This window comes from Streptomyces caelestis (genome assembly GCF_001279005.1).
GTDB classification, from domain to species: domain Bacteria; phylum Actinomycetota; class Actinomycetes; order Streptomycetales; family Streptomycetaceae; genus Streptomyces; species Streptomyces heliomycini.
Genome location: NZ_LGCN01000203.1, coordinates 1 through 56365, shown reverse-complemented (window position 1 = coordinate 56365; position 56365 = coordinate 1). Strand labels below are relative to the sequence as shown.

The window sequence follows — 56365 nt, the reverse complement described above, 5'->3', positions numbered from 1 at the left end:
GATCTCGTTCACGCTCGGCGACATCCACCCGCACGACGTGGGCCAGGTCCTCGACGAACAGGGCATCGCGGTACGCGTGGGCCATCACTGCGCCCGCCCCGTCTGCCTGCGGTACGGAATTCCTGCGACCACGCGGGCGTCGTTCTATCTGTACTCCACACCGGCCGAGATCGACGCACTGGTCGACGGCCTGGAGCACGTACGGAACTTCTTCGGATGAGGGGCTGAGGCGTGAAGCTGGACTCCATGTACCAGGACGTCATCCTGGACCACTACAAGAACCCGCACGGGCGGGGCTTGCGGGACGGGGACGCCGAGGTGCACCACGTCAACCCGACGTGCGGCGACGAGATCACGCTCCGCGTGAAGTACGACGGTACGACGATCAGCGACGTCAGCTACGAGGGGCAGGGCTGTTCCATCAGCCAGGCCTCCGCCTCCGTGCTGAACGACCTGCTGGTCGGCAAGGACCTCGCCGAGGCGCAGCGGATCCAGGGGACCTTCCTGGAGCTGATGCAGTCCAAGGGGAAGATCGAGCCGGACGACGCGATGGAGGAGATCCTGGAGGACGCGGTCGCGTTCGCCGGGGTGTCCAAGTACCCGGCCCGGGTGAAGTGCGCCCTCCTCAGCTGGATGGCGTGGAAGGACGCGACGGCCCAGGCGCTGGGCGCCGACGCCGAAAGGACAACGGCATGAGCGAGACCCTGGAGATGAAGCCGGCCTCGGAGGAGGAGCTCCGCGAGGCCCTGATGGACGTCGTCGACCCCGAGCTGGGCATCGACGTCGTCAACCTGGGCCTGATCTACGGCATCCACGTCGACGACTCCAATGTGGCGACCGTGGACATGACCCTGACCTCCGCGGCCTGTCCGCTGACGGACGTCATCGAGGACCAGGCCAAGTCCGCCACGGACGGCCTGGTCAGCGAGTTGCGCATCAACTGGGTCTGGATGCCGCCGTGGGGCCCCGACAAGATCACGGACGACGGCCGTGAGCAGCTGCGGGCGCTGGGCTTCAACGTCTGAGCGAACGGCGGACCGAGCGGCCCCCCGCGTACCGCGGGGGGCCGCTTCGCGTGTGGTCCTGCCTGGCTACGATCGCCGTCATGGGGTACGCACTGCTCGCCGGAGCCATCGCAGCGGAAGTGGTCGGCACGACCGCCATGAAGTACAGCGAGGGGTTCACCCGGCTGTGGCCCTCGGTCGTCACCGTCGCCGGATACCTGGTGGCCTTCGCGCTGCTCGCGCAGACCCTGAGGACCGTGTCGGTCGGAACGGCGTACGCCATCTGGTCGGGGGCCGGGACGGCCGCCATCGCGGTGATCGGCACGATGTTCCTGGGCGAGGGGCTCACCGTCGCCAAGGCCGGTGGCATCGCGCTGATCATCGCCGGAGTGGTGGTGCTCAACCTGGGCGGGGCGCACTGACCGGCGCCGGCCGGCGGGGCGTGCCGCCCGCGCGGACCGTACGCCGAGACGCGGTCCGCACCGGTTCGCGTCCCCGGCCACCGGTTGGTTAGGTTGCCCTCATGACCGACACGACTGCTCACAGCACCTCCGGCGCGGTGGCCGCCGGCCTCGCCACCATCGCCGCCGACGGCACCGTTCTCGACACCTGGTTCCCCGCCCCCGTACTGGCCGACGAGCCCGGCCCGTCCGGCACCGAGCGGCTCTCCGCCGAGCAGGCCGCGGAACTCCTGGGCGGCGGCGCCACCGCGGCGGCCGGTCCGGACGCCCGCCGGGGCGTCGAGGTGGTCGCGGTCCGCACGGTCATCTCGTCGCTGGCCGAGAAGCCGGTCGACGCGCACGACGTCTACCTGCGCCTCCACCTGCTCTCGCACCGCCTGGTCCAGCCGCACGGCCAGAACCTGGACGGCGTCTTCGGCCACCTCGCCAACGTCGCCTGGACCTCCCTCGGCCCGGTCGCCGTGGACGACCTCGAGAAGGTGCGGCTCAACGCCCGCGCCGAGGGCCTGCACCTGGCCGTGACCTCCGTCGACAAGTTCCCCCGCATGACGGACTACGTCGCCCCCAAGGGCGTCCGCATCGCCGACGCCGACCGGGTACGGCTCGGCGCGCACCTCGCCGAGGGCACCACCGTCATGCACGAGGGCTTCGTCAACTTCAACGCCGGCACGCTGGGCACGTCGATGGTCGAGGGCCGTGTCTCGGCCGGTGTCGTCATCGGCGACGGCTCGGACATCGGCGGCGGCGCCTCCACCATGGGCACGCTGTCCGGCGGCGGCAACGTGCGCATCACCATCGGCGAGCGCTGCCTGGTCGGCGCCGAGGCGGGCGTCGGCATCGCCCTCGGCGACGAGTGCGTGGTCGAGGCGGGCCTCTACGTCACCGCGGGCACCCGCGTCACCATGCCCGACGGGCAGGTCGTCAAGGCCCGTGAACTGTCCGGCGCCTCCCACATCCTGTTCCGCCGCAACTCCGTCACCGGCGCGGTCGAGGCCCGCCCGAACAACGCGGTCTGGGGCGGCCTGAACGAGATCCTGCACAGCCACAACTGAGCCGGGCGTCACGCGCCCGTCCGTTCCCGTACGGGTCGCTCCCCGTGACTTCGGGGTCGTTTCGGCGGATGAACGGGCGATGGCGAACGAGTGGGTGCGGGGCGCGGTCCGCTGCGCGGTCGGAGTGATGGGGGTGGTGGCCGTGCTGATGCCGTGCGGCACACCGGCCGGTTCCGCCCACGCGGACGAGACCGACACGGCCTCCCACGACGGTCACCGCGTCGGGCCGGGCAACGCCGACGCCGGTCGGGCCGACGCCCCCGCGCAGGACGTACGGGAACACCTCCTGCCGTTCGGGGACCGGCCCGCCTGTTTTTTCGTGTTTCCGCTGTGCGGTGGCATAGCGAGGGGGGCCCGCGCGCGTCCACAGGGGTGCGGGGAGCGGACACAGGGCCCGTTCCCGGGGGAAGAGAAGGTGACGATGGATGCCGAGGCACAGGAGAGTTTCCGGGAGTTCGTGGCGAACCGGTCGTCCGCACTGCTGAAGACCGCGGTCCTGCTGAGCGGCGGCGACCGGCACGCGGGCGAGGACCTGCTGCAGAACGCGCTGATCAAGGCGGCGGGCCGCTGGCACCGCATCGACGAACCCGAGGCGTACGTACGGCAGATCCTCTACCGGCAGCAGATCAGCCGCTGGCGGCTGAAGCGGCGCGGACGCGAACTCAGCGTGGCCGAACCGCCGGAACCCGGTGCCGGCGGGGACGCCGCCTCGGCCGACGCGGAGCTGCGCCTGCTGATGCGGGGCGCGCTGGCCCGGCTGACCGCGCGCCAGCGCACCATGCTGGTGCTGCGCTACTTCGAGGACCTCCCCGAGGCCGAGGTGGCCCGCGTCCTGGGCTGCTCGGTGGGCACCGTACGGTCCACCACCCATCGTTCCCTGGCCCGGCTGCGTGCCCTCGCGCCCGAACTGCGCTCCCTCGGCCCGTCCGAGGATGGGCGACGGCCGTCCCGTGACTACCCGCCCGTGGAGGTGCGGTCGTGAACGTCGACGAACTCGTGCGTGACGCGTTGCGTGAACAGGCGGTCGAACTGACCGCGCCCGGACCGGGGTTCGCCGACCGGGTGCTGGCGGTGCGGCGGCGGCGCCGTGTCCGCGGGCTGGTCGCCGTGGCCGCCGCCATGACGGCCGTCGTCGCGGTCGCCGTCGGCGTGCCGCTGCCGGACAGCGGGAAGGAGGACGTCCGTCCCGCTTCCGTCCTGGACGGGAACGATGTCCTCGCGCACCCGGACCAGTCGCCGCCGCGCGATCTGATCGCGGCCGGCCGGTCCGTGCTGGCCGCCTACTACACGGCGGAACCCGTGACCCGGTCGGACGACGAAGCCGTGCTGACCCGCACCTACCGGTTGCTCGACCCGGAGACCGGGACGTACGAGAAGGACGACCGGTGGTCGTTCGTCGCCGTGGCGCCCGGTGCGCGGACCGCGGCCGTACTGGAGCGGGAACTGCCCGCCCGGCGGATCGGCATCCTCGACCTGGCCACGGGCCGGGTCGACCGGTGGATCACCGTCGACCGCGGAGTCGGCGGCCTCGCCTACGCGCACGACGGGACCAGGCTCGTCGCCACGACCTACGGTGAGCACCCCGATCTGATGGAGCGGATGAAGAGCTCCTCCGGGGCCGTGGCCTGGGTGCCGCAGTTCGGCGGCCACTCGTCCCGGAGCGGCTTCTACGTCCTGGACGTGGCCGACGGCCGGGGCGACTGGAGCCCGGTCGCGGACCGCCGGGACATCAACGGGCGGCAGGACTTCGCGTTCTCCCGGGACGGCCGGCTCGTGTACTCGCAGGTCATCGGGGGCAAGGACGGACTGCAGCAGTTCCACGACCTCGACGGGGACACGGTTCCCGCGCCCGCGAACGAACGGCACCTGCGGTCCGACGTCTCCGCGCGGCTGTCCCCCGACGGCAAGCTGGCCGCGCTCGGTCTGACGGCCGAGGCCAAGGACACGTCCTGGTCCGGGATCCGCGATCCGTACACGGGCGAGGAGGTCGCCCGGGTGCGCGGGGCGCACCTGCTCGCCTGGGTGGACGACCGGCGGCTCATCGCCTGGGAACGGGCCCCCGGGCCGGGGGAGTACCGGCCGCGGCTGGTGCTGGTCGCCATCGGCAGCGAGAAGGTCGTGCCGCTCAGCGGGGTGCGTGAGCCGGACGAGGCGTTCGAGACGGTGGAGTGGGAGCCGGTCTTCGTCGAGCGCCGTTCCTAGCCGGTCCCGGTCAGGTCCTCGTGCACCGCCCTGAGCCCGTCGGCCGTGTGCCGGCCGGCGGGCCTCAGCGGTGGGCGGAGCGGGCCCGCGGGGAGGTTCAGGGCGGTGAGGAGGGCCTTCGCGGTGACCGCGCCGGGGAGGCCGTTCGCCGTCATCGCCTCGATGAGGGGGGTCGCCCGCTGCTGGAGGTGCGCCGCCCGGGCGGTGTCGCCCGCGTCGAAGGCGTCCAGGACGGCGCGGATGTGGGCCGGGACCACGTTGGCGACCGTGCTGACGCAGCCGGCGGCGCCCACCGCGTAGAGGGCCAGGTTGTGTTCGTCGCAGCCCGCGTAGTACGCGAGGCCGGTGCGGGACATGACCCTCTGGGCGGCCAGGAAGTCGTACGAGCAGTCCTTGACCGCCCGGACGCGGGGGTGCTCCGCCAGGCGCAGAAGGGTGTCCGGTGCGATCCGGACTCCGGTGCGGGACGGGATGTCGTACAGGACCAGGGGGAGGGCCGTGGCCTTCGCGACGTCGAGGAAGTGGGCCTCGACCGCGTCCTGCGGGGGTCTGCTGTAGTACGGGGCCGTCACGAGGAGGGCGTCCGCGCCGGCCTTCTCCGCCCCGCGGGCCAGTTCCGCGGTGTGGGCGGTGTCGGGAGTGCCGACGCCGGCGACGATCGTCGCCCGGGTGCCGACGGCCTCGCGCACCGCCTCGACGAGGGACGACTTCTCCGCGTCGGTGGTGGTGGGGGACTCGCCCGTCGTCCCCGAGAGGACCAGGCCGTCGCAGCCCTGGGCGACCAGGTGGTCGGCCAGGTGCTGGGCGCCGTCCAGGTCGAGGGCGCCGGCGGGGGTGAACGGGGTGATCATCGCGCACAGGGTGCGGCCGAGGGGTGGGGTCATGGGGGTAGTGTTTGCCGACGGCTCGTGAAGTTCTACTTAAATGTAGTGTCCGGTATGGGTAAGCGTTGCTTTATGGATAACGCCGGGACGGTGGGGGTACTCGGGTGCTCCGACAGGAGAGGAGGCGCATCGTGACCGGAACCATCGAGCGACGGCCGGTTCGCGACGAGCACAGCGTGGGTGAGCTCGTCGGACAGGCCACCGAACAGATCTCCCGGCTCGCACGCCAGGAAGTGGCGCTCGCCAAGGAGGAACTGGCGGAGAAGGGGCGTCGCGCGGGGCGCGGCGGCGGGATGCTGGGTGCGGCGGGGGCGTTCGGCTATGCGGGACTGCTCGCGCTGGCCGGCACGGTCGTCGCCGCGCTGGACCTGGTGCTGCCGCTGTGGGCGGCGGCGCTCATCGTCACGGGACTGCTGTTCGCCATCGCCGGTGTGCTCGCTCTTGCCGGTCGCGGGCAGTTGCGCCGGGCCACGCCGCCCAAGCCCGAACGGACCATGGGCAGCGTGAAGGCCGATGTCGAGGAGATCAAGGAAAGGGCGCACCGATGACGCACGACGTGAGGCGCGCGGGGTCCCCGGCGGGGGCCCACGTGGACCCGGACGCGGAGGCCGCGGCGACGGGGCGGGGGGCCAAGGGGCCGGACGAGCTGCGGCGGCAGATCGAGCGGACGCGTCACGAACTCGGCGACACCGTCGAGGAGCTGGCCGGGAAGATGGACGTCAAGGGGAGGGCGCGGGCGAAGGCCGAGGACCTGCGGGACCGGGCCGGGGCGATGACCGTGCAGATGCGGAGCAGTGCGGCGCACGCCGGGAAGGCCGGGGCGCGGTACCGCAAGCCGGCGGCGATCGCCGGCGCGGTGATCGCGCTCGTCACGGGTGCGGTGATGGTGCGGCGCCACCGCTGTTGAGGCGGCGGGCCCGTGGCGCGGGCCCGCCCGAGGGGACGGCGCGGGGGCACCCCCGCGCCGTCCCCTCGTCGCCGTGGGCGGCCGTTCGTCACGGCCGGAAGCGGAGCACCTGCGGGTCGTGGTCGCTGATCTGGTCGTGGAACTCCGCGTTGATGTGCACGCTGTCGTACGTGAAGGCGCCGCGGCGGATGGACGGACTGATCAGGATCTGGTCCAGGACCTGGCTGTCGCCCTGGTAGACGTACGAGTAACGCTCGGACCGGGGAAGGGACTTGATCGCCGACCAGAGGGCGCCCCGGCCCTCGAGGAGTTCGGTCGTCCTGGAGAACTCGAAGTCGTTGATGTCGCCCAGGGCCACCACGTCGGCGTTCTTCTGGGTCTTGAGGATCTTCGCCGTGAAGTCGTGGACCGCCTCGGCCTGGAGGTGGCGCTGGGTCTCCGAGCTGCGGGACGGGGGCTGGTACTGGGAGGTCAGGCCCTGGTCGCCGCCCTTCGACGCGAAGTGGTTGGCGATGACGATGACCGTGCGGCCCCGGAAGGCGAACTCGCCCGCGAGCGGCTTGCGGCTGTCGTCGAAGGCCTCGGACGTCGGGTCGACGCGACCGGGGGAGAGGGTCAGGGCCGCCTTGCCGCGGATCTTCGTGACACCGGTGGCCGTGGTGGCGTCGCCGCCCGGACGGTCGGTGAACGAGACGCGTGCGGGGTTGAAGAGGAAGGCCTGGCGGATGTTGCCGCCCGGCTGGCCGCCGTCCTGCTTGTCGGCGGGGTCGACGGAGCGCCAGTCGTAGCGGGGGCCGCCCGCCGCCTCGACGGCGTCGATCAGCGCGGTCATCGTCCGGTCGGCGGCGACCGTGCCGTCGTCGACGGCGCCGTTGTTGTCCTGGATCTCCTCCAGGGACACGATGTCGGGGGACTTGAGGTTGTCCACGATCGCGGCGGCGTGGGCGGCGAAGGTGTCGTCCGAGGGGTCGAGGTTCTCGACGTTGTAGGTCGCGATCGCCAGTTCGGTGGAGCGCTGGGCGCGGGTGGTCTCGCGCCGGAGGTCCGCGGAGGCGAGGGCGCCCAGCTCGTCGGCCACGAGGGTGTAGCCGCCGAACTGGTTGTAGTCCAGGGGGCCCGTGGTCTTCCCGGCGAGGGTGTCGCCGACGTTCGCGTCGGGGAAGTCGGACGCCTTGCCCAGGGACTGGATCTGGAGGCGGCCGGTGTTCCGGGCGTCGTAGGAGCCGTAGACCGTGCCGCCCCGGTGGTTGCGGTGCTCGTGGGGCTTCACCGTGACCCAGAGTTCGGTGTACGGGTCGGTGGCGCCCACCACGCGGGCGTCGGAGACCTGGACGTTCATGCCCTCCAGGGACTCGTACAGGTCCAGGGCGTACTGCGTGGGGCGCAGGGGCAGCGCGTTGATCGAGCCGTTCGCCGCCGGGTCGCCCGCGGGGGCGTACGCGGCGGGGACGGAGCGCGCGGTGACGGCCGTGGGGGCGGGCAGCGGGTTGCCGCTCGAGGTGACCGTGAAGGTGGGGCGGACGATCTCCGTCAGGGACTGGTTGCCCGAGGAGGCGCCTCCCGGGACGTACTCCGAGACCGTGCCCGAGACCGTGACGGCGTCGCCCACCGCGACCCCCTTGGGGGTGGAGCTCGTGAAGACGAAGACGCCCTCGCTGGTGGCCGGGTCGGCGTCCGGGGCGGGGTCCTGGATCCAGAAGCCGCGGGACGAGCCGTAGGTGCGGACGCCGGTGACGATGCCGGTCACACCGGTGACCTGTTCGCCGGCCAGCGGCGAGGTGCGGGTGTCGCCCTGGACGTCATGGATGCGCACCGTGTCGGCGTGCGCGGGGGACGTGAGGACGACGGCGGATGCCGCGGAGCATGCGGCGGCGACGGTGAGCGCGGCGAGACGCGCGGACTTTCTCGGCAACGGATTCCCTCCGGAACGTGTGACCCACCCTCTTCTACGCGCGTCAATCTCCTGTCGGACCAGGTCACTTGTCAAGGTTTCGGCCAGGTACGGCCGCTGACGGGGAGATGAAGCGGGCGGCATGGGTGGAAATCCGTCTAGGCTGAGCGGCCGAGTGGTTAACGGCCCTAGGAGAAACAGCCGATGTCAGACAGCTCCATCCTGCCGCCTGCGCGGCTGCGTCCCGAAGCGGAGCTGGCGCGCGACGCCCTGTCCACCCCCCTGCTCTCCCGGGCTGCCGGGCTCGCCCGCTGGGCCGGGCCGGACACCCGGGTCGACGCCGGCGCCGGGCTCGTCGACGAACAGCTGCCGGCGGCCGCCGCGGAGCTGGGCCTGACCGGGGAGGACGCCGCGGCCGACGCCAGTGAGGCCTGGCGCGTCGCCGTGGACGCCGGACTCGTCGAGGTGGTCGACGAGGAGGAGGGGACCGTCGCCGCGGGGGACGGTCTGGCGCTGCTCACCGGCGGATCGCCGCGGGACGTGCTCGGGGTGTGGCGCGCGGCCCTGGAGACGGTGCTCGGCGACGCGAGCGTTCCCGACCTGGGCGGGCTGGTCGACGCCATCGCCGAGGGGGAGGGGTCCGGGGAGATCGATCTCGACGCGCTGGACTGGGATCCGGAGGCCGAGGCGGAGTTCCTGGACGGGGTGCTCGGCAACCTCTACCTGCTGACCGCGGGCGGCGAGGGCGCCGACGACGCGATGGTGCCGTTGCCCGCGCTGGCCGCGTCGGTGATCGTGCCCGGTGACATGACCGAGCCCACCGACGACGTCCTGGAGCAGGTGTCCGACGCCATGATGCGGCTGGACGACCAGTTCCGGATGCTGGAGCCGGTCGGACTCGTGGAGTACCGGCCGGTGGACGAGGCGCTGATGGCCGACGCCGACGAGGAGCCCGCCGCGCCGGTCGACGACACCGACGTCTCCCGGTACGGCATGGTCCGGCTGACCCCGCTCGGACTGTACGGACTGCGCGCCCGGCTGCTGGAGGCCGGATTCGAGGCGCCGGCCGTGGGCGACCTCGTGGACAAGGGCGCGGACGCGCTGCTCGACGGCACGGCCGCCTTCCCGCCGGCCGCCGCCCACGCGGAGACCGAGCAGTGGCTGCACCGGCGTGATCCGCTCCGGGCCGCGCGCGAGTTGCTGGCCGCGGCACGCGGGGCGGACCAGGGCGCGCCGCTGCGGCGGCTGCGGTGCCAGCAGGCGCTGTCGCTGGTCGGCACGGCGGCGGAGCCCGCGCTGCGGGAGGTGCTGGACGATCCCGAACTCGGCGGGCTGGCCCGGGTGTGGCTGGCCGAGCACGGGGTGAGCGACGTGCCGCCGCCGTCCGAGGCCCTGATCTTCTGGCTGACCGTCGACACGGTCGCCGCCCAGCTCGCCGCCGAGGGCAACTCCGAGGAGCTGCGCTCCCTGGTGGAGGGACTCGCACGGCAGCACAGCGGCTTCTTCGACACGGCCTGGCGGGTGGAGCACCCGGCCACCGCGGACGTGCTGGAGGCCATGGGGCGGCTGCACCCCGACAAGCGGATCGCCAAGGAAGCGCGGAAGGCCGCGTTCAAGGCGCGGTCGCAGCACGGGGGCTGAGCTCCGCGGCGGGACCCGCGCGGTTCACGGAAGGGAGAACTCCCGTGACCCTCGGTGTTCAGCCGGCGTTCAGGCGCGGGCGGGAGCGTGGCGGGCGCACGGGGTTCGCCACCCTCCACGGCCCAGCCACGTCACAGGAGACAGCATGTCGCTCACCCGCAGGGACTTCGCCAGAACGTCCGCGATCGCCGGCGCCGGTGTCGCGCTGGCGGGCAGTGTGGCCGCCCTCGCCTCCGCACCCCACGCCCTCGCGACCGCCGACACCGAGAGCGCGGACGAAGGGCACGGGGAAGCGGCCGGACGGCACGGCGGGGTCGGGTACGGACCGCTCGTCGCGGACCCGGACGGCATCCTCGCCCTGCCCGCCGGGTTCACCTACCGCGTGCTCACCCACAGCGGCAGGACCCGCCTGGAATCCGGCGAGTTCACGCCCGCCGACCACGACGGAACGGCCGCCTTCCCCGGACCGCGCGGCAGCACCCTCCTGGTCAACAACCACGAGATGGACGGCCCGCGCGACGAACGGGAGTTCCCCGTCCCGCTCGTCGAGGGCCTGGTCTACGACCCGGCCGCGCCCGGCGGCTGCACGGTGGTCGAGGTGCGCCCCGACGGCGGCGTCGCCGAGTGGGTCGGCATCGCCGGCACCGCCCAGAACTGCGCGGGCGGCACCACCCCGTGGGGCACCTGGCTCACCTGCGAGGAGAACTCCGACCGGGCCGGCGAGAACGGCATGACCAAGGACCACGGCTACGTCTTCGAGGTCGACCCCGCCGACCGGCGCGCCAACCGCGACCCCAAGCCGCTGAAGTTCTTCGGGCGTTACGACCACGAGGCCGTCGTCATCGACTCCAAGCGCGGCCACGCCTACCTCACCGAGGACGCCGACGAGCCCAACGGCCTGTTCTACCGCTGGACCCCGCCGGAGGGCTTCCGCTACGGCCCCGGCACGCTCCGCACCCTCGCCGACGACGCCGGCGTCCTCCAGGCGCCCAAGTGCTACGACTCCGGCGGCCGGTACGTCGACGACCTCTCCCGCGCCACGAGGACCGGCACGGTGTACGGCGTCGACTGGGTGGACGTGCCCGACCGCGACGCGCGGACCGTCGCCGTGCGCGAGCAGTTCGCGGCCGGCGAGGTCACCCGCGCCCGCAAGCTGGAGGGCATGTGGTGGGGCGACGGCGGGGCGTACATCGTCTCCTCGTACGCCCGCGAGGAGAGCCCCGTCCGGCACGACGGCCAGGTCTGGTTCTACGACCCCAGGCGCCGCACGCTGACCCTGAAGGTCCTGCTCGGCGTCGACCGGGACCCGTCGGGGGACGGCTCCTTCGACGGCCCGGACAACATCACCGTCTCGCCGTACGGCGGCCTGATCATCGCCGAGGACGGCGAGGGCGCGCAGCACCTGTTCGGAGCCACCGACAGCGGGCGCACCTACCCCATCGCCCGCAACGAACTCAACATCGGCACCGAGGAGGAGCCGGAGTTCAGCGAATTCACCGGCGTCACCTTCTCGCCCGACGGCAGGACCCTCTACGCCAACATCCAGGAACCGGGCATCATGCTGGCCATCACCGGGCCGTGGAAGCGGCACAAGCGCCGGTGACCGATGTGCTCGCCCGGACCCCGGCCCGGTGAGGGGCCGCCGCGGTCCGGGGCCCTCCCCGTTCCCCGCTCGGTAGGGTACGGGGAGGGTTCCCGGGGTGAGGAGTGGGTGGTGGCGCAGGTCAGGTCCATGCGCGCGGACGCCCGCCGCAATCGCGAGCTGTTGCTCGAGGCCGCGGTGGAGGCGTTCGCCGCGCACGGCGAGGGCGCCTCGCTCGACGACATCGCCAAGCGGGCGGGTGTCGGGTCCGGCACGCTCTACCGGCACTTCCCGACCCGTCGGGCGCTGCTGGAGGCCGCGTACGTCGACCGCATCGAGTCGCTCGCGGCGCGGGCCGCCGAACTGGCCGAGCGGCTGCCGCCGGGCGAGGCGCTGGTGGAGTGGCTGAACGAACTCGGCGCCGGGATGCTCCGGATCCGGGGGCTGCGGGCGCTGCTGGGCGCCGCCGTCGGTGACGGCGGCACGCGGTGCTGCGATCCGCTGACGAGCGCGGTGGACCGGCTGGTCGGGGCGGCGCGGGAGGCGGGCGTGCTGCGGCGCGACGTCGAGCCCGTCGACGTGCTGCGGCTGGCCCACGGGGTCGCGACGGCCTCGGAGCTGGCGGGCGGGGAGGGCACGCAGATCCGCCGGTACCTGGGGTTGCTGATGGAGGGGCTGCGGGCGTAGCCGTCAATCCGGGCGCCCCCTGGCCACGGGGGCGCCCGACGGCCTGCCCGGGCGGCTACAGCGCCTGGCCGGCCGGCTTCACCATCCCCCGTACCGTGCGCGACTTCACGAAGTCGCCCATCGCGGTCATCTCCCACTCGCCGGAGTACTGGCGGATCAGCTTCGCCATCATCACGCCCGTCTGCGGTTCGGCGCTCGTGAGGTCGAAGCGGACCAGTTCCTCGCCCGTGGTGGCGTCCAGCAGGCGGCAGTAGGCCTTGGCGACCTCGGTGAACTTCTGGCCGGAGAAGGAGTTGACCGTGAAGACCAGGCCGGAGACCTCCTGGGGCAGGCGTCCGAGGTCCACGGTGATCACCTCGTCGTCCCCGCCGCCCTCACCGGTGAGGTTGTCGCCGGAGTGCCGGATCGCGCCGTTCACGATCTGCAGCTTGCCGAAGTAGCAGCTGTCGATGTGGTTGCGCTGCGGGCCGTAGGCGATGACCGAGGCGTCCAGGTCGATGTCCTTGCCGCGGTAGGCCGGTTCCCAGCCGAGGCCCATCCTGACCTGGGAGAGCAGCGGCCGGCCGCCCTTCATCAGGGAGACGGTCTGGTTCTTCTGCAGGCTGACCCGGCCCTTGTCGAGGTTGATCTTCCCGGTGCCGGGGGCGGCGGCGGGCGGGGCCGGGGGCGCGGCGGGCGCGGCGGGCGCGGCGGGCGCGGCGGCGGGCATGGGGGGCGCCTGGGGGACGGACATCGGCGGGGCGGGCGGCGGAGCGACCGGCTGGGCGGCGGGCTCCTCGACCGTGACGCCGAAGTCGGTGGCGATGCCGGCCAGGCCGTTGGCGTAGCCCTGGCCGACGGCGCGGGCCTTCCAGGCGCCGTTGCGCAGGTAGATCTCGACGATCACGAGCGCGGTCTCGGCGCCGAGACGCGGGGGAGTGAACGTGGCCAGGACCGCGTTGTCGTCCGCGCTGCGGAGGGTGGCGGTCGGTTCGATGCCCTGGAAGGTCTGGCCGGCGGCGTCGGGGCTGGCGGTGACGACGATCTTCTCGATGCCCGGGGGCACGGCCGTGGTGTCGACCGTGATGGCGTCGGGGGTGGCGCCGCCGCCGGAGCGGTAGGTCACGCCGGGGCCGGCGGGCTGGTTGTAGAAGATGAAGTCGTCGTCGGAGCGCACCTTGCCGTCGGCGGTGAGCAGCAGGCCCGAAACGTCGAGCCGCACGGGCGCGGAGACGTCCACCGTCACTCGGGCGGTGGGAAGGGGGATGTTCGAGCCGGGGGTCATAGCGGTCATGCGGGGAGAACGAGCGGGGGCGTTTTACCGTTCCCTTACCTGTAGCCCGATCGGGCCATGAGGTCTCCGTCCCCGCCCCTTCGCCCGTGGACCGTTCGGCGCGGTCGGTCCCCGGCCCGGTTCAGCGCCGGTTGCGGGGGTGGTCGCGGGCGGTGCGTTCGTTGCCGCGCTTGTAGTTCCCGGTCCAGCGGGCCATGACGAGCTGGGGGTCGGAAGCGGTGGTGACCTCGGTGAGGAAGCGGGCGGCCCGGTCGCCCTGGAGGGTGGTCGCGGGGCGGTCGCGGTGGGTGATGCGGACGGTTCCGGTGGCGTGGGCCTCGTAGGCGAAGCCGCTGGGTCTGGGCATGCCCGGGATGGTACGGGGGCGGAGACGGGACGCCCAGGGGTTTTCTCCCCCGCACCCGCCGCCCTCGCCCGTCCCGGCCCGGGGCTCCGCCCCGGACCCCGCTCCTCGAACGCCGGAAGGGCTGAACGTCAGCCCCTCCGGCGTTCGAGGACGAGGCCCGCGGGGCCGGAAGGGGGGCGAGGAACCCCTACGGCACCACCACGATCTTCCGGCCCACGCCCGCCGCGAACTGGTCCAGGGCCTGGGGGTACTGGTCCAGGGGGAGGCGGTCGCTGATGAAGACGTCCGGGTCCAGGACACCGCCCGCGAACAGCTCCGCCGCGCGCTCGTAGCTGTGCAGCACGGCCATCGACCCGGTGATGGTGATCTCCTGGTTGTAGATCCGGTACGGATCGATCTGCACCCGCGTCGCGTAGTCGGCGACCCCGAACTGGAGGAACGTACCGGCCTTGGCCACCCGGTCCAGGCCGTCCTGGATCGCCGCCGCGTTCCCCGTCGCGTCGATGACGAGGTCCCAGCCCTGGGGCCGGTCCAGCTCGTCCGGCGACGCCGCCGCCGCGGAGACGCCCAGCGTCCGCGCCGTCTCCAGCCGCGCCGGATTCAGGTCCACCATGTCCACACTCGCCGCACCGGTCCGCTTCGCCAGCTCCAGCATCATCAGGCCCATGGTCCCGGACCCGTAGATCAGCACGTGCGCGCCGAGCCGCGACTGCAGCACGTCGTAGCCGCGCACCGCGCACGACAGCGGCTCGATCAGCGCGGCGTCCTGCGTGCGGACGTGCTCGGGCAGCTTGACGCAGTTCGCCACCGGCGCCACCGCGTACTGGGCCGCGCCGCCCGCCGTGGTGACGCCGATCGCCGCCCAGCGTTCGCAGAGGTTGTTGTGGCCGGTGCGGCAGTAGCGGCACTCGTGGCAGTACAGGGAGGGGTCGACCGCGACCCGGTCGCCGAGCGACACCTCCGTGACCTGGGAGCCGATGCCGACCACCTCGCCGGCGAACTCGTGCCCCGGCACGATCGGCAGCTTCGGCGCGAACTCGCCCTGGAGAATGTGCAGGTCCGTGCCGCACAGTCCGCACGCGGCGACCTCGACGACGACGTCGCGCGGCCCTGGCGTCGGGTCCGGGACCTCGGCGACGACGGCCTTGCCCACGGACTCGATGACGGCGGCCTTCATTTCACGGCTCCCAACGACAGGCCCTGGACGAGTTTGTCCTGGGCGGCGAACCCCGCGGCGAGCACCGGCAGGGAGATGACGAGCGACGCGGCGCACACCTTGGCCAGGAACAGGCCCTGGCTGGTGATGAAGCCGGTCAGGAAGACGGGGGCGGTCTCGGCGACCACGCCCGTCAGGACCCGGGCGAAGAGCAGTTCGTTCCAGCTGAAGATGAAGCAGATGAGGGAGGTCGCGGCGATGCCGGGGAGGGCGATCGGGGCGACCACCCGTGCCAGGATCGTGGGCAGCTTCGCGCCGTCCACCCGGGCCGCCTCGATGATCGCGACCGGGACCTCGGCCAGGAAGGACTGCATCATCCAGACCGCGATCGGCAGGTTCATGGAGGTGTAGAGGATGACGAGCAGCCAGATGTTGTCGAGCATCCCGGCGTTCTTGGCGAACAGGTAGATCGGCAGCAGGCCCGCCACCACCGGCAGCATCTTGGTGGACAGGAAGAAGAACAGGACGTCCGTCCACTTCTTCACCGGGCGGATGGAGAGGGCGTACGCGGCGGGCAGCGCCAGGACCAGGACGAACAGGGTCGACACGATCGACGCCACCGCCGAGTTGACCAGCGCAGGCCAAGGGCTGGCGCCGCCGCCCGCGCCGAAGAACTCGCGGTAGCCGTCCAGGGTGAGGGCGGCGGCGAAGGACGGCGGGTTGGTGGCCGCGTCCGCCTCGGAGTGGAAGGACGTCAGCGCCATCCAGGCGATGGGCAGGAAGAACACGATGCCGGCCAGCCAGGCGACCAGGCCGAGCCCCGCTCCGCCGCGGGACCGGTCGCGGGTGCGTACGGTGATGCTGCTCATGCGCGGGATGCCTCCTCACGGAACAGGGACGACACCACGCGCAGGGCGAGGGTCGCGATGACGAGCGAGCCGATGACGACCAGGACGCCGGCCGCCGAGGCGAGGCCGTTCTCGTGGGCCTGGTAGAAGGTCTGGTAGATGGTGTAGGGCAGGTTGGCGGTGCCCAGGCCGCCGGAGGTGATGGTGAAGACCGCGTCGAAGTTCTGCACGATGTAGATCGAGCCGAGCAGGGCGCCCAGTTCGAGGTAGCGGCGCAGGTGGGGCAGGGTCAGGTAGCGGAAGATCTGCCAGTTGCTCGCCCCGTCGACCCGGGCCGCCTCCATCTGCTGCTGGTCCCGGCTCTGCAGCCCGGCCAGCAGGATCAGCATCATGAACGGGGTCCACTGCCACACCAGCGCGGCCTCGACGGCGAGCAGCGGGGTGTCGGAGATCCAGTCGGGCTGGGGGCCGCCGACATAGTGCAGCAGGCCGTTGAGCAGGCCGTATTCGGGGTTGTAGAGGACGTGCTTCCACAGCAGCGCCGCCGCGACCGGGACCACCAGGAACGGGGCGATGAGCAGGGTGCGGACGATGCCCCGGCCGCGGAATTTCCGGTCGAGCAGGAGGGCGAGGAGCAGTCCGAGGACGAGGCTGGCCAGGACGACCGCCACGGTCAGCAGGATCGTCGTCCACACCGACTTGCGCAGGGCCGCGTCGGTGAGGACCTCCGTGTAGTTCTCGAAGCCGGCGAAGTGCCGGGCGTCGGGGTAGAGGGCGTTCCAGTCGAAGAAGGAGATCACCAACGTCGCCACGAAGGGCAGTTGGGTGACCGCGATCATGAAGATCAGGGCGGGCAGGAGCGGGGCCCGGGTGGCCCAGGCGCGCAGCCGCGGGGAGGGCCGGTGAGGGGCTGGGCGTGTCTCTGGTGCGGCCACGGGGGCCGTCGTGGTGGCGGTCATCGTCCCTCGTACTCCTCGGCGATCTCTTCTGCGAGCTGCTGGGACTTCTTCAGGGCCGCGTCGACGGACTGGCGTCCGGCGATGGCCGCGCTGATCTCCTGGGAGACCTTCAGGCCGAGGTCGGTGAACTCCGGGATGCCGACGAACTGGATGCCGGGCGCGGGACGCGGCTGCACGCCGGGGTCGTCGGGACGGGCCTGCTCGATGGCCTCCTTGGTCATGTCCTGGAAGGCCGCGGCCTCGGCGCGGTAGTCCGGGTTGGCATAGGTGGAGGCACGCTTGCCGGCCGGGACGTTGGACCAGCCGAACTCGTCGCCGACCAGCTGCTCGTACTCCTTGCTGGAGGCCCAGGAGACGAACTTCCAGGCGTTGTCGGGGTTGCGGGAGGCGTCCTGGATGCCCCAGGCCCAGGTGTAGAGCCAGCCGGAGGACTCCGTCTTCTCGACCGGCGCCGGGGCGTAGCCGAGCTTGCCCTTCACGGGGGACTTGTCCGCCTCCAGCGCACCGGCCGCGGAGGTGGCGTCGTACCACATGGCGACCTTGCCCTGGGTCATGTTGTTCAGGCACTCGGCGAAGCCGGCCTGGGGGGCGCCCGCCTCACCGTGCTCGCGGACCAGGCCGACGTAGAACTCGACCGCCTCCTTCCACTCGGGGGAGTCGAGTCGGGCCTTCCAGTCCTTGTCGAACCAGGTGCCGCCGAAGGTGTTGACCACCGTGGTCAGCGGGGCCATCACCTCGCCCCAGCCGGGCAGGCCGCGCAGGCAGATGCCCTTCATGCCCGGTTCGGCGCCGTCGAGCTCGGCGGCGAGGTCGGCCACCTGCTGCCAGGTGGGACGGGCGGGCATGGTCAGGCCCTCCTTCTCGAAGACGTCCTTGCGGTACATCAGGAAGGAGGACTCGCCGTAGAAGGGCTGGCCGTAGAGCTTGCCGTCGTCGCCGGTGAGGGACTGGCGCATCGGCTTCAGGACGTCCTGCTCGTCGTAGGAGGTGTCCTCGTCGACGTAGGAGTCCATCTCGTGCAGCCAGCCGTTGCGGGCGTAGATGGGGATCTCGTAGTTGGAGAGGGTGGCCACGTCGTACTGGCCGGCCTGGTTGGCGAAGTCCTGGCTGATCTTGTCGCGGACGTCGTTCTCCGGCAGCACGGTGAAGTTGACCTTGATGCCGGTGTCCTTGGTGAAGTGGTCCGCGGTCAGCTTCTGCAGCTCGACCATCTGCGGGTTGTTGACCATCAGGACGTTGATGGAGTCACCGCCGGACCCGGCCCCGCCCGCTCCGACCCAGCAGCCGGAGAGCAGCGGGGCGAGTAGCGTCCCTGCGGCGACCGCGGCGAGTGTGGCTCGCGGCGGCCTCCGTCGGCTCTGGGTTCGCATGGATCGCTCCTGGACGTAGAGGGGGACAGTGGGCGTCACCTGGCGTGGATCGGCCCGAGGGGACGTGAAACGATGTGCTGATGTACCGATGTGCCGATCAGCGGTTCCGCTGACGTGGTGAGGTGCTGACGTGCTTCAGACCCGGATGACCTGCGGCCCCAGCAGGGAGTAGCGATGGGCCTCGGCCGCCGGGAGCAGGGTGCTCGTGACGATCGCCTCCAGCGCGCCGACCTCGGCGAACCGGCAGAAGCTGACCGCCCCGAACTTGGTGTGGACGCCGGCGAACACCACCCGGCGGGAGGCCCGCACCGCCTGTGCCTTGACCTCGCTGACCGCCGGGTCGGGCGTGGTCAGACCGTGTTCGCGGGAGATCCCGTTGGCGCCGATGAACGCCAGGTCGATGACGAAACCGGAGAGCATCTTCGTCGTCCAGTGGTCGACGGTGGCGAGGGTCCCGGAGCGGACCCGGCCGCCGAGCAGCAGGACGGACACGCTGCCGGTCTCCGCGAGCGCGCCCGCGATCGGCAGGGAGGCGGTGACCACGGTGAGCGGCCGGTCGACGGGCAGGGCCTCGGCGATGAGCTGCGGGGTGAAACCCTCGTCGATGAAGACCGTCTCGGCGTCCCCGAGGAGCTCGACCGCGGCGGCCGCGACCTTGCGCTTCTCGGGGACGTGGCTGGTGGCGCGGAAGGCGAGCGTCGTCTCGAAGCCGGCGCTCTCCACGGGATAGGCGCCGCCGTGGGTACGGCGCACCAGACCGTGGTCCTCCAGCGAGCGCAGGTCCCGCCGGACGGTCTCCTTGGCCACGCCCAGGTCGGCGGCGAGCGCGCTGACGTCGACCGAACCGGTGGTGCGCGCCACCCGCACGATCTCCCGCTGGCGCTCTTCGGCCGTCCTGTGGCTCATGACCGGACACCCGCTTCCTGATCTCGCTGCCCGTTCGGGCCCGGTGGGACCCACGCAGGAAGTTCTACAGCGGGCTTTCGCTGCTGACCAGGTCTGTTGCGGGCCCGTTTCTGCCCGGTTGTGACCGTTCGGTTCGTCCCGTGTCCGGCTTGGACCTGGGAGGGCGCGGGTGAGCGAGTGGGAGCGGGCAGCGTGGATGCCCGCATACGGCGGCGGGCGGGCCCGTTCGGGTGCCGGCCCGCCGTGGGATGCGTCGATTTCCCGCCGGATGTACGCCGTCAGTACGGCCAGACGGGCGGGTCGGTGACGAAGTGACCGCCCAGGCAGGCGTGCGCCGGGTTGTCCGGGTCCAGCTCGCCCTGTTCGGCGATCAGCTTCTCGGCGTACGGCTCGGAGTCGTCCTGCGGGTCGTAGCCGAGCGCCCGCGCGGAGGTGAGGTCCCACCACAGCCGGGTGTTGGCGGAGGAGCCGTGGACGACGGTGTGGCCGACGTTCTCGGCGGTCAGGGCGGCGTGGAAGAGGCGGGCGCCGTCGGCGGGGCTCATCCACACCGAGAGCATGCGCACGCTGGTCGGCTCGGGGAAGCAGGAGCCGATGCGCACGGAGACGGTCTCCAGGCCGTGCTTGTCCCAGTAGAGCTGGGCGAGGTCCTCGCCGAAGCACTTGGACAGGCCGTAGAAGGTGTCGGGGCGGCGCGGGGTGTCGACCGGGATGAGGGGGTCGTCGCCCCGCGGGCGCGGGGTGTAGCCGACGGCGTGGTTGGAGGAGGCGAAGACGATGCGGCCGACGCCCTCCTGGCGGGCGGCCTCGTACAGGTTGTACGTGCCCTCGATGTTGGCGCCGAGGATCTTCTCGAACGGGGCTTCCAGGGAGATGCCCGCGAGGTGGACGATCGCGTCGACGCCGCGGACCGCCTCGCGTACGGCGTCCTTGTCGGCGAGGTCCGCGACGATCGCGTCCGGTTCGCCCTCGACGGGGCGCAGGTCGAGCAGGCGCAGGTCGTAGCCGTGGTCCGGGAGCAGGCCCCGCATCAGCGTGCCGAGGCCGCCGGCGGCGCCGGTGAGCAGAACGGTGCGGGGAGCGGGCATCCTCGGGTCTCCTTGCAGCGCCGGCCGTGCCGCCCGGACAGGGGGATCCATACATGTGGGCGCACGGCATTCATATTCGTGGACACGCTAAGGAGATGGGGCGCGGCGCGTCAAGTATTCCGCGACTTCCTGTGGAACGGAAGAATCCGCTGGTGTGTGGCAGGGCGCGGCGCTTGACCGGGGTCCTCGGGGCATCTTAGCGTGAGCATGTTCAGGGATATGGACGTGAATCAGGAATATGGACCTGGGAGAGCTTGTGACGCCAGCCCTTCTCGCCGACCGACTCGGCGCCCCCAGCGGGCCGTTGTTCTTCCCGGTCACCGCCTACGGACCCGACGGCGCCGTCGATCTCGACACCTACCGGCTCCATGTGCGGCGCGGGGTGGAGGCCGGCGCCGCCGCCGTGTTCGCCTGCTGCGGCACCGGGGAGTTCCACGCGCTGACGCCGGAGGAGTTCGAGCTGTGCGTGTCGGCCGCGGTGGAGGCCGCCGGCGGGCGCGTCCCGGTCGTCGCGGGCACCGGCTACGGCACCGCGCTCGCGGTCCGCTACGCCCGTCTCGCCGAACGCGCCGGGGCCGACGGGCTGCTCGCGATGCCGCCGTACCTGGTCAGGGCCGCGCAGGAGGGACTGCTGCGGCACTACCGGCAGGTGGCCGCCGCGACCTCCCTGCCGGTCGTCGTCTACCAGCGCGACAACGCCGTCCTCACCCCGCAGAGCGTCGTCGAACTGGCCCGCACGGAGGGCGTCGTCGGCCTCAAGGACGGCCTCGGCGACCTCGACCTGATGCAGCGGACCGTCAGCGCCGTACGCGCCGAGGGCCCCGGCGGTTTCCTGTACTTCAACGGGCTGCCGACCGCCGAACTGACCCAGCCCGCCTACGGCGGCATCGGCATCACGCTCTACTCGTCCGCGGTGTTCTGCTTCGCGCCCGAGATCGCCCTCGCCTGCCACACCGCCTTCCGCACCGGCGACACGGCCACCGCGCACCGCCTGATCGACGGCTTCTACCGGCCGTTCGTCGAACTGCGCGACCGGGGCAGCGGCTACGCCGTCTCCCTCGTCAAGGCCGGCGTACGCCTGCGCGGCCTCGACGTGGGGGAGGTGCGGCCACCGCTGCACGAACCGGCCGGGGATCATGTCGAGCAGCTCGCTCGACTGATCGAGCGGGGACACGCGCTGCTCGAGGAGGGCCGGTGAAGGCGTCGGCATTCGTCTACCCCTGGGACGTCAACGGGGACCCGGAGGCGCCCGCGCGGATCGCCGCGCTCGGCACGGCGCAGGTGACGCTCGCCTCCGCCTACCACTCCACCCGCGCGCTGACCCCGCGCCACCCGCGCCACCGCGTCGTCACCGCCGAGCACGCGGCCGTGCTCTACCCGGCGGGGGAGCACTGGACGGACCGTACCCCGCGCCCGTACCCGGCCGGGGACTGGGCGCCCGGCGACGCCTTCGGCGAGGCCGCCGCCGCGCTCGTGGACGCGGGTCTGGAGGTGCACACCTGGGTGGTGCTCGCGCACAACTCCCGCCTGGGCGCGGAGCATCCGGACACCTCGGTGGTCAACGCCTACGGCGACCGCTACCCCTGGGCGCCGTGCGTCGCCCAGCCCGCCACACGCGCGTACCTGACCGACCTCGCCGCCGAGGCGGCGGTACGGCCCGGGGCGCGCGGCACCGAGCTGGAGTCCCTCGGCTGGTACGGGCTGGCCCACCTGCACGCCCACGACAAGACCGCCGGGGTCGGCCTCGGGGACGCCGGGCAGTACCTGATGTCCCTGTGCTTCTGCCCGTCCTGCCGCGAGGGCTACGGGGCCCGGGGCCTGGACGCCGACGCGCTCGCCGCCGCCGTACGCGCCGCGCTGGAACCGGTGTGGCGGGGGGCGCCCTCCGACGGGGGCTGGGCGGGCGTCGAGAAGCTCCTCGGCGAGGAGACGGCGAACACCGCGCGCGCCTGGCGCGACGAAACGGCCCGCACGCTCCAGGAGGCCGCGGTCGCCGCCGTACGGCGGGCCGCTCCCGAGGACTTCCAGGTCCTCCTGCACGCGGACCCGGTCTCGTACCACTGCGGCGCCAACGCCGGCGTCGACCCGGCCCACATCCTCTCCGTCGCCGACGGAGTGGTCGTGCCCTGCACCGGAGGCGCCGGCCTGCTGGCCCCGTTCGCCCGGGAGGCCCGCGCGGACACCGTCCTCGCCGCCAACCTCACGATCGTCTCCGGCATGGGCGGCAGCCCCGGCACCCTCGCGGCGGACGCCGCCGAAGCCCGCCGCCTGGGCGCGACGGAGCTGCGCCTGTACCACGCGGGGCTGGCGTCGGACGGGGACCTGGAGGCGGTGCGGTCGGCGCTGGCCGGGCTCTGAGCCGCCGAGGGCGTAGGGCCGGGGTACGACTTCGGCCGGTGCCGGTGCCGGTGCCGGTGCCGGTGCCGGTGTGGGTCGGAGGGCGTTCGCGCAGCCCGGCGTCGACGGGGTGCCTCCGAGCGGGGGGACCCCAGCGTCCTGGGGCGCCTCCCAGGCTCTTGAGGCACTGGGGGAGGCACGACGGCCCGCAGCTACGGCGGCACGGTCGCCCGCAGGGACGTGGCGGTGCGAGGTCGTGGCGGTCAGGGGGCGGGGCCCGCGGCTGCCGGTCGGCCGGGTCATGCCGGGGCGGTGTTCGCGCGGTGGCCGAGCAGGGTCGCCGCCGTCACCGCCAGGGCGGCCCCGAGCACGGCCAGCAGCAGCCGGTGGTCGACGAGTTCGACCAGGGCCGCGCCCGCCGCCAGACCGAGGACGTTCGGGCTGAACACCAGTGTGTTGGCGGTGGCGGTGACCCGGCCCAGCAGAGGTCCCGGCGTCTCGCGCTGCACGGCGGTCAGCGTGGCGATCAGCACGGCGGGCAGGCCCGCGCCGATCGCCGCGCTGCACGCCCACGCCGTCGGGTCGTCCGGCACCGCGCGCAGCGCCACCGCGACGGCCAGCACGGCGATGCCGTACGCCGCGAAGCGCCGTTCGCCGAGGCGGCGCAGGGCCGGACCGGAGAGCAGACCGACCGCCACCGACCCCGCGCCCTGGACGGCGTACAGCACACCGGCGTACGCGGGGGAGTGGCCGAGGTCCTCGACCACGGCGTAGACCAGCGCCCCGCTCACCCCCGCGCACAGCATCGTGGCGCCGCCCGCCGACACGAGCGGGCGCAGCACCGGATGCGACCACAGGTGGCGCGCGCCCTCGGCCGTCCGCTCCCGACGGCTGCCCGTCGGCGGCGCCGGCCGGTCCTCCCGTACACGCAGGAACGCGTACACGACGGTGGCCAGCAGGAAGGTGACCGAGTCCAGGACGGCGACGGCCGCCCCGCCGTACGCCGCGTAGAGGCCCGCTCCCGCCAGCGGGGCCAGCAGCTTCATGGCCTCGCCGGCGGTCATCCGCAGGCCGTTGAAGTCGCCGAGCAGGGAGCGGTCCACGGCGGTGGCGATCAGCGCCGACTCGGCCGCGTCGTGGACGACGCCCGTGGCGCCGTACACGAACAGCACCGCGTACAGCAGCCACAGCCCGCGCGGTGAGTCCACGGTGCACAGGGTGAGCAGGAGCCCCGCCATGAGCAGGCTCGCGGCGATCAGCAGCGGCCTGCGGCGGAACCGGTCGGCGAGCGCGCCCAGCAGCGGGCCGGCCAGGGTGGGCGCCCACATCGCCAGCACGCACAGGGCCGCGAGCCCGTCCGAGCCGGTGAGGTCCTTGACCCACACCCCGGAGGCCAGCCACAGGGCGGAGGTGCCGAAACCGGAGATCACCACCGCGGTGAGAGAGAGACCGGCGTTCCTGTCCCGCACCACGCGGGCCGCCGTCCAAGTCGTCGTCATGCCTGCTCATCATGGGTCTAAGGCCCCCGAGCGGGGATCGGGCAGGTGCCTTAGAAGCGGGGCCGCCAGCGATGAGTTCCGCGACGCCGGTCGGTCCACCTCCCAGGAGCACCGTCAGGAGGAGCACCCGATGACCGACACCACGCTCGACCTCGGACCGCAGACCCGGATCGTGGCGCGCCTCGCCGAGGCCGTCACCGACGCGCAACTGGCGGACGGGACGCCCTGCCCGCGGTACGCGGTACGCAACGTCCTGGGCCACCTTCTCGGACTGGCCCGGGCCTTCCGCGACGCCGGCCGCAAGGACCTCGGCGCCACCACGGACACCGATCCCCAGGACGCCCTGCCGGACATCGGCCCCGGCTGGCGCGAGGAACTGCCCGAGGCGCTCGACGAGCTCGCCGAGGCCTGGCGGGATCCGGCGGCCTGGACCGGCACGACCCGCGCCGGGGGCTTCGACATGCCGGGCGAGGTCACCGGGGCCGTCGCCACCGACGAACTCGTGGTCCACGGCTGGGACCTGGCCCGCGCGACGGGCCGGCCGTACGCGCCCGACCCGGCCGCGCTGGAGGCCGCGCACGCCTTCCTCCTGGCCGCCGCCGAGGACCCCGGCCGCAGCGGCGTCTTCGGACCGGTCGTCCCCGTCCCGCCGGACGCCCCGCTCCTGGACCGGACGATCGGCCTCAGCGGCCGGGACCCGGGCTGGACGCGGCCCGTGTGAAAGCGGGCGCGCGCCCCGGGGAGCGCCCCCTGGCCTCCCCGCACGACGCCCGATCCCACCCTCACCGTCCTCGGCGCCGCCTCCCCGCGCCCCGGCCCCGACCGCCCCGGCTCCGGTCACCTCCTGCGCGCCGGGGGCGCCGGGGTGTGGGTCGACGCCGGGTTCGGGACGTTCGCCGAGTTGCAGCGGCACACGGGCCCGGCCCGGCTGAGCGCCGTACGGATCCCCCCCCCGCACGCCGGCCTCCCCCGGTCCCGGCTCCGCTCGACCGGGCGGCGCCCCCCTCGCGGATCCGCTCGCCGCCGTGTACGGCCTCGCGTACGGCGGGCCCACCCCGCCCGCGCCGATCCCGGTCCACGCGCCGGCCGGCCGCGCCCAGAGGCCGCCCGGTTCCCCGGGCGCCCCGACACCGGCTTCCCCGGCGATGTCCTCGACTTCCGGCCGCTGCCGACGGGCAGGTCGTCCACCACGGCGGCCTCACCCTCACCTCCACCGCGGCCCTCCCCGACGTCGAGGCCCACGGGCTGCGCGCCGCGTGCGCGGGGCGCGTCCTCGCCTGCTCCGGGGACGGCGGACCGTGCGCCGCCCTCACCGGACCCGCCCGCGGCGCCGACCTGTTCCGCTGCGAGGCGGACATCACCGGGCATCGCGAAAGCGAACGGGTCCACCTGGCACCCCAGAACGCCGGTGACACCGCCCGGCGGGCGGGCACGCGCGAACTCCCCGTCACCCATGTAGGCCCCACGCCGACCCCCGAGGCGGCGACCGCCCGGGCCGCCGCCGCCTTCGGCGGACCCGCCGCCGCCGTCCGGGAGGGGCGCACCTACGCCGTGTGAGGCAACGGAAAGTTCCTTTGTCGGAAGCATTGACGAAACTCTGGGCCGCTCCTACGGTCATCGCGTCGTACTTCGTACGTCATATATGAGACGCGATACGCGAGATCCGATACACGAGATCCGACGCGAGATCCGAGAGGCGCGCATGACCTCTGTGCCCACGCCGATCCCCTCCCGCACGCAGTACGTGCTGGAGGAGATCAAACGCCGCATACTCACTGGTCGGTTCACGCCGGGCCAGGCCCTGGTCGAGACCGACCTCGCCGCGCAGTTCGGGGTGTCCAAGACCCCGGTGCGCGAGGCGCTCAAGACCCTGGCCGGCACCGGTCTGGTCGTGATGAGCCAGTACAAGGGCGTCACGGTGCGCATGGTCGACGCGGACATGGCACGGGCGGTCTACGACGTGCGGCTGCTCCTGGAACCCGAGGCGCTCAAGCGCGCCGTGCGCCGCGGCGCTTCCCTGGACGCCGCGCGTGACGCGCTGACCCGGGCCGACCAGGCCGACGACACCGCCGAACGGTCCCTGGCCAACCGCGAGTTCCACCGCGCCCTCTACGTGCCCTGCGGCAACCCGCTGCTCGGCCGGATGCTCGACGAGGTCCGCGACCAGGCCGCCCTCGTCTCGGCCGTCGCCTGGGCCGCCGACCCCTCCTGGGAACGGGAGGCGAGCGAGCACCGCGAGATCCTGCGGCTCGCGCTCGACGGGGACGCGGACGGCGCGGCCCGCGCCCTGTACTCGCACATCGCGTCGTTCGTGCGACGGGCCTTCCCCGAAGTCGAAGCGGACTTCGAGACGGCCCCGGAAGCCCAGAAAGAGGACGGTCAGGCATGACAACGACGTTCGAGACCCAGCGGGCGGCCCTGGCCGACGTGGTGGCGATCCCGGTGACCCCGTTCGCCGAGGACGGCTCCGTCGACCCAGGCACCTACCGGGCCCTGCTGCGTCGTCTCCTCGACGGTGGCATCACGACCCTCACCCCCAACGGCAACACCGGCGAGTTCTACGCCCTGACCCCCGACGAGCGCCGGCTGGTCACCGAGCTGACCGTCGAGGAGGCCGGCGACCGCTCGGCGATCCTGGTCGGCGTGGGCCACGACGTGCCCACCGCCGTCGCCTCCGCACGGCACGCCCGTGAACTCGGCGCGCAGATGGTGATGGTGCACCAGCCCGTCCACCCCTACGTCTCCCAGAGCGGCTGGGTCGACTACCACCGCGCGATCGCCGAGGCCGTGCCCGAACTGGGCGTCGTCCCCTACATCCGCAACGCGCAGCTCACCGGCGCCCGGCTCGCCGAACTCGCCGACGCCTGCCCCAACGTGATCGGCGTGAAGTACGCCGTGCCGGACGCGGCGAAGTTCGCCGCCTTCGCCCGGGACGCGGGACTCGAACGGTTCGTGTGGGTCGCGGGGCTCGCCGAGCCGTACGCCCCCTCCTACTTCTCGGCCGGCGCCACCGGTTTCACGTCCGGTCTGGTCAACGTCGCCCCGTCCGTCTCGCTGAACATGATCGAGGCGCTGCGCTCCGGCGACTACCCGACCGCCATGAAGGTGTGGGAGCAGATCCGCCGCTTCGAGGAACTGCGCGCCGCCAACGGCTCCGCCAACAACGTCACCGTCGTCAAGGAGGCCCTCGCCTCCCTCGGCCTGTGCCGCCGCGAGGTCCGCCCGCCGAGCAGACCGCTGCCCGAGAGCGAGCGCGCCGAGGTCGCCGCCATCGCCGCGGGGTGGGCGATATGAAGTCCCCCGAGCAGCTCCGCAGCCACCAGTGGTACGGCACCGACGGCCTGCGCTCCTTCAGCCACCGTGCCCGCACCCGCCAGCTCGGCTACCTGCCCGAGGAGCACCTGGGCAAGCCCGTCATCGCGATCCTCAACACCTGGTCCGACATCAACCCCTGCCACGTCCACCTGCGCGACCGCGCGCAGGCCGTCAAGCGGGGCGTCTGGCAGGCGGGCGGCTTCCCCCTCGAGTTCCCGGTCTCCACCCTCAGCGAGACCTTCCAGAAGCCGACCCCCATGCTCTACCGCAACCTCCTCGCCATGGAGACCGAGGAGCTGCTGCGCTCCTACCCGGTCGACGGCGCCGTGCTGATGGGCGGCTGCGACAAGTCCACGCCCGCCCTGCTGATGGGCGCCGCCAGCGCCGACCTGCCGGCCGTGTTCGTGCCCGCCGGGCCCATGCTGCCCGGACACTGGCGCAACGAGGTCCTCGGCTCCGGCACCGACATGTGGAAGTACTGGGACGACAAGCGGGCCGGCGTCATCGGCGACTGCGAGATGCAGGAGCTGGAGAGCGGCCTGGCCCGCTCGCCCGGCCACTGCATGACCATGGGCACGGCGTCCACGCTGACCGCCGCCGCCGAGGCCCTCGGCGTCACGGTCCCGGGCGCGTCCAGCATCCCGGCCGTCGACTCCGGGCACGACCGGATGGCCGCCAGGGCGGGGATGGCGATCGTCGAGCTGGTCCACAAGGACCGCAGGCTGAGCGACATCCTCACCGCGGACGCCTTCGAGGACGCGGTGACGACCGTCCTCGGACTCGGCGGCTCCACCAACGCCGTCATCCACCTGATCGCCATGGCCGGACGCGCGGGCGTCAAGCTCACCCTCGACGACTTCGACCGCATCGCCCGCACCGTCCCGGTGCTGGCCAACGTGCGGCCCGGCGGACAGACGTACCTGATGGAGGACTTCCACTTCGCGGGCGGGCTGCCCGGGTTCCTCTCCCGGATCCCGGACCTGCTCCACCTGGAGCGTCCCACCGTCTGCCACGACACGATGCGCGAGCAGATCGCCGGCGCGCAGGTGCACGACGACGACGTCATCCGCCCCCGGGACAACCCGGTCGCGGCCGAGGGCGGGGTCGCCGTACTGCGCGGCAACCTCTGCCCGGACGGCGCCGTCATCAAGCACATCGCCGCCGAACCGCACCTGCTGAAGCACACCGGCCGCGCCGTCGTCTTCGACGACTACCGGCAGATGCAGCGGACCATCAACGACCCGGCGCTGGACATCACCGCCGACAGCGTGCTGGTCCTGCGCAACGCCGGCCCCAAGGGCGGTCCGGGCATGCCCGAGTACGGGATGCTGCCGCTGCCCGACCACCTGCTCAAGCAGGGGGTGCGGGACATGGTGCGGATCTCCGACGCCCGGATGAGCGGGACGAGTTACGGCGCGTGCGTCCTGCACGTCGCCCCCGAGTCGTACGTCGGCGGACCGCTCGCCCTGGTGCGCACCGGCGACTCGATCACCCTCGACGTCGAGAACCGCACCCTCCGGCTCGACGTCGACGACGAGGAGCTCCAGCGCCGCCGGGCGCAGTGGACGCCGCCGCCCGTGCGCCACGAGCGCGGCTACGGCGCGCTCTACAACGAGCAGATCACGCAGGCCGACACCGGCTGCGACTTCGAGTTCCTCGCCCGTCCGGGCACGGTCCAGGACCCGTACGCCGGCTGACCGGCCGTACCCCAGGACCCCGCACACCTACGAAGAAAGCGCTTCACCCGCACACGCACCACACAGCACGACGTACCGAGAAACGGAGAACAGTCATGGCCCATGCCGCAGCCGTGGCGAAACCGCCCAGGCCACCCCGGCGGCGCCGTGCCTCCGCCACGCCCCGCAGGCTCCCTTACCTGCTGATCGGGCCGGCCGCCCTGCTCATGCTGGGTTTCATCGCCTACCCGGTCATCAGCGTCTTCTACTACAGCCTGCAGAACTACAACCCCACCAAGCCCTGGCGGAACGGCTACGCGGGCTTCGACAACTTCACCCGCATCTTCACCGAGGACCCGCTGTTCTGGGACACCCTCGTCTTCAGCGCCAAGTGGGTCTTCGTCGAGGTCGGACTGCAGCTGCTGTTCGGCCTGGCCCTCGCCCTCATCGTCAACCAGACCTTCGCCGGCCGCGCCCTGGGCCGCGCCATGGTCTTCTCGCCGTGGGCCGTCTCCGGCGTGCTGACCTCCGCGATCTGGGTGCTGCTCTACAACTCGCAGACCGGCATCACCCGCTACCTCGCGGACATGGGCATCGGCGACTACGGCGTCAGCTGGCTGTCGGACACCTCCACCGTCTTCCCGGCGGTGGTCGTCGCCGACCTGTGGCGCGGTGTCCCCTTCTTCGCGATCCTCATCCTCGCCGACCTCCAGTCCGTCTCGAAGGACCTCTACGAGGCCGCCGAGGTCGACGGGGCCAGCCGCATCAAGCAGTTCTGGCACATCACGCTGCCGCACCTGAAGGACGCCATCATCCTGTCCACGCTGCTGCGCGCGGTGTGGGAGTTCAACAACGTCGACCTGCTCTACACGCTGACCGGCGGCGGACCCGCGGGCGAGACCACGACACTGCCGCTGTACATCGCCAACACCTCGGTGGACGCGCACAACTTCGGCTACGCGTCGGCCCTGACCACGGTCGCGTTCCTCATCCTGCTCTTCTGCTCGATGGTCTACCTGCGGCTGAGCAAGTTCGGAGGCGAGAAGTGATCACCAAAGAGGCCCCCCCGGCCGCCCCCGCCCCCGCGCGCACCACCCCCGAGCCGCCCCGGCCGGCCAAGAAGCGCCGGGCCTGGGACGAGGCGCCGCGCTGGCAGATCTACCTGCCGCTGGGCATCTACCTCGTCTTCACCCTCATCCCCTTCTACTGGATCCTGCTCTTCGCGCTCCGCCCGGCCGGCTCGACCTCGCTCGTGCCCTGGCCGATGACCTTCGTCCACTTCGAGAAGGTCTGGACGGACCGCAGCTTCGGCACCTTCTTCTACAACAGCGTGCTGGTCGGCGTCGCCACCCTGGTCATGACGACGCTGGTCGCCCTGGCCGGCGGCTACGCCCTCGCCCGGTTCGACTTCAAGGTCAAGCGGGCCTTCATGCTCGCCCTGCTCTGCTCCCAGTTCGTGCCCGGCGCGCTGCTCCTGGTCCCGCTGTTCGAGATCTTCGCCGAACTGCAGATGATCAACTCCCTCGGCAGCGTCATCATCGCCGAGACGGTCTTCCAGCTGCCGCTGTCGATCATCCTGATCAGCAACTTCATCAAGAACGTGCCGTACTCCCTGGAGGAGGCCGCCTGGGTCGACGGCTGCAACCGGTTCAGGGCCTTCCGGGTGGTCGTCCTGCCGCTGCTGCGGCCCGGTCTGATCGCCGTCGGCTCCTTCGCCTTCGTCCACTCCTGGAACCACTTCCTGTTCGCCCTGATGTTCCTCAACAACCAGGAGAAGCAGACCATCCCGGTCGGCCTCAACACCCTGATGAGCGCGGACAGCGTCGACCTCGGCGCGCTCGCCGCGGGCGGCATCATCGCGGCCGTCCCCGTCGTGATCGTGTTCGCCTTCATCCAGAAGTGGCTGATCACCGGGTTCAGCGCGGGGGCGGTGAAGGGATGACCTCATCTCGGACCGTGCCCGACGCCCCGCTGCCCGTCGTCCTCGCCGGCGCCCGCGGCCACGGCCGCTGGCACGTGGCGAACATCCGCCGCCTCGAAGCGGAGGGACGCGTGAGGCTCGCCGGGATCTGCGAGCTCACCCCGCTCACCGAGGACGAGTTCGGCGGTGAACTCCCCGAGCAGTCGGCCGACTTCGGCGCACTGCTGGAGTCCACCGGCGCCCGGATCGCGGTGATCTGCACCCCGATCCCGACCCACACCGACCTCGCCCTCGCGGCGGCCGAGCGGGGCGTGCACATCCTGCTGGAGAAGCCGCCGGCGCCGTCGTACGCCGAGTACCGGCGGATGGCCGACGGGGTCGCCGCGGCCGGGGTGGCCTGCCAGATCGGCTTCCAGTCGCTGGGCTCGCACGCCGTGCCCGCGATCCGCGAACTGGTCGACGGGGGCGCCGTCGGCCGGGTGGTGGGGATCGGCGGAGCCGGCGCCTGGGTGCGGTCCGAGGAGTACTTCCGGCGGGCGCCCTGGGCGGGCCGGCGCCGGCTGAACGGCGTCGACGTGGTCGACGGGGCGCTCACCAACCCGCTCGCCCACGCCGTCGCCACCGCCCTCGCGCTCGCCGGGAGCACCCGCGCCGAGGACGTCGCCGGCATCGAGACCGAGCTGCTGCGCGCCAACGACATCGAGTCCGACGACACCTCCTGCGTGCGGATCACCACCGCGCGGGGCGGTTCGGTCACCGTCGCCGCGACCCTGTGCGCGGAGCGGGCGGACGAACCGTACGTCATGGTGCACGGCACCAGCGGCCGGATCACCTTCTGGTACAAGCAGGACCGCGTCCTGCTCCAGCGCGCGGACCACGGCCCCGAGGAGCTGCGGTTCGGCCGCACCGACCTGCTGGAGAACCTCGTCGCCCACCTCACCGACGGCACCCCCCTGCTGGTCGCCCCGGACGAGACGGGCGCCTTCATGCGGGTCGTCGAGGCGATCCGCGAGGCCCCCGACCCGGCCCCGCTGCCCGACGGCGTCTGGCGGCACGTCCCCGGTGAGAACCGCCGGGTGGTGCCCGGCGTCGACGGCCTCGTCGCGGCCGCCGCCGACACCCTGTCCCTCTACTCCGAGCTGGGCGCCTCCTGGGCCCTGCCCGCCCACCACCTGCCGAAAGAGGTGAGCACCCGATGACCGGCGACGACTCCGTGGTGCTGCGCGTCGCGGGCCGGCCCGTCGGCCGGTACGTCACCCGGCCCGAACTGCCGGCCCGGCTCTCCCCGCGGCCGTACCTGCACCCCGTCACCACTCTGGCCGGCACGGCGGTCACCGAGCTGAGCCCCGCCGACCACGCACACCACCTCGGCGTCGGTGTCGCCGTTCCCGACGTCGAGGGGTTCAACTTCTGGGGCGGACGCACCTACGTCCGCGATCAGGGCCCCACCGAGCTCGACAACCACGGCTCCCAGCGGCACACCGCCTACCAGCTGCGCGACCCCGACGGGTTCGTCGAGGAGCTGCGCTGGACGGCCGCGCCGGGCGAACTGCTGCGCGAGCGCCGCACGGTCGCCGTCACCGAACTCACCGGCGCCGCCTGGGCGCTGGACTTCACCTTCTCCCTCACCAACGTCACGAGTGCGCCGCTCTCCTTCGGCAGCCCCGCCACCAACGGCCGTCCCGGAGCCGCGTACGGCGGCTTCTTCTGGCGGGCCCGCAAGGAGGAGACGGCCCCGGACGTCTTCACCGACCGCACCGAGGGCGAGGGCGAGGCGCACGGCCGGCCGGCCGACTGGATCGCGCTGGCCGGATCCACCTGGACGCTCGTCTTCGCGGGGGCCACCGAGCAGACCCGGCGGGACCCCTGGTTCGTCCGCACCGCCGAGTACCCGGGCGTCGGCTCCTCCCTCGCCCACACCGCACGGCTGCCCCTCCCGGCCGGCGAGACCGTGGTCCGCCGGATCGTCACCGTCGTCGCCGACGGCCGCCTCGACCGGAGCGCCGCCGCCGCCCTGGTCCGCAAGGCGGTGAGTCCATGACCGCCGGGCGGACCGACACCACCTACCGCAACCCGGTCCTGAACGCCGACTGGTCCGACCCGGACGTGATCCGCGTCGGCGACGACTTCTACCTGACCGCCTCCAGCTTCGGCCGCGCCCCCGGACTGCCCCTGCTGCACTCCCGCGACCTGGTCAACTGGACCCTCGTCGGCCACGCCCTCGAACGGCTCGAACCGGAGAGCGAGTTCACGACGCCCCGGCACGACTGCGGGGTCTGGGCCCCGTCCCTGCGCCACCACGACGACCGGTTCTGGATCTTCTGGGGCGACCCCGACCAGGGCGTCTTCCAGGTCAACGCCCCCGAGATCCGCGGCCCCTGGACCCGGCCGCACCTGGTGAAGGCCGGCAAAGGGCTGATCGACCCGTGCCCCCTGTGGGACGACGAGACCGGCGAGGCCTACCTCGTGCACGCCTGGGCCAAGTCACGCAGCGGCGTCAAGAACCGCCTCACCGGCCACCGGATGCACCCCCACGGCACCGAACTCCTCGACGAGGGCAGGGTGATCGTCGACGCCGACCGCATTCCCGGCTGGTTCACCCTGGAAGGGCCCAAGCTCTACAAGCACGACGGCTGGTTCTGGATCCTCGCCCCCGCCGGGGGAGTGGAGACCGGCTGGCAGGGCGCCTTCCGCTCCCGCGCGTTCTTCGGACCGTACGAGGAGAAGGTCGTCCTGGAGCAGAAGGACACCGACGTCAACGGCCCCCACCAGGGCGGCTGGGTGCGCACCCCGTCCGGCGAGGACTGGTTCCTGCACTTCCAGCAGCGCGGACCGTACGGCCGTGTCGTGCACCTCCAGCCGGTGGGCTGGGGTTCGGACGGCTGGCCGGTGTTCGGGCACGACGGCGCCCCCGTCGCCGAGCACCGCCGCCCGGACCTGCCGCCGCAGCCGCCCGCCGCGCCGGCCACCGACGACGACTTCCCCGGCGGACGCCACGGCCGTCAGTGGCAGTGGACCGCCAACCCGAAGGAGGGCTGGACCACCCAGCACTCCGCCGACGGGTTGCGGCTGACCTGCGTCCGTTCCGCCGGCGCGCACGATCTGCGTACACTGCCCCACGTCCTCACCCAGCGGCTGCCCGGCACCCCGTGCACCGTCGAGGTGGAGCTGCGGCTCGACAGCGAGGAACCCGGGGCACGCGCCGGACTCGCCGTCCTCGGGGACGCCTACCGCTGGATCGGTCTCCAGCGCGGCGCGGACGGCACGGTGCACCTGGTGCACCGGTTCGCCGAGACGGTCGCCGACAGGGAGCGCGACGCCGACCACCCGAGGCCCGCTCCCGGCGACCGGGCCCTGCTGCGCGTCGACATCGGCGCCGGGGCGCGCTGCCGCTTCTCCTGCGACACCGGGGACGGCTTCCGCCCCTTCGGCCAGGTCTTCGCCGCCACCCCCTGGCGCTGGGTCGGGGCCCTGCTCGGCCTGGTCGCCGTGGCTCCCACCGGCCAGGGACACGCCGGCACCGCCACCTTCACGCGGTTCCGGATCAGCACCTCGGCGTACGGCTGAACACCGCCGTACGCCCTCGACCGACCCCCCACGACTTCCGACCCCCACAACTTCACAGTCCGTTGGATCCAGAAGAAGAGAGCCGACCAATGAAGATCAGCATTCTCAGAAACAGCAGGGGCGGACGCCGGGCGTCGGCCGCCGTCGCCCTGGGGGCCGTGCTCGCCCTGACCGCCACCGCCTGCGGCGACGACGGCGGCAACAGCGCGGGCGGCGACGGCGACGAGGGCAACGGCAAGGGCAAGATCGTCTTCTGGGACAACAACGGCGGTGTCCGCACCGAGATCTGGAAGGAGGTCATCGCCGACTTCGAGAAGGCGAACCCGGACATCGACGTCCAGTACGTCGGCATCGCCTCCACCGAGTACCAGTCCAAGGTCGACACCGCCATCCAGGGCGGCGGCCTGCCGGACGTCGGCGGCATCAGCGCCTCGATGCTCGCGGGCTTCGCCGCCCAGGACGCGCTCGACACCCTGGACTTCCGGCTGGCCAAGTCGCCGCTGAACGGCAAGCTCAACAAGGACATGATCGAGTCGATGCGCGCCGCCGGCGGCGGGGACGACAAGCTGTACTCGATCCCGACCTCGGCGAACAACGGCGTCCTGTACTACCGCACCGACCTGTTCGAGAAGGCGGGCCTGGAGGAACCGACCACCTGGGACCGGTTCTACGAGGCCGCCGAGAAGCTGACGAACAAGGGCAAGAACGAGTTCGGCTACACCATCCGCGGCGGCGCCGGCTCCATCGCCCAGGCCCTGGACGCGATGTACGGGCAGTCCGGCATCACCTCGTTCTGGGACTCCTCCGGCAAGAGGACCACGGTCAACGACGCGAAGAACGTCGAGGCCCTGGAGAAGTACGCGGGCCTGTTCAAGAAGGTCACCCCCGCGGCCGACCTGAACAACGACTTCACCAAGATGGTCGCGCAGTGGGACTCCGGCACGATCGGCATGCTGAACCACAACCTCGGTTCGTACCAGGACCACGTCAAGGCGCTCACCGCCGACAAGTTCCGCGGCATCCCGCAGCCGATCGGGCCCGGCGGCAAGCGGGTCCAGGTCTCCAACCCGGTCGACGGCGTCGGCCTGTTCAAGAGCTCCAAGAACAAGGAGGCCGCCTGGAAGTTCATCGAGTTCGCCACGTCGGCGGAGTCGAGCTCGAAGTTCAACGAGTCGGCCGGCCAGGTGCCCGCGCACGCGGACGCCGCGAAGGACGAGTGGATCAGCAAGGCGGAGCCCACGAAGCTGGCCGCGGAGGCGCTGAGCGACGGTTCCACCACCATCGTCCAGCTGCCGTACTACCTGCCGGACTGGAACACGATCTCCAAGGCGGACAACGAGCCGAACTTCCAGAAGGTCCTGCTGGGGAAGATGAGCGCGAAGGAGTTCCTGGACACGATGGCCGAGCAGCTGAACGAGGCGCAGGCCGAGTGGCAGGAGCAGATGAGCTGATCGGCGGTTTCATCGGGGGCGGCCCGTCTCGTCTTCGGCCGCGGGCCGTCCCCGGCATGTCGCGCCCACGCGGCGCGGCCGCGGACCGGCACAGCCCCGCGCCCCTGAAGGGGCATGTCACCACTCCCTGTGGAAAGGCACAGCTCGTGTCCCTCACGCGTAGACAGGTTGCCGTCGCCGGGATCGGCGTTCCTCTCGCACTCGCCACGAGCGGGACCGCGCGGGCAACGCCCGGCCGGCGTTCCCGCACCCTCCACATCGCCGGTGATTCCACCGCCGCGCAGAAGTACGCCGACGCCGCGCCCGAGACCGGGTGGGGGATGGCGTTGCCCTTCCTGCTGCACCGGCGCCTCGCCGTCGCCAATCACGCCGTGAACGGGCGGAGTTCCAAGAGCTTCGTCGACGAGGGGCGGCTCGAGGCGATCCTCTCCTCGATCCGGCCCGGTGACGTCCTCCTCGTCCAGTTCGCGCACAACGACGAGAAGACCGCCGACCCCGCCCGCTACACCGAGCCCTGGTCGACGTACCAGGAGTACCTGCGGATGTACGTCGACGGGGCCCGGGCCCGTGGGGCGCGGCCCGTGCTGGCCACCGCCGTGGAGCGGCGCCGGTTCGACGCGGACGGGCGTGCCGTGCCGAGCCACGGGGAGTACCCGGCGGCGATGCGGGCGCTGGCCGCCGAGGAGCGGGTCGCGCTGCTCGACGTCCAGGCGCTGTCGCTGGCGTCGTGGCAGGAGCTCGGGGCGGAGGAGACCAAGAAGTACTTCAACTGGACGGCGACCGAGCAGGACAACACGCACTTCAACCCGCCGGGCGCGATCGCCGTGGCGCGGCTGGTCGCCCGGGAGCTGCTGCGCACCCGGGTGCTCGCGCCGCGCGACGTGCGCCGGCTGGACGCGGAGATCCCGGAGTCGTGGATCACCTGGCCGGAGGCCGTCGCGTAACACCCCCTGGACCATGAAGAAGGAGAGCCGCACCATGAGCACATTCGGATGGCATGGGCATGCCACGGTGAGAGCCGCCTCGCTGGCCGGCTGCACCGCCCTCGTACTGGCCCTGACCGGCACGGGCGCCCAGGCGCACTCCCCGTCGCACCACCACCGTGACCCCGCCCGGCAGACGCTGGGCGCGGGCGACGGCTGGGCCTCCTACGGCACCGGCACCACCGGAGGCGCCGCCGCCGACCGCGAGCACGTCCACACCGTGCGCACCTGGGCGGAGTTCAAGGCGGCCCTGGCGGACGGCGGAGACGCGCCGAAGATCATCAAGGTGAAGGGGACCATCGACGCGGTCTCCGAGGGCTGCGAGGCGTTCGCCGCGCCCGGCTACGACCTCGACGCCTACCTCGAGGCGTACGCGCCGGAGACCTGGGGCATGGAGCAGGACCTGAGCGCCGAGCCGGACGACAGCCAGGAGGGGCTGCGCAGGGCTTCCGCCGCCGCCCAGGACACCGCCATCAAGGCGAACGTCCCCTCCAACACCACGATCATCGGTGTCGGCCGCAACGCCGGGATCAAGGGCGCCAGCCTGCAGATCAAGGGCGTGGACAACGTCATCGTCCGCAACCTCGCCCTCGAGAGCCCGATCGACTGCTTCCCGCAGTGGGACCCGACCGACGGCAGCCGGGGCAACTGGAACTCCGAGTACGACACCGCCGTCGTCCACGGCTCCACCCACGTCTGGCTGGACCACAACACGTTCACCGACGGCGAGCACCCCGACAGCGAGGCGCCCGCCTACTTCGGCATGCTGTACCAGCAGCACGACGGAGAGCTGGACATCGTCAAGGGCGCCGACTACGTCACCGCCTCCTGGAACGTCTTCACCGAGCACGACAAGACGATCCTGATCGGCAACAGCGACGGCGAGTCCACCGCCGTCGGCGACCGGGGCAGGCTGAAGGCCACCTTCCACCACAACCTGTTCTCCGGCCTGGTCGAGCGCGCGCCCCGCGTCCGCTTCGGACAGGTCGACGTGTACAACAACCACTTCGTGGCGAAGGACGGCTACGCCTACAGCTTCGGCATCGGCAAGGAGTCCCAGCTCGTCGCCGAGCACAACGCGTTCACCCTGGCGAAGGGCATCAGCCCGGCGAAGATCCTCAAGCGGTGGAACGACTCGCCGCTCACCGCCGCGCACAACCTGGTCAACGGCGAGCGGGTCGACCTGATCGCCGTGCACAACGCGGAGATCCCGGCCGAGACCCTGCGGTCCGGCGCCGGCTGGACGCCCGCCCTGCGCACCGCCGTCCACCCGGCCAGGGCCGTCCCGGCCCTGGTGAAGCACGGCGCGGGCGCCGGCCGCGTCCGCTGACCCCTCCCTCCCGACAGCCGGGCCGGTGCGGCCCGCCCCCACTGCGGCCCGCACCGGCCCGGCCCCGTCACCCAAGGAGCACCCGCATGCCCCCGTCCCTGTCCAGAAGGAACGTCCTGCTGGCCGGCGCCACGGCCTCCGCCGCGCTCGCCCTGTCCGCCGCCCCGGCGCAGGCGGGCCACGGGCCCCGCCGCCCGTTCGGCCGGTACGGCTCACCGTCCGCCCGGCTCACCCCCAGGACCCTGTACGTCCACCCGCGCGGCGCCGGCGACTTCACCACCGTCCAGGCCGCCGTCACCGCCGCGACCGGCACCGGACGCACCCTCGTCATCGCCCCGGGCACCTACCGCGAGACGGTCTCCGTCGACGCCGACCGCACCGACATGACCTGGCTCGGCGCCTCCCAGGACCCCCGTGACGTGGTCATCGTGTACGACAACGCGGCCGGCACCCCCAAGCCGGACGGCTCCGGCACCTACGGCACCTCCGGCTCGGCCACCACCACCGTGCGCCCCGACGGCTTCACCGCCCGCTGGATCACCTTCGCCAACGACTGGCTGCGCACCGATCTCCCCGGCACCAGCGGCACCCAGGCCGTCGCCCTCAAGGTGCAGGGGGACCGCAGCGCCTTCACCCACTGCCGGTTCCTCGGCCACCAGGACACCCTGTACGCCGACTCCCTCTCCCTGGACGCCTTCGCCCGCCAGTACTTCGCCCACTGCTACGTCGAGGGCGACGTCGACTTCGTCTTCGGCCGGGCCACCGCCGTCTTCGAGCACTGCCACTTCCGCACCCTGGTCCGCCCCGACCTCACGGGCGCGCCGTACGGCTTCGTCTTCGCGCCGTCCACCGCCGGCGCCAACCCGCGCGGCTACCTGGTCACCCGCGGCAGGATCAGCAGCGAGGCCCCCGACGGCTACTACAAGCTGGCCCGCCCCTGGGTGCCCAGCTCCGACCCCACCGCCCGCCCGATGCTCACCGTGCGCGAGACCCACCTCGGCGCCGGCATCGACGCCGTCGCGCCCTACGCCGACATGCGGGACGCCTACCCCTGGCAGGACCAGCGCTTCGCCGAGTACCGCAACACCGGCCCCGGCGCGGTCGTCACCGTCCCCGCGAACCGTCCCCGGCTCACCCGCGCACAGGCCGCCTCGCACACCCCAAAGGCGTACCTCGGCGACTGGCGGCCGTATGCCCGCCACCGGTGACCTGCCCGGATTCCACACGGCGCTCAAGGACGAGCTGACCTTCCCGCTCGCCTGGGGCGCCTCGCCGGTCCGGGACTTCGACGCGTGGCGGCGCACGGCCCGCGCGGTGGTCGAGGAGCACCTCCTCGTCGACCGGCAGGACGGGACGCCGTACGCCCCGGAGTTCGCCGCCCGTTCGGACGGCGACGGGTACACGCGGGAGCTGGTCACCCTCTCCCTCACCCGCTACGGACGGGTCCGCGGCGCCCTGCTCACCCCGTGGGGCGCCGGCCCGTTCCCGGCGGTCCTGCTGCTGCACGACCACGGCTCCCGGTTCGACATCGGCAAGGAGAAGGGCGTCCGGCCCTGGGACGACGACGCCCGCCTCGCCTCCGCCGAGGAGTGGGCCGGCCGGTGCTTCGGCGGACGCTTCGTCGGGGACGAACTCGCCCGCCGCGGCCATGTGGTGCTGTGCCTGGACGCGCTCGGCTGGGGCGACCGCGGCCCCCTGGCCTACGAGCGACAGCAGGCACTGGCGAGCAACCTCTACCACCTCGGCTCCTCGCTCGCCGGACTGCACGCCCGCGAGGACCAGCGGGCCGCCGCCTTCCTGGCGGGCCTGGACCGCGTGGACGAACGCCGCGTCGCCGCCGTCGGCTTCTCCATGGGCGGCTACCGCGCCTGGCAGGCCGCCGCGCTCAGCGACGACATCGCCGCCGCGGTCAGCGTGTGCTGGATGACGGGCCTGAAGGAGATGATGGCGCCCGGAAACAACACCCTGCGCGGGCAGTCGGCGTTCCACATGCTCCACCCGGGACTCGCCCGGCACCTCGACATCCCCGACGTGGCGAGCATCGCCGCGCCGAAGCCGATGCTGTTCTTCCACGGCGGGCGCGACGCCCTGTTCCCCGCCGACGGGGTGCGGACCGCGTACGACAGGCTGCGGGCCGTCTGGCGCGCGTGCGGCGCCGAGGAGCGGCTGCGGCTGAAGACGTGGCCGGAGCGCGGCCACGTCTTCGACGCCGTGATGCAGGACGAGGCCTATGCCTGGCTGGAGTCGGTCACCGCCGCACCGGCCTGACCGACTCCAGGGTCGGCACCACCGGCTCGATGGTGCCGTCGGCCGCGAACTCCAGGCGGTCGACGGTGGTCTCGCGGTGCGTGCCGTCCCCGCCGGGCTTCCCTGGGCCGTTCAGCGCGAACCGGTGGTAGACGATGTACCAGTCGTCGGTGCCGGGGGTGTTGACCACGGAGTGGTGACCGGTGCCGAGGATGCCGTACTCGGGGCGCTTGGACAGGATCGTGCCGCGCTCGGTCCACGGGCCGAGCGGGGACGGACCGGTCGCGTAGGCCACGTGGTAGTCCTCGCTGCGGGTGTCGTCCTCGGACCACATGAAGTAGTACGTGCCGTCGCGCTTCACCACGAAGGAGCCCTCGCGGAAGCCGTCCGGGGTGATGTCCTTCACCCGCCCGGCGTCGAAGGACACCATGTCGTCGTCGAGCGGGGCCACGTAGCCGTGCCCGTTGCCCCAGTACAGGTACGACCGCCCGTCGTCGTCCGTGAACACGGCCGGGTCGATCATCTGGCCGCTGAACTGCGTCCTCCCGATCAGCGGCGCGCCGAGCGCGTCCGTGAACGGGCCGGCCGGGGAGTCGGCCACCGCGACGCCGATCTGCTGCTCGGCGCAGAAGTAGAAGTAGTACCTCCCGTCGCGTTCCGCGATCGCGGGCGCCCAGGCGTTCCTGTCGGCCCAGGACACGTCGGGCCCGAGGTCGAGGATCACCCCGTGGTCCTTCCAGTGGACCAGGTCCTTCGACGAGAACGCCTTGAACCGGGTGCCGCCCCAGCCGGGGAAGCCGTCCGTGGTCGGGTAGATCCAGTACCGGCCGTCCAGGTACCGCACGTCCGGGTCCGCGTACAGGCCGGGCAGGACGGGGCTGCGGGTGGGCACCGCCTCGACGGTCCAGGTGCGCCGTGTGCCGTCGGCGGCCGTCACCGTGTACGCCTGCGGCTGGCGGAAGTCGCGGCGGGCGCCGGACCCCGGGCCGACCGTCGCGCCCTCGGCCGCCCACAGCCTCGGCGCGAGACGTCGCAGGTCGGCGTCCGGCTCCATCGGCAGCACGACCCTGCCCGTCTCCTCGCTGACGACGGCGTACCCCTTCTGGCCGGGTGCCGTGACGTCCACGAGCGACGTGGGGCTCTGCGGGTACGCGGCCAGCAGCCGGTCGTACTCCGCTTGCGTCACCGGGATCACCGTGCCGTGCCGGGGACTCGCGGGCAGCTGGTAGTCCGTGGACGGGGTCCACTCGCCGGAGTCGAGGTCGGTGGTCTCGAAGGGGAGGTAGCCCCGGCCGCCGTACTCGTCGATGAACAGGTACCACTTCTCCTCGGTGTTCGACTTGAACACCGTCGGCCCCTCGCCCCGGCTCATCGCGCCGCTGCCGATGCAGTCGGAGACGAAGGTGTACGAGGTGTCGGTCAGCGACGCCGACTTCTCGCCGGTGACGAACTTCGAGCAGGGCGAGCCGGAGGCCGGGTCGCGCTCGTCCTTGGTGTAGCGGTAGTACGTGCCCTCGTGCTCGACGACGGTCGAGTCGATGACCGAGTAGCCAGGGTCGTTCCAGACCTTCGGCTCGCTGAAGGTGCGGAAGTCCTCCGTGGTCGCGTACAGCATCCTGTTGTACGTCGAGCCGGTGTGGTCCGGGTCGTCGTCGGCGTACAGCTTGGACGCCCAGAAGACGACGTACGCGTCGAGCTCGTCGTCCCAGTAGGCCTCCGGGGCCCAGGTGTTGCCCGCGTTGTCCGGGGCCACCTTCACCAGGCGCCGGTCGGTCCAGTGGACCAGGTCGGTGGACTCCCACACCATGATCGACTTACTGCCGTGCCGCTGGACCTCGTCCCAGCTGCCGCTGCTGCCGCGGTACATCCGCAGGTCGGTGGCGATCATGTAGAACCGGTCGCCCCCGGGGGAGCGGATCACGAACGGGTCGCGCAGCCCCTTCTCGCCGGTCGTGGAGGTCAGCACCGGTTCGCCGGCGTTGAGTTCGCGCCAGTGCAGGGCGTCGTTGCCGCGGCTGAGGGCGTAGCGGATCTGCTCGCCGTCGGCGGTGCCCTCGCCGGTGAAGTAGGCGAAGAGGTAACCGGCGTACGAGGGCTTCTTCACGGGCGGTGCTCCGGGGTGTGCGGTGCCCGGCGGGGCGGCGAGCAGGGCGAGGAGGAGGGCGAGGAACGGGACGAGAAGCGTGCGGCGTGCGGTGTGGCGGCGCATGACACTTCCTGTCGGAGCCTGAGGGATTCTGTTGTTTCCCGGAGTGTCGCCAGGGGAGCGCGGGGCGTCAACCGATGCGGGTGGGGCGGGCGACGCCGAAAGTTTTCGGGTGTTTTCGCCGTGCGGAGGCTCGGACGAAAGGCGGACGCCCCGCCGGACGAACCGGCGGGGCGTCCTGGTCGGCGGCCCGGATGGGGGTCCGGGACCGCCGGGGGGTTCCGGCCGCCCGAGGGGGGCTCGGGCGAAGCCGGTCACCGGGCCGCCGGACGTCGAGGCGGCGGCCCGGGGTCATGGGACCGGCGGGATCACTTGTAGGTGATGTCCGACGCCGAGAACATGCAGGACTTCCCGTCGGCGCCGGAGCCGAGCTCCTTCGGCTCCTTGCCCGTGTTGTTGCCCTGGAAGCGGGTGCAGGTCTTGATCTTCTTCTTGCTGTCGCCCTGGATGCGGATCTGCGACAGCGTGGCGGTGTCGCCGTAGTTGGTGTTGACGCCGACGAGCGACTTGCCGGGCGCGACGACGTCGATGTCCTTCAGCACGATCGTGCGCTTGTACTGCGTCTTGCAGTTGCCGCAGGAGCGCACCAGCTTGCCGAAGTCCTCGACCCGGAAGCCGCTCACGGTCAGCGTGCCGGCGCCGTTGAACTGCAGCACCTTGTCATCGGCCTTCTTCGCGCCGCCGCCGATCACCTTGTACTGGGCCGACGACGACTTGCCCTTGAAGCTGGCGGCGTCCTCGCCGACGTCCAGCCACCAGACGTTCTGCAGGGTGCAGCTGCCCTTGCAGTGCACGCCGTCGGCGGCCGGGGTGCCGATGATCACGTTCTTCAGCGTGGCGCCGTCGGCCAGCTCGAAGATCGGGTCCTGGTTCTCGTCCTGGCTGTCGCTGCCGAGGGCGCCGGTGCCGTAGAACTTCTTCATGCCGCCGTCGTACGTCCCGGAGACCGGGACGGTCTTGGACACCGGCTTGCTGCCGGTGTCGGAGGGCCAGGCCGAGGCGGCGCCCGCGGTGGACAGCATCGTCGTGGTGACGATCGCCGCACCCGTGATGCCGAGCGCGGAGACTCCGGCGATCACGGCCCGCCGCTTGGTGGTCCTGCGGCGGTGGGAGGCGCGCTGTTCGGGTCGTGCAGTCATGCGCGATGTCCTTGCGTGGAGAGGGTCTTTGCGTCTCCTGGTCGCCGCCGCCGCGGAAAGGGTTGCCGCCCCGGACGATCTTTTTTCAGGAATCCTCGTCGCCCGCCTCGTCCTTGTCTTCCTGCGCCGCGAAATCGCCGCCGACCGCGAGCTGTCCGGAGCCGGTGCCGGCCCTCGCCGTGTAGGCGTCGTCCCCGGCGTCCCGGCCGCCGCGCTCGTGGTCGTACTGCCCCGCGAAGACCCACTCGCCGGGCTTGACCGCACGGCCGTCCTTGAGCGTCCAGACGTAGACGAGGAAGCCGTCCCGCTCGTCCACCGAGAGCTCGAAGTCGTCCTCGGGCAGCGAGCGCCAGGCGCCCGTGGAGGTCACCCCGCCGGTCTGCGCGATCCGCAGCTCCACGGTGAGCGAGGTCAGCCGCTCGGCGGTCTTCAGGGTGACGTTGCTCTGCGCCCAGAACTCGTTGCTGTGCGGGTCCACCGAGCCGTCCGACCACAGCGGCCCGTCCTCGACCCCGGCCGGCGGCCGGACGGGGTCGCCGGACGGACTCGGCGTCCTCGCGGGCCCGCTGGCCGTGTTCCGGGGCTGCTCGGAGGGGTCCGGCGCGGGGGTCCCCGACGGCTCGGGCGGCCGGCTCGTCGCTTCCGGGGACGGTGTGGGCGTCGGTGAGACGGCCACCTGCCGCTGCGGCGGCTTCTCGTCCTGCACCGAGGACGCGACCGCGTAGCCGCCCACCGCCAGCACCCCGGCCACCGCGGCCGTCGCGCCCGCCACCCGGAACCAGCCGAACACCGGCGGGCGCGTGGCCCGGTGCTCGGGGCGGGCCGGTCCGGCCATGCCGCGCTCCACCCGGGCCAGCATGCGCTCCCGGTCGGGCTCGTGCGCCCCGGCCGCCTCCTGCAGCCGGGCGCGCAGCTCGTCGTGCACGTCCCGCCGCATCGTCATCGCTTCCTTCCCCTGGCCCCGTGGGGGCGTTTCCGCGCGTTCCCGACCGCTTCCCCGCCCGCGGTGGCCGCCACCGCCGCGTGCACCTGACGCGGCATCTCCCGCGTGCCCAGCAGCCGCTGCAGTTCGGCCATCCCCTTCGAGGTCTGGCTCTTCACCGTACCCACCGAGACGCCCAGAGCCAGCGCGGTGTCCTTCTCCGACAGGTCGAAGGCGTGTCGCAGGACCACACACGCCCGCTTGCGGAACGGCAGCCGGCGCAACGCCTCCTGCACGTCCACCACCCCCGGCACGTCGGGGTTCTCGATCCGTTCCTCGCGCGGTGACCAGAACAGCGCGATCCGCCGCCGCTCTCGCACCGCGCCGCGGATCCGGGTGCGGGCCAGATTGGCCACCACGCCCCGGGCGTACGCGGCCGGATGGTCGGCGGCGCGCACCCGGTCCCAGCGGTGCCACAGCGCCAGCAGCGCGTCCGCCGCCAGATCGTCGGCGATGTCCGCCTCACCCGTCAGCAGATGGGCCAGCCGGGACAGTTCGGCGTAGTGGCGTTCGAAGAACGCGTGGAACTCCACGGCGGCGGTGTCGTCGACGACGGTGCCCACGGGCGACCTCCCCTCGCAGCGGCGTCGGGCGCCCGACGGGCACCGGTGACGATGTGTGTCATGTAGATGACATGTGAATGTCCGGAGTGACCGGCGTGAGTTCCGGAGCGTAGCAGTGATCATTCACGGGCTCGTGCGGAGGGCCGAACGAGGTCTGGCCGGTCAGTGTGCGTAGGGACGACACGGGCCGCGGCGGGACGAGGTTCATCGCGGGCGCGATCCGGCCGGGCGCCCGGCGTGAAACAGCCGTCGGCACAAGGCGGCGGGCCGCCCCCGGGGGGAGGGGGCGGCCCGCCGTCCGTGAAGACGCCCTGCCGGCCGGGAGGGTTCAGTCCCGCGACGCCGCTTTCCGCACCGCCGGGTCGACGGTCGTCACCGCGGTGCCCGGGCCGGCCGGTGACGGTGTCCGTCACCGGCCTCGGCCGGGGGCCGTGCCGTTGAGCAGGTCCTGGTGGACGCTCTTCGGCTGCGTCGGGGCGCAGGCCTGCGAGGCGTGGCCCGTCACCGCCGCGTACAGCGGGCCGTCCTCGTACGTGCGCTTGTACGCGGGGCCGCCTCCCTCCGCCCGCGCCGAGCCGGTGATCGTCCCACCGGCCACGACGATGTCCCCGAGCGGCTCCGCGTACGTCCCGATCGCGTCGCGCCGGTCGTCGCTGTCGTCCGCGAGCGCCCGGCCCTCGTGGAACCGCACCCGGACCGCCCTGACCGGCAGGGCGAGCACCAGGAGCAGGGTGAGGACGGAGGCACGCCCGATCGCCTTGTTCCTCGCGGCCGGACGGACGAGCGGCGTCGGACCGTCGCCTTCCGTCCCGTTTCCCCGTCGGGCGTTCATCGAGCGGCCGTGCCGCCCGGACGCTCAGCGGTCCAGCGCGAGCACCAGCTCGTCGATCTCCGCGCCCCGCGCGGGCGCGTACGCCGCGGCCCGCCCGGAGACCTCGAAACCGCACCGCTCCAGCACCCGCCGCGACCCCGCGTTGTCCGCGGCCACGCGCGCGTACAGCGGGCGTTCGCCCACCTCCGCGAGGAGGGTGCGCAGCGCGGCCGTGGCGATCCCCTTGCCCCAGTGGGCGCGGTCGACCCAGTACGTCACCTCGCGCTCGCCCGCCTCCCCGTACACCGCCGCGTGCCCCACCACGTCGCCGTCGCCCAGCACCGTGCGCACCACGACCTCCGGGGAGCTGCGGATGCGCGTCCAGTGGGAGTCGAAGCGGTCCCGGTCGGCCGGGTCCTCGGGGGTGAAGGCCGCCATGCGCAGCGCCTCCGGGTCGTTCAGCTGCCGGTAGAAGACCGGCAGGTCGCTGTCGTGCACCGGTCGCAGGGCGATGTCCACGGGTCAGAGCCTCCGGGTGGCCAGGGTCAGCCGGTCGCGGGCGTCGAACAGGGCGTCCTTGACCATCTGCTCGTGCGCGGGCGTGAGCCGCGCCACCGGCACCGAGCAGCTGATCGCGTCCCGCGCGGGGGTGCGGTACGGGATCGCCACGCCGAAGCAGCGCAGCCCCAGCGTGTTCTCCTCGCGGTCCACGGCGAAGCCCTGCTCCCGCACCAGGCGCAGCTCCTCGATGAGCTTCTCCCGGTCCGTGATGGTGTTCTCGGTCAGCGCGGGCAGCGTCTCCGGGAGCATCTTGCGCACCTGCTCGTCCGGGTACGTGCTCAGCAGCGCCTTGCCCAGCGACGTCGAGTGCGCGGGCAGCCGGCGGCCGACCCGGGTGAACGGGCGCAGATAGTGCTGCGACTGGCGGGTGGCGAGGTAGACCACGTTGGTGCCGTCGAGCCGGGCGAGGTGGATGGTCTCCGTGGTGTCGTCGGAGAGCCGGTCCAGGGTGGGGCGGGCCGCCGCGACGACCTCGTCGCCGTCGATGTACGACGTGCCCACCAGCAGCGCCCGCACGCCGATGCCGTACCGCGTGCCCGTCGCGTCCGTCTCCACCCAGCCGAGGTCCACGAGGGTGCGCAGCAGCATGTAGAGGCTCGACTTGGGGTAGCCGACGGCCTCCTGGACCGCCGCCAGGGAGTGCATGCCGGGGCGTCCGGCGAAGTACTCGAGCAGTTCAACGGTCCGCACCGCGGACTTGACCTGCGCCCCGCCGCCCGTCTCGCCAGCCGACATCGCCCTTGACCCCTTCGTTCGCCGGGAAATAGTCTCCGAAGCACATTCACCCACAGAGACGCTGTTCAGCATATCGAACACCCCTGTGGGATGACGTACATACTGCGGCATTGCATGCGGCAATCAAGTGGAGGGACCCGCGGTGGCAGCAGCACCAGTCTGGAGTGTCGACCCCCGAACCGGGAAGCAGCGTGAACAGGTTGCGGTGGAGGCCACAGCCCAGGAGGTCGACGCCGCCGTCCGCGCCGCGCACGACGCGCGCGGCGCGCTGACGGACCGCACCGTCCGCGCGGCCTTCCTGCGCACGGCCGCCGACGAGCTCGAGGCGGCCAGGGACCAGCTCGTCGAGGTCGCCGACGCGGAGACCGCGCTCGGCCCGGTCCGGCTCACCGGCGAACTCGCCCGCACCTGCTACCAGCTGAGGGCCTTCGCCGGCATCGTCGAGGAGGGCGCCTTCCTCGACGTCGTCATCAACCACCCCGACGACACCGCGACCCCGCCCGTCCCGGACCTGCGCCGCTACAAGATCCCGCTGGGCGTCGTCGCCGTCTACTCGGCGTCCAACTTCCCCTTCGCCTTCTCCGTGGCCGGCGGCGACACCGCGAGCGCGCTCGCGGCCGGCTGTCCGGTCGTCGTCAAGGCCCACCCCGACCACCCCGGACTGTCCGAGCTGGTCGCCAAGGTGCTGCGCCGGGCCGCCGCCCGCCACGACGTCCCCGAGGGCGTGCTCGGCCTGGTGCACGGCTTCGACGCCGGCATCGAGCTGATCGAGCACCCGCTGGTCTCGGCGGCCGGTTTCACCGGTTCCGTCCGAGGAGGCCGCGCCCTCTTCGACGCGGCCGCCGCCCGGCCCGTCCCGATCCCGTTCCACGGCGAGCTGGGCTCGCTGAACCCGGTCGTCGTCACCGAGGCCGCCGCCGCCGAGCGCGGCGAGGCGATCGGCGCCGGGCTCGCCGGTTCGATGACGCTGGGCGTCGGCCAGTTCTGCGTGAAGCCGGGCCTCGTCCTCGCACCGGCCGGCGCGGCCGGCGACGCGCTGGTCAAGTCGCTGACGGACGCCGTCAGCGACACCGACGCCGGCGTCCTGCTCGACCACCGCATGCGCGACAACTTCGTCGCCGGGGTCGCCGAGCGCGCCCAGCTGCCCGACGTGGAGTCCCCGGTGACGCCGGGCGCGGGCGGCGAGCACACCGTCAGCGCGGGCTTCCTCACCGTCCCCGCGAGCCGGCTGGCCCAGGAGGGCGAGCACGACCTGCTGCTCGAGGAGTGCTTCGGACCGGTCACCGTCGTGGCCCGCTACGAGGACGACACCGAGGTGCGGGGTGTGCTGTCGCGGCTGCCGGGCAACCTCACGGCGACCGTGCAGCTGTCCGCCGAGGAGTCGGCGGGGCAGGGCCGCGGGGCGGAGCTGGTGCGGGAGCTGACGCCGCTGGCCGGGCGGGTCCTGGTCAACGGCTGGCCGACGGGCGTCGCGGTCGCCCCGGCCCAGCACCACGGCGGCCCCTACCCGGCGACCACCTCCACCTCCACGTCGGTGGGCGGCACGGCCATCGAGCGGTGGCTGCGGCCGGTCGTCTACCAGGGGACGCCCGAGGCGCTGCTGCCCGCGGAACTCAAGGACGACAACCCGCTGGGACTGCCCCGGAGGTTCAACGGCCGCCTGGAGCGCTGAGGACTCACCCCGCGCTCGGCTCCAGGCCCGCGTCCCGGGCCAGGAGCGCCGCCTGGACCCTGTTGTCGCAGTCGAGCTTGGCCAGGATGCGGCTGACGTACGTCTTCACCGTGGCCTCGCTCATGTGCAGGCGGGCGCCGGCGTCCGCGTTGGACAGGCCCTCGCCCAGCAGGGCCAGGACCTCGCGTTCGCGTGCCGTCAGGCCCGCCAGGCGGCGGCGCGCCTCCTCGCCGCGCACGGTGGCGGCGGGGGAGGCGAGGGTGTCCACCACGTGGCGGGTGGCGGCCGGGGACAGATAGGCGTCGCCGGCCGCCGCCGCGCGGACCGCGTGGATCAGTTCCTGCGGCGCGGAGTCCTTCAGCAGGAAGCCCGCGCCGCCGTGGCCGAGCGCCCGCAGGACGTTGTCGCGTTCCCCGAACGTCGTCAGGATCAGCACCCGGACCCCCGGTGCGGCGCGGCCCATCTCGGCCAGCGCGGTCAGTCCGTCCATCACGGGCATCTGGATGTCCAGCAGGGCCACGTCGACCGCGGTGCTCCGGGCGGTCTCCACCGCCTCCCGGCCGTCCCGCGCCTCGGCGACGACATCGATGTCGTCCGCCGAGGTGAGGATCATCCTGATGCCGGCCCTGATGAGCGGCTCGTCGTCGGCGACGAGGACCCGGATCACGCGGCCTCCTGCGCGGTCTCGGTGTGACAAGCGGATGGCGAAGCCCGCCCATCATGCCCGATCCGGCCGCGAGCGCGGCCGCGGACCGCGTCACACCTCGTGCGGGTAGGACTCCTTGGAGGACAGCTTCCCGTCGCGGAAGCAGAACCGGTAGACGATGTCCTCCTCGTCGTCCACGAAGTGCTCGCAGACGGCGTCCTCGGGCAGCGGCGGGCCGTCCTTCTCCACGCCGTCGGTGAGCAGCGAGCCGCCTTCCGGGAACTTCTTCCGGAGGTCCGCCTCGGCGTCGCCGATCCGGGCCGACTCGTACACGCTCGCCGGAATGACGGCCTTCCCCACCTCGTCCATCAGTTTCCCCGCCCCCCAGAACACCAGGGCGCCGACGCCCGCGACGAGGACCACGGCGGTGAGGGCGCATCCCAGGGCGACGTTCTTCTTGCTGCTCATGATGGCGGCGAACTCCTTGTGCGGATCGGTGCGTTCGATGACCGCTCCACCCTCGCCCGCGGAGCCCGCGCCGCTCTGCCCCCGAAAGTCGTCGCCGGCGACGACGGACGTCGCGCCGTCCGGACGGGACCGCCGCCCGCCGTCGCCGTAGGGCAGCACGCCGGCGAGGCGGAAACCACCGTCGGGGGTGGGACCGGTGTGCACCATGCCGCCGACCAGCCGGGCCCGCTCCCGCAGGCCCGTCAGCCCCTGCCCGCCGCTGATCGCGGCCGCCCGGGCCGGAGTCCCGGCCGACGCCGGTCCGTTGGCCACCTCCACCACCAGGCTGTCCGGTTCGTAGCGCAGCGCCACGGTGATCGGGGCGCCCGGCGCGTGCTTGTGCGCGTTCGTCAGGCCCTCCTGGGCGATGCGGTACACCGCGTGGTCGGCGGCGGGCGCGAGGGGCCGTTCGGCGCCGGAGCGGTGCAGCACCACCGCCGTGCCCGCGGCCCGCGACGACGCGACCAGCTCGTCCACGGTGGCCGCCCCCCGGGCCGTCGAGGGCCCGGCGTCGTCCCCGGGGACCGTCGTGGGCGCCTCCGCACCGTCCCGCAGGATGCCCACGGCCTCGCGCAGCTCCCGCATCGCCGACCTGGACGCCTCACGGAGGATGCCCACCCCTTCCCGCCGGCGGTCGCCCAGGTCCGGGTCCACCTCCAGCGCCCCGGCGTGCACGGCGATCAGGGCGAGCTGGTGACCGAGGCTGTCGTGCATGTCCTGGGCGATGCGCTGCCGTTCCAGCAGCCGGGCCTGCCGTGCCACCATCGCCTGCTCGCGCACCAGTTGGGCGTTGTGCCGGCGCAGGGCGTCGAGCAGGGCGTGGCGCTGGGCGCGGTAGCGGGAGGCGAGCCCCGGCACGACCGCCAGCATCAGGAACGGGCTCCCGGTCAGCACGGCCGCCAGCGGCAGGGACACCCCGAGCCCGTCGTCGCCCGTGCTGCCGACGGTGACGGCGAAGTAGAGCACGAGCCCGGCCGCGTACGCGCCCACCGCGCGTCCCGGGTGCTTGATGCGGCTGCCCGCCGACCAGCTCGCGCAGACCAGCAGCGGGACCGTGCCGAAGATCCCCCCGGCCAGGGCCGACGACACCGTCAGCACCGTCGCCGGCAGCGCACGGCGGACCAGCGACAGTACGGCGACGGCCAGGGCCACGGCGCCGCCCCGTGCGAGGGATCCGGTCTCCACCGTGCGGAGGAGTCCCGCGGTCCCGGAGAGGACCACGGTGAGCACGACCTCCCCGACGATCCGCCGGCGGGGCCAGGGAGAGGCGGCGGCGAGCCGGGAAAGGAGCGGCCCGCCGGGAGGTGATGTCTCTGCTGCGTCCACGCGCAGACCATAGAGGCCCGCCCCCGGGCCCCCGCATCCCCCCTTCGGAGCGGCGGCGAACGACGAAAGTGGACACCCCGCTTCCCAAGGCCCCTGTCCTCTTTGGTCGTTGCCGGCGGCGACTTACGGAGACTGCCCCGGACCGGGGCGCGCGCCGAGGATGGCTCCGCCGGACGCACACGGCGGACGGCGCGGGGACCGAGGGCTCGGGGAGCGGAACAGTGGACAGTGCCAGGCAGGGGACGAGCGGACGTTTCACCGTCCGGCAGAAGGCCGGTCTCAAGAGCGACCGGTACACCGTGAGCGAGTTGCTGCCGGACGGCTCCGACGGCGGGGTCCTCGCCTTCGCCGAGGTCGAGCGGCTCTCGCTCAAGGAGGAGATGACCTTCTACGCCGACGAGTCCAGGACCCGGGTCCTCTTCACCGTCGAGGAACGGAGCCTCCTCGACGCCGGCGACGGCTACGACGTGCGGGACGCGGAAGGCGGCTCCGTCGGCGCGTTCGAGGAGAGGTTCTTCGCCTCCCTGCTGCGCTCGACGTGGGTGCTGCACCAGCAGGGCTCGCCCCCGGCCGTCGGACGGGAGCGCAACCGGTTCGTGGCCGTCCTCCGCCGCGCCTGGGGCTTCCTGCCGTTGGACCTGGTGCCGTTCCTGTGGCCGTACCACTTCGATTTCGAGACGGACGGCAAGCCGGTGATGAGGGTCGACAAGAAGTTCGGGCTGCGCGACCGCTACGTGGTGGACGTGGTCGTACCCGATCTGGACCGGCGCCTGGCCATCGCCCAGGCCGTGGCCCTGGACGCGCTCCAGGGCCGCTGACCGGGACCGCCCCCCGGCCCCTGGGCGCCGGGGCCCGCCTGGAAGAATCCCGCCATGGACCTCGAGATCCCCGAACTGCCCTTCCCCTTGCGCGCCTACGGCCCCGACGGCCACTGGTCCCACGAGGACGGCGTCCTCACCGGACGGGCCGGACCCCGGCAGGACCGTTTCGTGCCGCCCACCGACGAGGCGCTGGAGCCCGCCTCCGACGCGCCGCGCCTGCTGGGCGCGCCCGAGGGCGACTTCCAGCTGATCGCCCGGGTCACGGTCGGCTTCGCCGCCGCCTTCGACGCCGGCGTCCTCTACGTCCACGTGGGCGAGCGGGAGTGGGCCAAGCTCTGTCTGGAGTACTCGCCGGACGTGCCCACCGTCTGCACGGTGGTCACCCGGGGCCACTCCGACGACGTCAACTCCTTCACCGTCGACGGTGGTTCCGTCTGGCTCCGGGTGAGCCGCACCGGGCGCGCCTTCGCCTTCCACGCCTCCCGGGACGGCGAGCGCTGGACCTTCGTCCGCCTCTTCACCCTCGGCGACGACAAGGAGACCGGGGCGGCCCTGGTCGGCTTCATGGCCCAGTCGCCGACGGGGGAGGGGTGCGCGGTGACGTACGACCACATCGAGTACCGGCCCCACTGGCCGAGCGATCTGCGGAACGGCGACTGAGGGAATGAGAGCAGCTGGTTGAATGTTCACGTAGTTGCCGGAGGGAGTCTCCGTACCCGTACGACCTGGAGTGCCGATCACGATGCGCGTCGAAATCTGGTCCGATATCGCCTGCCCCTGGTGCTATGTCGGAAAGGCCCGCTTCGAGAAGGCGCTGGCCGCCTTCCCGCACCGGGAGCGGGTCGAGGTCGTGCACCGTTCCTTCGAGCTGGACCCGGGCCGCGCCAAGGACGACATCCAGCCGGTGATCTCGATGCTCACCGGGAAGTACGGCATGAGCGAGGCGCAGGCCGAGGCCGGTGAGGACAACCTGGGCGCCCAGGCCGCCGCCGAGGGCCTGCCCTACCGCACCCGGGGCCGCGACCACGGCAGCACCTTCGACATGCACCGGCTGCTGCACTTCGCCCGCGAGCAGGGCCGCCAGGTGGAGCTGCTCGACCTGCTGTACCGGGCGAACTTCGCCGAGGAGCGGTCCGTCTTCGACGACGACGAACGGCTCGTCGAGCTCGCCGGCGCCGCCGGTCTCGACACCGGCGCGGCGCGCGGGGTCCTCGCCGACCCGCAGGCGTACGCCGACGAGGTGCGCGCCGACGAGCGGGAGGCGGCGGAGCTCGGCGCGAACGGTGTGCCGTTCTTCGTGCTGGACCGCACGTACGGCGTCTCCGGCGCCCAGCCCGCCGAGGTGTTCGCCCGGGCGCTGACGCAGGCCTGGGGCGAGCGCCCGCCGCTGACCCCGGTCAACGGCGACGCGGAGGCCTGTGGCCCGGACGGATGCGCGGTGCCGCAGCAGTAGAACGCGCAGGTCGGCGCGTGCGCATAAGCATTGCTTTGGGATGTCGGGCAGAACTCGGCAATGGACGGGGAGGTCCCGGGACCGCAGAGTGGTCCCATGGAGACCTTCGAGAACCTCGTCCGTGCCGAGTTCGCCCCGGAGAACACCTACCTGAACACCGCGAGCAACGCTCTCCTGCCGGCCCGCACCGTGGCCGCACTCCAGGACGCCGCGCGGCTGCGCGCGCGGGGCCGTACGCTGGACCCGCTCTTCGCCGACGTCGAGGCCTGCCGTGCCGCGTACGCCCGGCTGGCCGGCGTCCCGGCCGAGCGGGTGGCGGCCGGCGCCACGGTCGCCCTGCACACCTCGCTGATCGCGGCCTCGCTGCCGCCGGGCGCCGAAGTCCTCACCGTGGAGGGCGACTTCACCTCCGTGCTGAACCCCTTCCACACACGCGGCGACCTCAAGGTGCGGACCGTGCCGCTGGAGCGGCTCGCCGACTCCGTGCGGCCCGGCACCGCGCTGGTCGCGGTCGGCGCCGTGCAGTCCGCCGACGGCCGGATCGCCGACCTGCCCGCGCTGAGCGAGGCGGCGCGCGGCCACGGGGCGCGCACCTACGTCGACTTCTCCCAGGCGGCCGGCTGGTTCCCGGTCACGGCGGACGCGTACGACTACAGCGTCTCCATCACCTACAAGTGGCTGCTCGGCCCGCACGGCGCGGCCTTCCTCGTCGTCCCCGAGGACTTCGGCGACCTGACGCCGGTGCAGGCGGGCTGGGTCGCGGGGCAGGACCCCTGGGGCAGCTGCTACGGTCCCGTCGCCGAGCTCGCCCGCTCGGCCCGGCGGTTCGACTCCACTCCCGCCCTGTTCGCCTACGCGGGACTGCGCGCCTCCCTCGAACTCGTCGAGGAACTCGGCGTGGACGCCGTCCGCGCCCACGACCTGGCCCTCGCCGACCGCTTCCGCGCGGGGCTCGCCACGCTGGGCCACACACCCCTGCCCTCGTCCGGTTCGCCGATCGTGTCCGTGCCCGGGCTCGGCCGTCTCCAGCCGGAGCTGGCCGAGGCGGGCATCCAGGTGTCGAACCGCGCGGGGAACCTGCGGGCCTCCTTCCACCTGTACAACACGGCCGCCGACGTGGACCGGCTGCTGGACGCGCTGTCCGGCTGAACGCACGGCAGCGGGCCGGCGCCTCCCTGTCCCACACCAGGAGGCCCGGCCCGCGGTCTTGTGGTGCGCCTACCGCACCGTCCCAGCACCTACTTCACCGGCGTGAAGTCCCGTGCTCCGATGCCGTGGTGTCCGGGGGACGACCCCCGGGCCCCCGGCCGGATCCGGTTCACCTCACCGGGGTGAAGTCCCGTGCTCCGATGAACTCGGGCCGCCGGACGGGTGCGGCGAAGGGTTCGACGGCGGTGTTCTCCACGCTGTTGAAGACGATGAACACGTTGCTGCGCGGGAACGGCGTGATGTTGTCGCCGGAGCCGTGCATGGCGTTGCAGTCGAACCAGGTCGCCGAGCCGGCCTTGCCGGTGAACAGCCTGATGCCGTACTCCGACGCCATCTTCGTCAGCGCCTCGTCGGACGGCGTCCCCGCGTCCTGCATCTGCAGGGACTTCTTGTAGTTGTCCTTCGGCGTGGCCCCCGCGCATCCGAGGAACGTCTTGTGCGACCCCGGCATGATCATGAGACCGCCGTTGGTGTCGTAGTTCTCGGTGAGCGCGATCGAGACGATCGAGACCGAGATGGTGCGCATGTTCGGCAGGCCGTCCTCGGCGTGCCAGGTCTCGAAGTCGGAGTGCCAGTAGAAGCCGCTGGCGCCGAAGCCGGGCTTGACGTTGATCCGTGACTGGTGGACGTAGACGTCCGAGCCGAGGATCTGCCGGGCCCGCCCGACCACGCGCTCGTCGCGCACCAGCTTCGCGAAGACCTCGCTGATTTTGTGCACTTCGAAGACGGACCGGATCTCCTTGGACTGCGGCTCCACGATCGAGCGTTCGTCCGCGCGGATCGCCGGGTCGGTGGTGAGCCGCTCCAGCTCGCGCCGGTACTCGCCCACCTCGTCCGGTCCGATGAGCTGGTCGACGGCGAGGAAGCCGTCGCGCTCCAGAGCCTGGAGGTCACCGGTGGAGACGGGACCGGGCGTGTCCGGGGAGCCCCAGACGACCGGGTCCTGCCGGGGAGTCGCCACCTCGGTGGCGCCGCGGGTGGGGTAGAGGTCGGTGACGTGCGTGGTCGTGGTCGTGGTGGTCATGGCGAGTCACACCTCCTCGGTGAGCAGCGGGTAGACGCCGTTCTCGTCGTGGTCCTCCCGTCCGGTGACGGGCGGGTTGAAGACGCAGATGCAGTGGAAGTCCTCCTTGACCTTGAGCGTGTGCCGC

General features: G+C 72.5%; 54 protein-coding genes and 2 pseudogenes (1 of these 56 cut by a window edge). 34 read left to right on the top strand and 22 right to left on the bottom strand.

What is annotated here, in order from left to right; genetic code table 11:
* The 7 genes from ADK41_RS21750 to ADK41_RS21720 all read left to right on the top strand — a co-directional run.
* Positions 1-220 carry the 3' end of a cysteine desulfurase gene (locus tag ADK41_RS21750; RefSeq protein ID WP_030820950.1) on the top strand. It extends 1037 nt beyond the left edge of the window, so only the last 220 of its 1257 coding nucleotides appear in the window; the start codon falls outside the window, past its left edge; its stop codon occupies positions 218-220.
* Positions 221-231: 11 nt separating this feature from the next.
* Positions 232-696 carry a Fe-S cluster assembly sulfur transfer protein SufU gene (sufU, locus tag ADK41_RS21745; RefSeq protein ID WP_030820953.1) on the top strand — a complete coding sequence of 155 codons (465 nt, stop codon included), beginning with the start codon at positions 232-234 and terminating at the stop codon, positions 694-696.
* A complete protein-coding gene (locus tag ADK41_RS21740) occupies positions 693-1025 on the top strand; it encodes a metal-sulfur cluster assembly factor (RefSeq protein WP_030224563.1) in 333 nt (110 codons plus the stop codon). The genes sufU and ADK41_RS21740 overlap by 4 nt, the downstream gene beginning before the upstream one ends.
* Before the next feature lie 80 nt (positions 1026-1105).
* On the top strand, positions 1106-1426 hold the full coding sequence (locus ADK41_RS21735) for a DMT family transporter (protein WP_030820956.1): 321 nt from the start codon (positions 1106-1108) through the stop codon (positions 1424-1426).
* Between the two features lie 101 nt (positions 1427-1527).
* Positions 1528-2517, top strand: coding sequence for a 2,3,4,5-tetrahydropyridine-2,6-dicarboxylate N-succinyltransferase (dapD, locus tag ADK41_RS21730; RefSeq protein WP_030820958.1), 990 nt, complete (start codon positions 1528-1530; stop codon positions 2515-2517).
* Positions 2518-2938: 421 nt separating this feature from the next.
* Positions 2939-3499, top strand: coding sequence for a SigE family RNA polymerase sigma factor (locus ADK41_RS21725; protein WP_030820961.1), 561 nt, complete (start codon positions 2939-2941; stop codon positions 3497-3499).
* Positions 3496-4719 (top strand): hypothetical protein, encoded by a 1224-nt coding sequence (locus tag ADK41_RS21720; protein WP_030820962.1) that lies wholly within the window; start codon positions 3496-3498, stop codon positions 4717-4719. Before ADK41_RS21725 ends, ADK41_RS21720 begins: the two co-directional genes overlap by 4 nt.
* Here the strand turns inward: ADK41_RS21720 and dapA are convergent.
* On the bottom strand, positions 4716-5603 hold the full coding sequence (dapA, locus tag ADK41_RS21715) for a 4-hydroxy-tetrahydrodipicolinate synthase (protein ID WP_030820963.1): 888 nt from the start codon (positions 5601-5603) through the stop codon (positions 4716-4718). The two genes, ADK41_RS21720 and dapA, sit on opposite strands and share 4 nt — an antisense overlap.
* Positions 5604-5734: 131 nt before the next feature.
* Between dapA and ADK41_RS21710 the strand changes: the two genes are divergently transcribed.
* Positions 5735-6151 carry a phage holin family protein gene (locus tag ADK41_RS21710; RefSeq protein ID WP_030820964.1) on the top strand — a complete coding sequence of 139 codons (417 nt, stop codon included), beginning with the start codon at positions 5735-5737 and terminating at the stop codon, positions 6149-6151.
* Positions 6148-6510: a DUF3618 domain-containing protein gene (locus ADK41_RS21705; protein WP_030820966.1), complete on the top strand. Its 363-nt coding sequence runs from the start codon at positions 6148-6150 to the stop codon at positions 6508-6510. Before ADK41_RS21710 ends, ADK41_RS21705 begins: the two co-directional genes overlap by 4 nt.
* Positions 6511-6598: 88 nt before the next feature.
* Here the strand turns inward: ADK41_RS21705 and ADK41_RS21700 are convergent, their stop codons facing one another.
* Positions 6599-8422: an endonuclease/exonuclease/phosphatase family protein gene (locus tag ADK41_RS21700; RefSeq protein WP_030820968.1), complete on the bottom strand. Its 1824-nt coding sequence runs from the start codon at positions 8420-8422 to the stop codon at positions 6599-6601.
* Positions 8423-8605: 183 nt separating this feature from the next.
* Between ADK41_RS21700 and ADK41_RS21695 the strand changes: the two genes are divergently transcribed.
* From ADK41_RS21695 to ADK41_RS21685, 3 genes are all read left to right on the top strand, one after another.
* The gene (locus tag ADK41_RS21695; RefSeq protein ID WP_030820970.1) at positions 8606-10042 is read left to right on the top strand and encodes a hypothetical protein; all 1437 of its coding nucleotides are present in this window, start codon (positions 8606-8608) and stop codon (positions 10040-10042) included.
* 145 nt (positions 10043-10187) lie between these two features.
* The gene (locus ADK41_RS21690) at positions 10188-11645 is read left to right on the top strand and encodes an alkaline phosphatase PhoX (protein ID WP_030820972.1); all 1458 of its coding nucleotides are present in this window, start codon (positions 10188-10190) and stop codon (positions 11643-11645) included.
* Positions 11646-11756: 111 nt separating this feature from the next.
* Positions 11757-12311 (top strand): TetR/AcrR family transcriptional regulator, encoded by a 555-nt coding sequence (locus ADK41_RS21685; RefSeq protein WP_030820975.1) that lies wholly within the window; start codon positions 11757-11759, stop codon positions 12309-12311.
* 55 nt (positions 12312-12366) lie between these two features.
* Here the strand turns inward: ADK41_RS21685 and ADK41_RS21680 are convergent, their stop codons facing one another.
* The 8 genes from ADK41_RS21680 to ADK41_RS21645 all read right to left on the bottom strand — a co-directional run bounded on the left by ADK41_RS21680 (position 12367) and on the right by ADK41_RS21645 (position 20257).
* The gene (locus ADK41_RS21680; RefSeq protein WP_030820977.1) at positions 12367-13575 is read right to left on the bottom strand and encodes a TerD family protein; all 1209 of its coding nucleotides are present in this window, start codon (positions 13573-13575) and stop codon (positions 12367-12369) included.
* Positions 13576-13705: 130 nt separating this feature from the next.
* Positions 13706-13930: a hypothetical protein gene (locus ADK41_RS21675; RefSeq protein WP_030820979.1), complete on the bottom strand. Its 225-nt coding sequence runs from the start codon at positions 13928-13930 to the stop codon at positions 13706-13708.
* Positions 13931-14117: 187 nt separating this feature from the next.
* Complete coding sequence (locus ADK41_RS21670; protein ID WP_030820981.1) at positions 14118-15107, bottom strand: zinc-dependent alcohol dehydrogenase family protein; 990 nt, start codon at positions 15105-15107, stop codon at positions 14118-14120.
* Positions 15104-15955 (bottom strand): carbohydrate ABC transporter permease, encoded by an 852-nt coding sequence (locus ADK41_RS21665; protein WP_030820983.1) that lies wholly within the window; start codon positions 15953-15955, stop codon positions 15104-15106. The genes ADK41_RS21670 and ADK41_RS21665 overlap by 4 nt, the downstream gene beginning before the upstream one ends.
* Positions 15952-16893, bottom strand: coding sequence for a carbohydrate ABC transporter permease (locus tag ADK41_RS21660; RefSeq protein WP_030820985.1), 942 nt, complete (start codon positions 16891-16893; stop codon positions 15952-15954). The genes ADK41_RS21665 and ADK41_RS21660 overlap by 4 nt, the downstream gene beginning before the upstream one ends.
* The gene (locus tag ADK41_RS21655; RefSeq protein ID WP_030820987.1) at positions 16890-18263 is read right to left on the bottom strand and encodes an ABC transporter substrate-binding protein; all 1374 of its coding nucleotides are present in this window, start codon (positions 18261-18263) and stop codon (positions 16890-16892) included. Before ADK41_RS21655 ends, ADK41_RS21660 begins: the two co-directional genes overlap by 4 nt.
* A gap of 135 nt (positions 18264-18398) precedes the next feature.
* Positions 18399-19169, bottom strand: coding sequence for a DeoR/GlpR family DNA-binding transcription regulator (locus ADK41_RS21650; RefSeq protein ID WP_030821068.1), 771 nt, complete (start codon positions 19167-19169; stop codon positions 18399-18401).
* Between the two features lie 278 nt (positions 19170-19447).
* Positions 19448-20257, bottom strand: a complete 810-nt coding sequence (locus tag ADK41_RS21645) for an NAD-dependent epimerase/dehydratase family protein (protein WP_053637453.1) — start codon at positions 20255-20257, stop codon at positions 19448-19450.
* Positions 20258-20495: 238 nt separating this feature from the next.
* Between ADK41_RS21645 and ADK41_RS21640 the strand changes: the two genes are divergently transcribed.
* Positions 20496-21455 (top strand): 5-dehydro-4-deoxyglucarate dehydratase, encoded by a 960-nt coding sequence (locus tag ADK41_RS21640; protein WP_324604870.1) that lies wholly within the window; start codon positions 20496-20498, stop codon positions 21453-21455.
* Positions 21452-22615 carry a hypothetical protein gene (locus ADK41_RS21635; RefSeq protein ID WP_030820993.1) on the top strand — a complete coding sequence of 388 codons (1164 nt, stop codon included), beginning with the start codon at positions 21452-21454 and terminating at the stop codon, positions 22613-22615. Before ADK41_RS21640 ends, ADK41_RS21635 begins: the two co-directional genes overlap by 4 nt.
* 278 nt (positions 22616-22893) lie before the next feature.
* On the opposite strand, the gene ADK41_RS21630 is transcribed toward ADK41_RS21635, so the two are convergent.
* Positions 22894-24093, bottom strand: a complete 1200-nt coding sequence (locus tag ADK41_RS21630) for an MFS transporter (protein ID WP_030820995.1) — start codon at positions 24091-24093, stop codon at positions 22894-22896.
* Between the two features lie 130 nt (positions 24094-24223).
* Here ADK41_RS21630 and ADK41_RS21625 point away from each other — a divergent pair, with 130 nt between their 5' ends.
* From ADK41_RS21625 to ADK41_RS21560, 15 genes and pseudogenes are all read left to right on the top strand, one after another.
* Positions 24224-24814 carry a TIGR03086 family metal-binding protein gene (locus ADK41_RS21625; protein ID WP_030820997.1) on the top strand — a complete coding sequence of 197 codons (591 nt, stop codon included), beginning with the start codon at positions 24224-24226 and terminating at the stop codon, positions 24812-24814.
* A 57-nt stretch (positions 24815-24871) separates the two neighbouring features.
* Positions 24872-25650: pseudogene (locus tag ADK41_RS43355) on the top strand (MBL fold metallo-hydrolase); the annotation flags it as partial.
* Positions 25651-25795: 145 nt separating this feature from the next.
* Positions 25796-26482, top strand: coding sequence for a GntR family transcriptional regulator (locus ADK41_RS21620; RefSeq protein WP_030820999.1), 687 nt, complete (start codon positions 25796-25798; stop codon positions 26480-26482).
* On the top strand, positions 26479-27387 hold the full coding sequence (locus ADK41_RS21615; RefSeq protein WP_030821001.1) for a dihydrodipicolinate synthase family protein: 909 nt from the start codon (positions 26479-26481) through the stop codon (positions 27385-27387). The genes ADK41_RS21620 and ADK41_RS21615 overlap by 4 nt, the downstream gene beginning before the upstream one ends.
* The gene (araD, locus tag ADK41_RS21610; RefSeq protein WP_030821003.1) at positions 27384-29105 is read left to right on the top strand and encodes an L-arabinonate dehydratase; all 1722 of its coding nucleotides are present in this window, start codon (positions 27384-27386) and stop codon (positions 29103-29105) included. The genes ADK41_RS21615 and araD overlap by 4 nt, the downstream gene beginning before the upstream one ends.
* A 95-nt stretch (positions 29106-29200) precedes the next feature.
* Positions 29201-30133: a carbohydrate ABC transporter permease gene (locus tag ADK41_RS21605; protein WP_030821005.1), complete on the top strand. Its 933-nt coding sequence runs from the start codon at positions 29201-29203 to the stop codon at positions 30131-30133.
* Positions 30130-31026, top strand: a complete 897-nt coding sequence (locus ADK41_RS21600) for a carbohydrate ABC transporter permease (RefSeq protein WP_030821007.1) — start codon at positions 30130-30132, stop codon at positions 31024-31026. The genes ADK41_RS21605 and ADK41_RS21600 overlap by 4 nt, the downstream gene beginning before the upstream one ends.
* On the top strand, positions 31023-32204 hold the full coding sequence (locus tag ADK41_RS21595; protein WP_030821010.1) for a Gfo/Idh/MocA family protein: 1182 nt from the start codon (positions 31023-31025) through the stop codon (positions 32202-32204). Before ADK41_RS21600 ends, ADK41_RS21595 begins: the two co-directional genes overlap by 4 nt.
* On the top strand, positions 32201-33046 hold the full coding sequence (locus ADK41_RS21590; protein WP_030821012.1) for a PmoA family protein: 846 nt from the start codon (positions 32201-32203) through the stop codon (positions 33044-33046). The genes ADK41_RS21595 and ADK41_RS21590 overlap by 4 nt, the downstream gene beginning before the upstream one ends.
* Positions 33043-34572: a glycoside hydrolase family 43 protein gene (locus ADK41_RS21585; protein ID WP_030821014.1), complete on the top strand. Its 1530-nt coding sequence runs from the start codon at positions 33043-33045 to the stop codon at positions 34570-34572. The genes ADK41_RS21590 and ADK41_RS21585 overlap by 4 nt, the downstream gene beginning before the upstream one ends.
* An 89-nt stretch (positions 34573-34661) precedes the next feature.
* The gene (locus ADK41_RS21580; protein WP_030821018.1) at positions 34662-36023 is read left to right on the top strand and encodes an ABC transporter substrate-binding protein; all 1362 of its coding nucleotides are present in this window, start codon (positions 34662-34664) and stop codon (positions 36021-36023) included.
* A gap of 146 nt (positions 36024-36169) precedes the next feature.
* Entirely contained in the window at positions 36170-36967 is a 798-nt protein-coding gene (locus tag ADK41_RS21575; protein WP_030821020.1) for a rhamnogalacturonan acetylesterase, read from the top strand.
* A gap of 34 nt (positions 36968-37001) precedes the next feature.
* On the top strand, positions 37002-38336 hold the full coding sequence (locus ADK41_RS21570) for a pectate lyase family protein (RefSeq protein WP_030821023.1): 1335 nt from the start codon (positions 37002-37004) through the stop codon (positions 38334-38336).
* A gap of 86 nt (positions 38337-38422) precedes the next feature.
* Positions 38423-39544, top strand: a complete 1122-nt coding sequence (locus ADK41_RS21565; protein ID WP_030821026.1) for a pectinesterase family protein — start codon at positions 38423-38425, stop codon at positions 39542-39544.
* Positions 39528-40604: a dienelactone hydrolase family protein gene (locus tag ADK41_RS21560; RefSeq protein ID WP_030821029.1), complete on the top strand. Its 1077-nt coding sequence runs from the start codon at positions 39528-39530 to the stop codon at positions 40602-40604. Before ADK41_RS21565 ends, ADK41_RS21560 begins: the two co-directional genes overlap by 17 nt.
* Here ADK41_RS21560 and ADK41_RS21555 read toward each other — a convergent pair.
* The 7 genes and pseudogenes from ADK41_RS21555 to ADK41_RS21525 form a co-directional block, all read right to left on the bottom strand.
* The gene (locus ADK41_RS21555; protein WP_030821031.1) at positions 40585-42792 is read right to left on the bottom strand and encodes a family 43 glycosylhydrolase; all 2208 of its coding nucleotides are present in this window, start codon (positions 42790-42792) and stop codon (positions 40585-40587) included. The genes ADK41_RS21560 and ADK41_RS21555 overlap by 20 nt on opposite strands.
* A gap of 305 nt (positions 42793-43097) precedes the next feature.
* On the bottom strand, positions 43098-43928 hold the full coding sequence (locus ADK41_RS21550; protein WP_030821033.1) for a pectate lyase: 831 nt from the start codon (positions 43926-43928) through the stop codon (positions 43098-43100).
* Between the two features lie 85 nt (positions 43929-44013).
* Entirely contained in the window at positions 44014-44871 is an 858-nt protein-coding gene (locus tag ADK41_RS21545) for a hypothetical protein (RefSeq protein ID WP_030821036.1), read from the bottom strand.
* Positions 44868-45473 carry a SigE family RNA polymerase sigma factor gene (locus ADK41_RS21540; RefSeq protein WP_030821038.1) on the bottom strand — a complete coding sequence of 202 codons (606 nt, stop codon included), beginning with the start codon at positions 45471-45473 and terminating at the stop codon, positions 44868-44870. Before ADK41_RS21540 ends, ADK41_RS21545 begins: the two co-directional genes overlap by 4 nt.
* Positions 45474-45813: 340 nt before the next feature.
* Positions 45814-46227 (bottom strand): annotated as a pseudogene (locus ADK41_RS21535) (penicillin-binding protein 2); the annotation flags it as partial.
* Between the two features lie 102 nt (positions 46228-46329).
* Positions 46330-46803 (bottom strand): GNAT family N-acetyltransferase, encoded by a 474-nt coding sequence (locus ADK41_RS21530; RefSeq protein ID WP_030821042.1) that lies wholly within the window; start codon positions 46801-46803, stop codon positions 46330-46332.
* Between the two features lie 3 nt (positions 46804-46806).
* On the bottom strand, positions 46807-47580 hold the full coding sequence (locus ADK41_RS21525; RefSeq protein ID WP_030821044.1) for an IclR family transcriptional regulator: 774 nt from the start codon (positions 47578-47580) through the stop codon (positions 46807-46809).
* 142 nt (positions 47581-47722) lie between these two features.
* Here ADK41_RS21525 and ADK41_RS21520 point away from each other — a divergent pair, with 142 nt between their 5' ends.
* Complete coding sequence (locus tag ADK41_RS21520; protein ID WP_078661827.1) at positions 47723-49252, top strand: aldehyde dehydrogenase (NADP(+)); 1530 nt, start codon at positions 47723-47725, stop codon at positions 49250-49252.
* 4 nt (positions 49253-49256) lie between these two features.
* Here ADK41_RS21520 and ADK41_RS21515 read toward each other — a convergent pair whose 3' ends face one another.
* Together ADK41_RS21515 and ADK41_RS21510 are read right to left on the bottom strand one after the other, a co-directional pair.
* Positions 49257-49919: a response regulator transcription factor gene (locus ADK41_RS21515; protein ID WP_030821050.1), complete on the bottom strand. Its 663-nt coding sequence runs from the start codon at positions 49917-49919 to the stop codon at positions 49257-49259.
* Positions 49920-50009: 90 nt separating this feature from the next.
* Positions 50010-51731, bottom strand: a complete 1722-nt coding sequence (locus ADK41_RS21510; protein ID WP_063781737.1) for a sensor histidine kinase — start codon at positions 51729-51731, stop codon at positions 50010-50012.
* 221 nt (positions 51732-51952) lie between these two features.
* Between ADK41_RS21510 and ADK41_RS21505 the strand changes: the two genes are divergently transcribed.
* The 4 genes from ADK41_RS21505 to ADK41_RS21490 all read left to right on the top strand — a co-directional run bounded on the left by ADK41_RS21505 (position 51953) and on the right by ADK41_RS21490 (position 55154).
* Positions 51953-52549: a hypothetical protein gene (locus tag ADK41_RS21505; RefSeq protein WP_030821056.1), complete on the top strand. Its 597-nt coding sequence runs from the start codon at positions 51953-51955 to the stop codon at positions 52547-52549.
* Positions 52550-52603: 54 nt separating this feature from the next.
* A complete protein-coding gene (locus tag ADK41_RS21500; protein ID WP_030821059.1) occupies positions 52604-53212 on the top strand; it encodes a DUF1349 domain-containing protein in 609 nt (202 codons plus the stop codon).
* A gap of 82 nt (positions 53213-53294) precedes the next feature.
* Positions 53295-54005, top strand: coding sequence for a DsbA family oxidoreductase (locus ADK41_RS21495; protein ID WP_030821061.1), 711 nt, complete (start codon positions 53295-53297; stop codon positions 54003-54005).
* Between the two features lie 96 nt (positions 54006-54101).
* Entirely contained in the window at positions 54102-55154 is a 1053-nt protein-coding gene (locus ADK41_RS21490) for an aminotransferase class V-fold PLP-dependent enzyme (RefSeq protein WP_030821063.1), read from the top strand.
* A gap of 169 nt (positions 55155-55323) precedes the next feature.
* Here the strand turns inward: ADK41_RS21490 and thpD are convergent, their stop codons facing one another.
* Positions 55324-56238 carry an ectoine hydroxylase gene (gene thpD / locus ADK41_RS21485; RefSeq protein WP_053670286.1) on the bottom strand — a complete coding sequence of 305 codons (915 nt, stop codon included), beginning with the start codon at positions 56236-56238 and terminating at the stop codon, positions 55324-55326.
* Between the two features lie 6 nt (positions 56239-56244).
* Positions 56245-56365 (bottom strand): ectoine synthase (locus ADK41_RS21480; protein WP_030821065.1); only part of this gene is annotated, 121 nt, incomplete at its 5' end.

Coding starts and splice junctions, on each gene's coding strand:
- ADK41_RS21740 (WP_030224563.1), top strand. CDS start 693: ATGAGCGAGACCCTGGAGATGAAGCCGGCCTCGGAGGAGGAGCTCCGC.
- ADK41_RS21735 (WP_030820956.1), top strand. CDS start 1,106: ATGGGGTACGCACTGCTCGCCGGAGCCATCGCAGCGGAAGTGGTCGGC.
- dapD (WP_030820958.1), top strand. CDS start 1,528: ATGACCGACACGACTGCTCACAGCACCTCCGGCGCGGTGGCCGCCGGC.
- ADK41_RS21725 (WP_030820961.1), top strand. CDS start 2,939: ATGGATGCCGAGGCACAGGAGAGTTTCCGGGAGTTCGTGGCGAACCGG.
- dapA (WP_030820963.1), bottom strand. CDS start 5,603: ATGACCCCACCCCTCGGCCGCACCCTGTGCGCGATGATCACCCCGTTC.
- ADK41_RS21705 (WP_030820966.1), top strand. CDS start 6,148: ATGACGCACGACGTGAGGCGCGCGGGGTCCCCGGCGGGGGCCCACGTG.
- ADK41_RS21695 (WP_030820970.1), top strand. CDS start 8,606: ATGTCAGACAGCTCCATCCTGCCGCCTGCGCGGCTGCGTCCCGAAGCG.
- ADK41_RS21690 (WP_030820972.1), top strand. CDS start 10,188: ATGTCGCTCACCCGCAGGGACTTCGCCAGAACGTCCGCGATCGCCGGC.
- ADK41_RS21680 (WP_030820977.1), bottom strand. CDS start 13,575: ATGACCCCCGGCTCGAACATCCCCCTTCCCACCGCCCGAGTGACGGTG.
- ADK41_RS21675 (WP_030820979.1), bottom strand. CDS start 13,930: ATGCCCAGACCCAGCGGCTTCGCCTACGAGGCCCACGCCACCGGAACC.
- ADK41_RS21670 (WP_030820981.1), bottom strand. CDS start 15,107: ATGAAGGCCGCCGTCATCGAGTCCGTGGGCAAGGCCGTCGTCGCCGAG.
- ADK41_RS21665 (WP_030820983.1), bottom strand. CDS start 15,955: ATGAGCAGCATCACCGTACGCACCCGCGACCGGTCCCGCGGCGGAGCG.
- ADK41_RS21660 (WP_030820985.1), bottom strand. CDS start 16,893: ATGACCGCCACCACGACGGCCCCCGTGGCCGCACCAGAGACACGCCCA.
- ADK41_RS21655 (WP_030820987.1), bottom strand. CDS start 18,263: ATGCGAACCCAGAGCCGACGGAGGCCGCCGCGAGCCACACTCGCCGCG.
- ADK41_RS21650 (WP_030821068.1), bottom strand. CDS start 19,169: ATGAGCCACAGGACGGCCGAAGAGCGCCAGCGGGAGATCGTGCGGGTG.
- ADK41_RS21645 (WP_053637453.1), bottom strand. CDS start 20,257: ATGCCCGCTCCCCGCACCGTTCTGCTCACCGGCGCCGCCGGCGGCCTC.
- ADK41_RS21640 (WP_324604870.1), top strand. CDS start 20,496: ATGGACCTGGGAGAGCTTGTGACGCCAGCCCTTCTCGCCGACCGACTC.
- ADK41_RS21630 (WP_030820995.1), bottom strand. CDS start 24,093: ATGACGACGACTTGGACGGCGGCCCGCGTGGTGCGGGACAGGAACGCC.
- ADK41_RS21625 (WP_030820997.1), top strand. CDS start 24,224: ATGACCGACACCACGCTCGACCTCGGACCGCAGACCCGGATCGTGGCG.
- ADK41_RS21620 (WP_030820999.1), top strand. CDS start 25,796: ATGACCTCTGTGCCCACGCCGATCCCCTCCCGCACGCAGTACGTGCTG.
- ADK41_RS21615 (WP_030821001.1), top strand. CDS start 26,479: ATGACAACGACGTTCGAGACCCAGCGGGCGGCCCTGGCCGACGTGGTG.
- araD (WP_030821003.1), top strand. CDS start 27,384: ATGAAGTCCCCCGAGCAGCTCCGCAGCCACCAGTGGTACGGCACCGAC.
- ADK41_RS21605 (WP_030821005.1), top strand. CDS start 29,201: ATGGCCCATGCCGCAGCCGTGGCGAAACCGCCCAGGCCACCCCGGCGG.
- ADK41_RS21595 (WP_030821010.1), top strand. CDS start 31,023: ATGACCTCATCTCGGACCGTGCCCGACGCCCCGCTGCCCGTCGTCCTC.
- ADK41_RS21590 (WP_030821012.1), top strand. CDS start 32,201: ATGACCGGCGACGACTCCGTGGTGCTGCGCGTCGCGGGCCGGCCCGTC.
- ADK41_RS21585 (WP_030821014.1), top strand. CDS start 33,043: ATGACCGCCGGGCGGACCGACACCACCTACCGCAACCCGGTCCTGAAC.
- ADK41_RS21580 (WP_030821018.1), top strand. CDS start 34,662: ATGAAGATCAGCATTCTCAGAAACAGCAGGGGCGGACGCCGGGCGTCG.
- ADK41_RS21570 (WP_030821023.1), top strand. CDS start 37,002: ATGAGCACATTCGGATGGCATGGGCATGCCACGGTGAGAGCCGCCTCG.
- ADK41_RS21565 (WP_030821026.1), top strand. CDS start 38,423: ATGCCCCCGTCCCTGTCCAGAAGGAACGTCCTGCTGGCCGGCGCCACG.
- ADK41_RS21560 (WP_030821029.1), top strand. CDS start 39,528: ATGCCCGCCACCGGTGACCTGCCCGGATTCCACACGGCGCTCAAGGAC.
- ADK41_RS21555 (WP_030821031.1), bottom strand. CDS start 42,792: ATGCGCCGCCACACCGCACGCCGCACGCTTCTCGTCCCGTTCCTCGCC.
- ADK41_RS21550 (WP_030821033.1), bottom strand. CDS start 43,928: ATGACTGCACGACCCGAACAGCGCGCCTCCCACCGCCGCAGGACCACC.
- ADK41_RS21545 (WP_030821036.1), bottom strand. CDS start 44,871: ATGACGATGCGGCGGGACGTGCACGACGAGCTGCGCGCCCGGCTGCAG.
- ADK41_RS21525 (WP_030821044.1), bottom strand. CDS start 47,580: ATGTCGGCTGGCGAGACGGGCGGCGGGGCGCAGGTCAAGTCCGCGGTG.
- ADK41_RS21500 (WP_030821059.1), top strand. CDS start 52,604: ATGGACCTCGAGATCCCCGAACTGCCCTTCCCCTTGCGCGCCTACGGC.
- ADK41_RS21495 (WP_030821061.1), top strand. CDS start 53,295: ATGCGCGTCGAAATCTGGTCCGATATCGCCTGCCCCTGGTGCTATGTC.
- ADK41_RS21490 (WP_030821063.1), top strand. CDS start 54,102: ATGGAGACCTTCGAGAACCTCGTCCGTGCCGAGTTCGCCCCGGAGAAC.
- thpD (WP_053670286.1), bottom strand. CDS start 56,238: ATGACCACCACGACCACGACCACGCACGTCACCGACCTCTACCCCACC.